Annotated in this window: 37 protein-coding genes, 1 pseudogene and 1 riboswitch; of the genes and pseudogenes, 27 read left to right on the top strand and 11 right to left on the bottom strand. The window is 55.8% G+C overall.

Going from position 1 to position 46,282, the window contains the following annotated elements:
• Positions 1–232 (bottom strand): annotated as a pseudogene (locus H6A25_RS10660) (helix-turn-helix domain-containing protein); the annotation flags it as partial.
• Positions 233–622: 390 nt separating this feature from the next.
• On the opposite strand from H6A25_RS10660, the gene hpf reads away from it, so the two are divergent.
• The 4 genes from hpf to H6A25_RS10640 all read left to right on the top strand — a co-directional run bounded on the left by hpf (position 623) and on the right by H6A25_RS10640 (position 4,277).
• The gene (gene hpf / locus H6A25_RS10655; protein ID WP_204752107.1) at positions 623–1,159 is read left to right on the top strand and encodes a ribosome hibernation-promoting factor, HPF/YfiA family; all 537 of its coding nucleotides are present in this window, start codon (positions 623–625) and stop codon (positions 1,157–1,159) included.
• A gap of 248 nt (positions 1,160–1,407) precedes the next feature.
• Positions 1,408–2,553 (top strand): THUMP domain-containing class I SAM-dependent RNA methyltransferase, encoded by a 1,146-nt coding sequence (locus H6A25_RS10650; RefSeq protein WP_204752106.1) that lies wholly within the window; start codon positions 1,408–1,410, stop codon positions 2,551–2,553.
• Entirely contained in the window at positions 2,550–3,479 is a 930-nt protein-coding gene (locus tag H6A25_RS10645) for a diacylglycerol/lipid kinase family protein (RefSeq protein ID WP_204752105.1), read from the top strand. Before H6A25_RS10650 ends, H6A25_RS10645 begins: the two co-directional genes overlap by 4 nt.
• Before the next feature lie 18 nt (positions 3,480–3,497).
• Positions 3,498–4,277, top strand: a complete 780-nt coding sequence (locus H6A25_RS10640) for a 4Fe-4S binding protein (RefSeq protein WP_204752104.1) — start codon at positions 3,498–3,500, stop codon at positions 4,275–4,277.
• 60 nt (positions 4,278–4,337) lie between these two features.
• Here the strand turns inward: H6A25_RS10640 and H6A25_RS10635 are convergent, their stop codons facing one another.
• On the bottom strand, positions 4,338–5,069 hold the full coding sequence (locus H6A25_RS10635) for a class I SAM-dependent methyltransferase (protein ID WP_204752103.1): 732 nt from the start codon (positions 5,067–5,069) through the stop codon (positions 4,338–4,340).
• Positions 5,070–5,243: 174 nt separating this feature from the next.
• Positions 5,244–6,320: an ethanolamine utilization protein EutH gene (gene eutH / locus H6A25_RS10630; protein WP_204752102.1), complete on the bottom strand. Its 1,077-nt coding sequence runs from the start codon at positions 6,318–6,320 to the stop codon at positions 5,244–5,246.
• Between the two features lie 244 nt (positions 6,321–6,564).
• Here eutH and H6A25_RS10625 point away from each other — a divergent pair, with 244 nt between their 5' ends.
• The 5 genes from H6A25_RS10625 (at position 6,565) to H6A25_RS10605 (ending at position 12,725) form a co-directional block, all read left to right on the top strand.
• Positions 6,565–6,837, top strand: a complete 273-nt coding sequence (locus H6A25_RS10625; RefSeq protein ID WP_204752101.1) for a co-chaperone GroES — start codon at positions 6,565–6,567, stop codon at positions 6,835–6,837.
• 18 nt (positions 6,838–6,855) lie between these two features.
• The gene (groL, locus tag H6A25_RS10620; protein ID WP_204752100.1) at positions 6,856–8,478 is read left to right on the top strand and encodes a chaperonin GroEL; all 1,623 of its coding nucleotides are present in this window, start codon (positions 6,856–6,858) and stop codon (positions 8,476–8,478) included.
• Positions 8,479–8,892: 414 nt separating this feature from the next.
• The gene (locus H6A25_RS10615; RefSeq protein ID WP_204752099.1) at positions 8,893–10,257 is read left to right on the top strand and encodes a zinc-ribbon domain-containing protein; all 1,365 of its coding nucleotides are present in this window, start codon (positions 8,893–8,895) and stop codon (positions 10,255–10,257) included.
• A gap of 28 nt (positions 10,258–10,285) precedes the next feature.
• Positions 10,286–11,125, top strand: coding sequence for a hypothetical protein (locus H6A25_RS10610; protein ID WP_204752098.1), 840 nt, complete (start codon positions 10,286–10,288; stop codon positions 11,123–11,125).
• Positions 11,126–11,318: 193 nt separating this feature from the next.
• Positions 11,319–12,725, top strand: a complete 1,407-nt coding sequence (locus tag H6A25_RS10605) for an amidohydrolase family protein (protein ID WP_204752097.1) — start codon at positions 11,319–11,321, stop codon at positions 12,723–12,725.
• Between the two features lie 85 nt (positions 12,726–12,810).
• Here the strand turns inward: H6A25_RS10605 and uvrA are convergent, their stop codons facing one another.
• The 4 genes from uvrA to H6A25_RS10585 all read right to left on the bottom strand — a co-directional run bounded on the left by uvrA (position 12,811) and on the right by H6A25_RS10585 (position 19,213).
• On the bottom strand, positions 12,811–15,642 hold the full coding sequence (uvrA, locus tag H6A25_RS10600; protein ID WP_204752096.1) for an excinuclease ABC subunit UvrA: 2,832 nt from the start codon (positions 15,640–15,642) through the stop codon (positions 12,811–12,813).
• Positions 15,643–15,705: 63 nt separating this feature from the next.
• On the bottom strand, positions 15,706–17,676 hold the full coding sequence (uvrB, locus tag H6A25_RS10595; protein ID WP_204752095.1) for an excinuclease ABC subunit UvrB: 1,971 nt from the start codon (positions 17,674–17,676) through the stop codon (positions 15,706–15,708).
• A gap of 115 nt (positions 17,677–17,791) precedes the next feature.
• A complete protein-coding gene (locus tag H6A25_RS10590) occupies positions 17,792–18,484 on the bottom strand; it encodes a JAB domain-containing protein (protein ID WP_204752094.1) in 693 nt (230 codons plus the stop codon).
• Positions 18,485–18,613: 129 nt separating this feature from the next.
• Positions 18,614–19,213 (bottom strand): folate family ECF transporter S component, encoded by a 600-nt coding sequence (locus H6A25_RS10585; protein WP_204752093.1) that lies wholly within the window; start codon positions 19,211–19,213, stop codon positions 18,614–18,616.
• Between the two features lie 63 nt (positions 19,214–19,276).
• Positions 19,277–19,377, bottom strand: a riboswitch (THF riboswitch).
• Between the two features lie 106 nt (positions 19,378–19,483).
• Between H6A25_RS10585 and H6A25_RS10580 the strand changes: the two genes are divergently transcribed.
• The 4 genes from H6A25_RS10580 (at position 19,484) to H6A25_RS10565 (ending at position 24,201) form a co-directional block, all read left to right on the top strand.
• Positions 19,484–19,666: a hypothetical protein gene (locus H6A25_RS10580; RefSeq protein ID WP_204752092.1), complete on the top strand. Its 183-nt coding sequence runs from the start codon at positions 19,484–19,486 to the stop codon at positions 19,664–19,666.
• A gap of 101 nt (positions 19,667–19,767) precedes the next feature.
• On the top strand, positions 19,768–20,697 hold the full coding sequence (locus H6A25_RS10575; RefSeq protein ID WP_204752091.1) for a magnesium transporter CorA family protein: 930 nt from the start codon (positions 19,768–19,770) through the stop codon (positions 20,695–20,697).
• Between the two features lie 157 nt (positions 20,698–20,854).
• Positions 20,855–23,314, top strand: a complete 2,460-nt coding sequence (locus tag H6A25_RS10570) for an S-layer homology domain-containing protein (RefSeq protein ID WP_204752090.1) — start codon at positions 20,855–20,857, stop codon at positions 23,312–23,314.
• A 23-nt stretch (positions 23,315–23,337) separates the two neighbouring features.
• Positions 23,338–24,201, top strand: a complete 864-nt coding sequence (locus H6A25_RS10565; RefSeq protein WP_204752089.1) for a patatin-like phospholipase family protein — start codon at positions 23,338–23,340, stop codon at positions 24,199–24,201.
• 249 nt (positions 24,202–24,450) lie between these two features.
• On the opposite strand, the gene H6A25_RS10560 is transcribed toward H6A25_RS10565, so the two are convergent.
• Positions 24,451–25,002, bottom strand: coding sequence for a flavodoxin family protein (locus tag H6A25_RS10560; protein WP_204752088.1), 552 nt, complete (start codon positions 25,000–25,002; stop codon positions 24,451–24,453).
• A 17-nt stretch (positions 25,003–25,019) separates the two neighbouring features.
• Entirely contained in the window at positions 25,020–25,565 is a 546-nt protein-coding gene (locus H6A25_RS10555; protein WP_204752087.1) for a flavodoxin family protein, read from the bottom strand.
• Between the two features lie 130 nt (positions 25,566–25,695).
• Here H6A25_RS10555 and H6A25_RS10550 point away from each other — a divergent pair, with 130 nt between their 5' ends.
• Complete coding sequence (locus H6A25_RS10550) at positions 25,696–26,043, top strand: winged helix-turn-helix transcriptional regulator (protein ID WP_243423335.1); 348 nt, start codon at positions 25,696–25,698, stop codon at positions 26,041–26,043.
• A gap of 19 nt (positions 26,044–26,062) precedes the next feature.
• Complete coding sequence (locus H6A25_RS10545; protein WP_204752086.1) at positions 26,063–26,326, top strand: TIGR04076 family protein; 264 nt, start codon at positions 26,063–26,065, stop codon at positions 26,324–26,326.
• Between the two features lie 61 nt (positions 26,327–26,387).
• Here H6A25_RS10545 and H6A25_RS10540 read toward each other — a convergent pair whose 3' ends face one another.
• Entirely contained in the window at positions 26,388–27,809 is a 1,422-nt protein-coding gene (locus tag H6A25_RS10540; protein ID WP_204752085.1) for a M20 family metallopeptidase, read from the bottom strand.
• A gap of 48 nt (positions 27,810–27,857) precedes the next feature.
• Positions 27,858–28,616: a hypothetical protein gene (locus H6A25_RS10535; protein WP_204752084.1), complete on the bottom strand. Its 759-nt coding sequence runs from the start codon at positions 28,614–28,616 to the stop codon at positions 27,858–27,860.
• A gap of 213 nt (positions 28,617–28,829) precedes the next feature.
• On the opposite strand from H6A25_RS10535, the gene H6A25_RS10530 reads away from it, so the two are divergent.
• From H6A25_RS10530 to rpsU, 12 genes are all read left to right on the top strand, one after another.
• Complete coding sequence (locus H6A25_RS10530) at positions 28,830–32,813, top strand: S-layer homology domain-containing protein (protein WP_204752083.1); 3,984 nt, start codon at positions 28,830–28,832, stop codon at positions 32,811–32,813.
• Between the two features lie 491 nt (positions 32,814–33,304).
• Positions 33,305–33,544 (top strand): hypothetical protein, encoded by a 240-nt coding sequence (locus H6A25_RS10525; RefSeq protein WP_204752082.1) that lies wholly within the window; start codon positions 33,305–33,307, stop codon positions 33,542–33,544.
• A gap of 125 nt (positions 33,545–33,669) precedes the next feature.
• Positions 33,670–37,260, top strand: a complete 3,591-nt coding sequence (gene smc, locus H6A25_RS10520; protein ID WP_204752081.1) for a chromosome segregation protein SMC — start codon at positions 33,670–33,672, stop codon at positions 37,258–37,260.
• 31 nt (positions 37,261–37,291) lie between these two features.
• Positions 37,292–38,197 carry a signal recognition particle-docking protein FtsY gene (gene ftsY / locus H6A25_RS10515; RefSeq protein WP_118427812.1) on the top strand — a complete coding sequence of 302 codons (906 nt, stop codon included), beginning with the start codon at positions 37,292–37,294 and terminating at the stop codon, positions 38,195–38,197.
• A gap of 17 nt (positions 38,198–38,214) precedes the next feature.
• Positions 38,215–38,940: a ribonuclease PH gene (rph, locus tag H6A25_RS10510; RefSeq protein ID WP_204752080.1), complete on the top strand. Its 726-nt coding sequence runs from the start codon at positions 38,215–38,217 to the stop codon at positions 38,938–38,940.
• Positions 38,937–39,545 carry an RdgB/HAM1 family non-canonical purine NTP pyrophosphatase gene (rdgB, locus tag H6A25_RS10505; RefSeq protein WP_204752079.1) on the top strand — a complete coding sequence of 203 codons (609 nt, stop codon included), beginning with the start codon at positions 38,937–38,939 and terminating at the stop codon, positions 39,543–39,545. The genes rph and rdgB overlap by 4 nt, the downstream gene beginning before the upstream one ends.
• A gap of 1 nt (position 39,546) precedes the next feature.
• Complete coding sequence (locus H6A25_RS10500; protein ID WP_204752078.1) at positions 39,547–39,840, top strand: YhbY family RNA-binding protein; 294 nt, start codon at positions 39,547–39,549, stop codon at positions 39,838–39,840.
• Complete coding sequence (gene nadD, locus H6A25_RS10495; protein ID WP_204752077.1) at positions 39,830–41,023, top strand: nicotinate (nicotinamide) nucleotide adenylyltransferase; 1,194 nt, start codon at positions 39,830–39,832, stop codon at positions 41,021–41,023. Before H6A25_RS10500 ends, nadD begins: the two co-directional genes overlap by 11 nt.
• Positions 41,020–42,705 (top strand): LCP family protein, encoded by a 1,686-nt coding sequence (locus tag H6A25_RS10490; RefSeq protein WP_204752076.1) that lies wholly within the window; start codon positions 41,020–41,022, stop codon positions 42,703–42,705. The genes nadD and H6A25_RS10490 overlap by 4 nt, the downstream gene beginning before the upstream one ends.
• 35 nt (positions 42,706–42,740) lie before the next feature.
• Positions 42,741–43,115 (top strand): ribosome silencing factor, encoded by a 375-nt coding sequence (rsfS, locus tag H6A25_RS10485; protein ID WP_204752075.1) that lies wholly within the window; start codon positions 42,741–42,743, stop codon positions 43,113–43,115.
• A complete protein-coding gene (gene leuS, locus H6A25_RS10480) occupies positions 43,112–45,520 on the top strand; it encodes a leucine--tRNA ligase (protein WP_204752074.1) in 2,409 nt (802 codons plus the stop codon). Before rsfS ends, leuS begins: the two co-directional genes overlap by 4 nt.
• A 94-nt stretch (positions 45,521–45,614) precedes the next feature.
• Positions 45,615–45,797, top strand: coding sequence for a 30S ribosomal protein S21 (rpsU, locus tag H6A25_RS10475; RefSeq protein ID WP_118427819.1), 183 nt, complete (start codon positions 45,615–45,617; stop codon positions 45,795–45,797).
• Positions 45,798–46,282: the final 485 nt, after the last annotated feature.

Here is a 46,282-nt window from a genome sequence, read left to right as displayed (position 1 = left end):
AGAGCGACTTGTCCCGCAGGTGATGGTTGGACATCACCGTGTAATCGCGGGTTTTCTCAATGCGGAATACCGCCATATTGGATACCTCCTTCCTTCGGTTTTGAAAAGTATTCGTTTCGGCGGGTTTGCGCCCCTGTATCGCCGCTTGGCCTCCCATGAGGGAAGGAATATGGGCGGTCTCGTTTGCGCCGCCCACAGGCGAAAAAACAGGGGATTTCCCACCCGTTTTCATACAGTTTTGCGTGCCCCCGGCAGGGCATAAAAAACGCCACAGGTTTGTGTTACCCATGGCGTTGCCCCGGCAGATGGCCGGTCTGTATTCAGTTATATGGTCAAGGGGGGCAGGCCCCGATTGACAGGCTCTGTACCCATATCTCGGCATTTCGTGGTCTTTCAGCGTGTCAAGGCTCACTCAACAGTAGTAAAATCGTAGTAAATGAGGTGGTTTTGACCTGTCTGAAATGCCCGTGGATACAGTGTTTTCAAGGGATAATCAGATTTTGGCTTGATTTTTTAATGAAAAAATCACAAAAAGGTCTCGCTTTTGCCTGGATATGTGCTATAATATTACCAAGAAAACTGAATAGAGCGTAGCGCATCAAAAAACAAAGGAGTGCTGACTATGAAGATGACCTTTACAGAGAGAAAGGTTTCCATTTCCGACGAGCTGAAAGAATATGCAACAAAAAAATGCGAAAAGCTCGAGCGGTACTTTGATAGAGACAACAGCGCCAAAGTGACTTTTTCCATGGAGCGGGGCCGGTACATCGCTGAAATCACCGTGGCCCACGCCGGGATGCTCTTCCGGGCCTCGGAGCAGAGCCATGATATGTATGGCTCCATCGACGGTGCTGTGGACAGCATCGAACGGCAGATCCTGAAAAATAAGACCCGGTTGGAGAAGCGGCTGCGCCAGGGCGCTTTTGACAAACCGGCGGAGCTGCAGATGCTGGCCGAGGATCAGGCTCCCGAGGATATCTATGATGTGATCCGGGTGAAGGAGTTTGAAGTCAAGCCCATGACCGTCCAGGAGGCCATTTTGCAGATGAACCTGCTGGATCACCAGTTCTTCTTCTTCCGCAACAATGAGGAAGATGACCGGTACAGCGTGGTCTATAAGCGCCAGAACGGCGGCTATGGCCTGATCATCAGCAAATAAGTAAACAAAATTCCAAAGCGGCGGGCGGCAGCCCGCCGCTTTTGCGCTTTCCAATGGCGGAAGGCCCGCAAGCAAATATTCTTTCCGGGGCGTATAGGGCCCGCCGGAGCAAAGAAAAGAATGGGAGCGGCGGTGCGCCGCAAAAAGTTTTTCCAAAGACCGTGAGACCATTGCCGGGAGGGGAAAAATCTGCGATAATAAAGGATAGATGCGGCACAGGCCGCAGGGAAGAGGAGAAAGAGAGAAACATGAACTATACCTTTTGTGTTCCCTGTCTTCTGGGAGTGGAAGGCTTGGTGGCCGATGAGCTGCGCTACCAGCATTTTGAAGGAGTCCGGACGGAAAATGGCCGGGTCTATTTTGAAGGACCTATGTCGGAGTGTGCCCGGGCCAATGTGCGTCTGCGCTGCGGAGAACGGGTGCTTTTGCGCCTGGCCTCCTTTCCGGCCTACACCTTTGAAGATCTGTTTCAAGGGGTCAAAAGCATTCCTTGGGCCGACTATCTGCAACAGGACAGCATTTTTCCAGTGGCAGGTTATTGCGTAGGCTCCCAGCTGCACAGTGTTCCCGATTGTCAGCGGATCATCAAAAAGGCAGTGGTGGAATGTCTGAAGGAGAGCTATGCCCTGTCCTGGTTCCCTGAAACCGGGGTCAAATACCAGATCCGCTTTGCGCTGCTGGAGGATCAGGCGGAGATCTATCTGGACACCACCGGCGCACCCCTTTATAAACGGGGATACCGTCTGGCCACCCAGCAGGCTCCCTTGCGGGAGACATTGGCGGCCAGCCTGGTGAAGATCACCCGGTACCGCGGCCGGGAAGAGATGATCGATCCGTTCTGCGGTTCCGGCACTTTGGCCATCGAAGCGGCCATGGTGTGCTGCCGTATTGCGCCTGGAGCACGCCGGAGTTTTGAAGGGGAAAGCTGGCTCTTTGCGGACAACGCCTGTTGGGAGGAAGAGCGTCAGCGGGCTTTGGGAGAAGAAGTGCGGGAAAGGCTGCCCATCACCGCCAGCGACATTTCGGGAGAAGCGGTGGAGCTGGCCCGGGAGAACGCCCGCCGGGCCGGAGTGGAAGACCTGATCACCATTCGCAGGGCCGACGCTCTGGGACTGCCTTATACCGGCCGGAAAGGGGTGCTGCTCACCAATCCTCCCTATGGTCAGCGGCTGTCCACCCAGGAGGAAGCCCGGGCCCTTTATGACGGACTGGGCCGGGCGCTGCACCAGACCCCGGGACTGAAAAAGTATATCATCACTTCCGATCCGGAGTTCGAGACTTATTTTGGGGCCAAGGCGGACAAGCGGCGGAAGCTCTATAACGGAATGCTCAAATGCCAGCTGTTTATGTATTATAAACAGGCTGTGGAAGAGGGGCGGGAAAAGAGAAGATGAAACACATCTTTTTGATCAATCCAGCGGCGGGAAGCCGGGGCCGTCAGGCCGAACTGGCCGGGGTGTGCCGCAAGGCCGCTCTGGAACAGAATCTGGAATATGAGATCCTGGTCACCGAGCACCCGGGCCATGGGGTGGAACTGGTGCGGAAGGCCTGTCTGCAAGGGGGCGGACAGCATCTGCGGTTTTACGCCTGCGGCGGCGACGGCACGCTGAACGAAGCGGCCCGGGGAGCCTTTGGGATGTGGAATGTGGCAGTGGGGCACTTCCCTGCCGGTACCGGCAACGATTTCATCAAGGTGTTCGGCCGGCAGATGAACCGGTTTTTCCAGCTGCCGGAGCTGACAAAAGGGGAAGAACTGCCCATGGATTATGTGGAAACCAACTGCGGCGGTGCAGTGAATGTGCTGTCGGTGGGCATCGATGCCCGGGTGGCAGCCGGAATGCGGAAATACAAGCGCCTGCCTCTGTGCCGGGGACAGTGGCCCTATGTCTTTTCGACGGCGGAAAACATTCTCCGGGGCCTGGGGGAAGAATACCAGGTTATCATTGATGGGAAGAGCTACGACGGAGATTATTCCATGATCTTTGCCGCCAATGGCCGGTGGTATGGAGGCGGCTTCTGCCCCGTGCCCGATGCGGATCCTCAGGATGGGCAGCTGGATGTGCTTTTGGTGAGCAAAGTAGGCCGCATGACGGCGGCCCAGGTGGTGGGGGCTTATAAAAAGGGCCTGGGGTATCAATATCCCCAGTATATCAAAAGAGTTCCGGCCCACGAAATGGAGATCCGCCGTCGGGATGGGAAGGATCTGTGCGTCAATCTGGACGGAGAGATCGCCTATACCCCTCGCTTGCAGGCGGTATTGCGCCAGGGAATGAAATTTATCGTGCCCCGGGGAGTCCAGGTGGAGCGCCGGGAAAAATAGAGAAAGAAGGAATGAAAAGTGGGAAATGTTCATGTGATGAGCTTCAGCCCCACCGGCGGCGGCAGAAAAGCCGCCATGGAAGTGGGAAAGCAGATCGCCCTTTCCGCTGGCTGCGCGGTGGGAGAGCTGTCTCTTAATCGCCCCGATGACCGGGCAGCCCGATATCACTTTGGAGCAGAGGATCTTCTGGTGCTGGCCTATCCGGTGTATGGCGGACGGATGCCCGCTCTGTTGGAAGAGACCATGACCCATCTGGCGGGGGAGAACACCCCGGCGGTGGTTCTGGCGGTTTACGGCAACCGGGCCTATGAGGACGCTTTGCTGGAAGGGGTGGAGCGGCTTCAGAAGCAGGGCTTTGTGCCCATCGCCGCAGGCGCCTTCGTGGCGGAGCACACCTACACCAGCGCCCTGGCGGGAGGCCGTCCCGATGAAAGCGACCTGGCTCTGGCCCGGCAGCTGGGGGAAAAGGCGGCAGAAAAATGGCAGAAAGGGGACAAAACCCTGGTGAAGGTACCGGGGAACCATCCCTACAAAGAGCGGGGCGCCGGTGCTTCCCGCCATCCCAAAACCAAGGACAGCTGCACCGGATGCGGTCTGTGCGCCTCTCTTTGCCCTATGGAGATCATCGATCCCCAGGACCCCAAAGCAGTGGGCGAAGGCTGTCTGGCCTGTTTTGCCTGTGTGAAGCACTGCCCGGTGGGGGCCAAGTTCTTTGAGGACGAGGGACTGGACAAGGCCAGGATGTGGCTGGAGGCCAATTTCCAGGAGCCCAAAACACCGGAACTATTTGTGGATTAAAAAAGATAACAAAATCCCGGAACTCTGTGGTTCCGGGATTTTTGTATGCAAAGATAAAAATTAGTCTTTCATAGCGGACACAAGCAGCATCATGGGGCGGCGCATTTCATCCTTCATGCCTGGGATGTCCATCATTTCAGCAGGGGGCTGAGGTTCGATAATGTGCTGCAAGGTAAGCCCATTTTGAAGCAATGTGTTCAGATAGGTGGTCAAAGTCCGGTGGTATTTGACAACCGGCTCTCCCAAAAAGATGGCCTTGCGGGGGCCTTCATAGTAATAGTTATCCACAGGGAAGTGGAGAATTTCCCCCTTCTCATCATAGTACCAGTCCTGAGGGCCGGAAGAAGTGAAAACCGGATGTTCTACGGAAAAGACCAGGTGACCGCCTTTTTTCAGCCAACGGGCAATGTTTTCCGCCAAAGGCCCGAAGTCTTTGACATAGTGGAAAGCCAGGGAGCTGAGGACGATGTCAAAGGTCTCAGGGGGAAACTGCAAGTCTTCCATGGCTGCGCATTGGTATTGGATCTGAGGCGCGGAGTTGATCTCCTGGGCCTTTTGGAGCATCTTGTGGGAGATGTCAGTACCCAGCACCGATGCAGCCTTGTGCTGGGCGGCGTATTTACAGTGCCAGCCGTAGCCGCATCCCAGGTCCAGAACGGTTTTTCCACAGAAATCCGGGAGAATTTTTTCAAGTTCTGACCATTCCCCTGCACCCTGCAAGCCTTTTTGAGAGCGGAGCATCTGGCTGTATTTCTGGAAAAAAACTTCGTTATCGTATTTGTTTTCTTTCATGTTTGGGTCCTCCCATGTAAATATTGTTCCGTGTTTTGTCTATTTACATGGGTTTATGCAATCTTTTGGGAGATGATACCACCGCACATATCCATTCACTCCCTTCCGGTGACAGAAACAGTATAGCACTGCTTTGCGGAAAAATCCATCTTACGGAAAGGGGGATAGGAAAACTCATTCCTCCATTTCGGCGGGGGTGGTGAGAAGGGCTGCGGCGATGGCGCACAGACCGCCGGCCAGCTTGGAGATCATGTAAATGGCCACCACCCGGGAGGGTTCCAGGCTGGAGACAAAGGCCAGCTGTCCCCCCAATACAAAGGCGCCGCTCACCGAAAAGGCGGCGTTTACCGCCTTGCCCCGGCTGTCCATCCGGTCAAAGAGGGGCAACATGGAAACGCTGGTGGCCAGGCACAGAAGCAGTCCCACCACCGCCGGTTCATTGATACGCATTTTCCGGGCCAGCCAATGCATGGGCGGGCTGAAGCGGGTGAGGGCCAGGTGGGAGAGCACCATGGCTCCGCAGATGACGCCGGTGACCTTGATGACCACCACCAGTGCTTCGTTCACCAGGTCCAGAGAAGCCACCTGCCAGGCAGGAATGAACAGGCCGGCCAGCACCAGGGCAAACAGGGTGAAACTGAGGATCTGTACGCCGCGGCCGATGCAGAGCAAAGCCTTGGTGGTGCCTTGGGGAAACCGGGACAGAGCCAGACACAAAAGCAGGCAGATGAGCAGAATGGGGGCGGTGTTCCGCAGCAGGGTGAGAAAGGGCAGGCGGAGAAGCAGGCCGCCCAGCACCACTCCGGCGGGAAGGGTGACAATGCCCAGCACAATGCCCCGCATCATAGCGGGGGTGTCTTCCTTTTTGATGGCAGACATGGCAATGGGCAGCACGAAACTGATGGTGCAGCCCAGACAGGAAGCCACCACCAGCCCGGAAAACAGTCCCACGGCCGGCGTGGATGCCATCTGCTTGGCAATGGAATAGCCGCCCAGGTCGGGGGCCAGCAGACTGCCGATGAGAAGGGAAGGGTCAAAGGGCAGCAGCTTTTCCAGGTGGGCAATGGCCCCGGCGCTGTGCTGCACAGCGGTGATGCCGATGGCATAGATGCCCACCAGCGACAAAGCCAGGCTTCCCATGGCAGCCAGACCATGGTCGATCTCGGCTCCCAGACCCATCCGGCCGCCAGCGATTTTGTCCAGCAGCCCCAGCAGTGCCAGAATCAGCATAATGGCAATGAAAATATTCATGGTTCCCCATTCCCCCAACCGGCATTTTTCTTTTGCAAAGAGTTCCGCAGAGCATCTTATCATGGAAAGGGAAGGAAGACAAGATGGCATTTTTTCCTTCGGTATCCAGCCATTCACAAAAAATTTTAAAATGGGGGCTTGAAAAACTCCGGCAGGTGGCATATTATAATACTTGTGTTAGCACTCCGGTGTAATGAGTGCTAAACCATTTCTGAATGGATTATCATTGAGGAGGTTATCCCATATGAAACTGCAACCGCTGGCTGACCGTGTGGTCATCAAAATGGTAGAAGCGGAAGAAACAACAAAGAGCGGCATTATCCTGACCGGCTCCGCCAAGGAGAAGCCCCAGGTGGCCGAGGTCATCGCTGTGGGCCCTGGCATCAAGGACAACAAGATGCAGGTGAAGGTGGGCGATAAAGTCATCACCAGCAAATTCTCCGGCACCGAAGTGAAGATCGAAGGCAATGAATACATCATTGTCAAGGAAAACGACATTCTCGCCATTGTTGAGTAATAGAGGAGGAAAACCATCATGTCCAAAGAAATCCTTTATGGTGAAGACGCCAGACGGGCCCTGGAGCGGGGCATCAATCAGCTGGCCAATACAGTAAAAGTGACCATGGGCCCCAAGGGCCGCAATGTGGTGCTGGACCGGAAGTACGGCACACCCCAGATCACCAATGACGGCGTGACCATCGCCCGTGAAGTGGAGCTGGAGGACATCTTCGAGAACCAGGGCGCTCAGCTGGTGAAGGAAGTTGCCACAAAGACCAACGATGTGGCCGGCGACGGCACCACCACCGCCACCCTGCTGGCTCAGGCTTTTGTCCGTGAGGGCATGAAGAATGTGGCCGCAGGCGCCAACCCTGTGGTTGTGAAGAAGGGCATCCAGAAGGCTGTGGATACCGCCATCGAAGCCATCCGTCTCAACTCCCAGGCTGTCAGCGGCACCGAGGACATCGCCCGTGTTGCCTCTGTTTCCTCCGGAGATGAGTCCATCGGCAAGCTGATTGCTGAGGCCATGGAGAAGGTCACCGCTGACGGTGTCATCACTGTGGAAGAGTCCAAGACTGCTGAGACTTACAGCGAAGTGGTGGAAGGCATGCAGTTTGACCGGGGCTACATCACCCCCTACATGGCCACCGACACCGAGAAGATGGAAGCGGTGCTGGATGACGCCTATCTGCTCATCACCGACAAGAAAATCAGCAACATCCAGGAACTGCTGCCCCTGCTGGAGCAGGTGGTTCAGGCCGGCCGCAAGCTGCTGATCATCGCTGAGGATGTGGAGGGCGAGGCCCTGTCCACCCTGATCCTCAACAAACTGCGGGGCACCTTCAGCTGCGTGGCCGTCAAGGCTCCTGGCTTCGGCGACAGAAGAAAGGAAATGCTGAAGGATATCGCTACCCTCACCGGCGGCGAAGTGATCTCCAGCGAGCTGGGTCTGGATCTGAAGGATACCACTCTGGATCAGCTGGGCCATGCCACCACTGTGCGGGTCACCAAGGAGAACACCATCATCGTGGGCGGCCTGGGCGATCCCGAAGCCATCAAGGCCCGTGTGGATATGATCCGCAACGAGCTGGAGAACACCACCTCCGACTTCGACCGTGAGAAGCTCCAGGAGCGTCTGGCCAAGCTGGCCGGCGGTGTTGCCATCATCAAGGTGGGCGCTGCCACTGAGACCGAAATGAAGGAAAAGAAGCTGCGCATCGAAGACGCCCTCAACGCCACTCGCGCTGCTGTGGAAGAAGGCATCGTAGCTGGCGGCGGCACCGCTTATGTCAACGCCATCCCCGCTGTGGCCAAACTGGTCACCAAGGTGGAAGGTGACGAGAAGACCGGTGTGCGTATCGTCATGAAGACTCTGGAAGAGCCCATGAAGCAGATCGCTGTCAACGCCGGTGTGGACGGCTCCGTTGTCATCGAGAAGGTGAAGAATGCCAAGCGTGTGGGCTATGGCTTCGACGCCTACAACGAGGTCTATTGCGACATGATCAAGGCTGGCATTGTGGATCCCACCAAGGTCAACCGCTCTGCCCTCCAGAACGCCGCTTCCGTGGCTGCTCTGGTGCTGACCACCGAAGCCATCGTGGCCGAGAAGAAGGAGCCCGCTCCTGCAGCTCCCGCAGCCGGCGGCATGGATATGTACTAATCGGTCAGCAGCATAAGCTGAATAAAATTTCCATGTGTGAAAATCCCGGACAGACCGTTTTGCGGTTTGTCCGGGATTTTTTCCTTTGTGTAAAAAATGGAATGGCAGCTGTTTTTCACAGATTTTGCCGGAAAGGCTGTGGAAATTTCATTGCAACTATGCTATACTGAGACCATCAAATTATTCATAATAAGTTTCCGGAAAATTTACATTCTGGCGGAAGAACGATGAAATCTGCAAACAGATGGATGTTTACTCGCTGAAATGGAAAGATTGCGGAAAACACGGACACCGTCCTGCGGTGGGGACAGGGCGGCAGATGGGGGGAGGATATACAAACGCCGTGCCGGGCTTTGGCACATATGGCGGTGACCAAAGCCTTCTCAGAGAAATCAGTGAAAGAGAGGAAAGATTATGTTTTGTCCAAATTGTGGGAAACAGCTTCCCGATGACTCCACATTCTGCGAGCATTGCGGTGCAAAGATCGAGGCGGAGCAGCCCAAAGCAGCTCCCAGTGCTCCGGCCCAGAGCCCTGTGCAGCCTTCGGTGCAGGCTCCGGCTCCCAGCCAGCCGGCTCAGCCCAGCCCCCTGACCGAGTTTGTCAAGAAGAACAAGAAGATGGTGGGGATCGGCGCCGGTGTGCTGGTGCTTCTCATTGCAGTGGTGGCCTTTATCGCCACCCGTCCCCAGAAAGTGAAGCTGGAGGATTATGTAAGCGTTACTTTTTCCGGTTATGACACCATGGGCAATGCCACTTATACATTTGATGTCGAGGCTTTCTGCAAGGAATATGCTGGAAAGATCGAGTATCAGACCCCGGCCCTGGGTGAGAGCATGGATGACCAGGCCATCTGCCAGATGCTGTTGCAGGATTGCGTCAGCGGCAGCCTGAATAAAAACCAGGAGCTGGCCAATGGGGATGAAGTCACCTATGAATGGAACTGCGACGACAAGACCGCTTTGGAAAAATACGATGTGAAGCTGTCTTATGATGACATGAAGTTCACCGTGGAAGGCCTGGAAGAAGTCCGGGAAGTGGATCCCTTTGAAAATGTGAAGCTGGAATACACCGGCACAGCCCCCAATGGCCGGGTGGAGGTGGTGTGCGATTCCACCGAGGATTGGGCCCAGGCATTGGTGTATTCTGCGGATCCCTACCGGGATCTGGACAATGGAGATACTGTGACAGTGTCCATTGCCCAGGATGATATGGGGGATGAATGGGAAAGAGTGTTCCTGGAAAATTACGGTGTCAAGTTCACTGCTACCGAAAAGGAATACACAGTGGATGGTCTGGGTTCTTACCTCACCAAGCTGGAGCAGGTGGACAGCGCTACTCTGGAAGAGATGAAGTCCCGGGGTGCAGACGCCATCAAGGCCGAAGCCGCTCAGGATTGGGACGAGGCCATTTCCCTGGACAGCGCCACCTATGTGGGCAACTATTTGCTGGTGGCCAAGGATCAGGAAACCAATTCCCGGAAGAATGCGCTCTATCTGGTTTATCAGGTGCAGAGCACGGCCAGCTTCCCCGAGGAGGGCTATCAGGGCAGCGTCACCTTCTATTATACCGTGCGCTTTGACAACCTGATCGCAACGCCCGACGGCAAAGTTCAGGTGGAACTGGGGGATTATGTGACCCAGAACGGCCGTTTCCGCACCGAGTTCAACGGTCACGGCTATTACTTCCCCGGCTATGAAAGCCTGGATGAGGCCTATCGTCAGTGTGTAACGGTGAATGTGGATCGGTATACATACGAAACCAGCACCGTGGAGCAATAAGAGAGAAACGAGAAAGTGAGGGATTTCCATGGCATTTTGTAGGTATTGTGGACGGAAACTGGAGGATGGCGAGGTTTGCACCTGCCAGCAGGCTCAACAGAACCAGGCGCAAGCACAGCAGGCGGCACCCCAGCAGAATGTACAGCAAGCGGCGCCCCAGCAGGCTGCGGCTCAGCCGGGTGCGGCCCCTGCGGTTTCGGTTCAGGGCAAGCAGGTGCTGGACGCTTTGCTGAAAGATCTGATCGATTTGGTAAAGGCGCCGGGCACCAGTGCACAGGGCTATGTGCGCCGGGGCGATGTGACAGTGTCGGTGATTTTCCTGCTTCTCCAGGGGATCTGTTCGGCGATTTTCGCCCTCTTCTGCATTGGAAAGATCAACAGCCTGATCGCTCTGGGCGGAAGCATGACCCAGAACATCAAGTTCTCCGGTGTGGGCGCTTTCTTCCTGACGCTGCTGTATACAGTGATCTTTGAAGCCATCCTGGCCGGACTGTATTTTGCCGTGGGCAAGCTGTTGGGCGGACAGCTCCGGTTCCAGGAAGCTCTGTCCATTGTCTCCATGCGTTCGGTGATCCTGGTTCCCATGATCCTGGTCAGCTGCCTGGTGTTCCTGCTGAACATTTCCGCCGGTATCGTGTTCTATTTTTGTGCCGGCGCTCTGGCGGGCGTAACCTTCCTGGTGGCCGGCAGCAGCGGTATCGCCAATCTCAGCCCCAACCGGAAGGTCTATCTGAATCTGATCGTCACCGTGGTCTTCACTTTGATCTTCCTCTTCCTGGGAACAAAGCTGCTGCCCAGCTATGTGCCCTCTTCTCTGCGGGAATTCTTCTCCACAGACAATCTGATGAATATGCTCAGCAATATGTAATTGCGGGAACAAAAGTCGCCGGAGTGCTTTGCATTCCGGCGACTTTTTCTCTCCGGCCGGGGTAGGCGGCGGCAGGAGGATATGATATACTGGTTCCGGAGCGGACGGCGCAACCGTTGCAGACCGCCGTTTTCTCGCCTTTTGCAGAGCAAGAAAATCTGTGATCATGGAAAAGGGAAAGGAGCCGTAAATTATGTGGGATCTGCTTTTGACAAACGGTGTCATCATCACAGTGGATGGGGAACACCACATCTATGACAAGGGGTATATCGGGGTGGAAGGGGACACCATTGCCGCCATCGGCCCCATGGAGGAGCTGGGAGAGCGCAGTGCTGCCCGGGTCATCGACTGCAAAGGCCATGCCATTCTTCCCGGTCTGGTGGACGGCCATGGCCATGGGGGCCATTGCCTGATCCGCACCCTGGGAGAGCATCTGGACGATGGCTGGGAGGAGATGGCCGAGACCATCTACTACAAATGCACCGATCCGGAGTTCTGGCGGGCCGAGGGAGCGCTGGCCGCCGCAGAGCGGCTGAAATTCGGCACTACCACCGCCGTATCCATGGTGGGCAGCACGCCCCGGGTGGACAGCATTCTGCCGGTGCAGGCCAACCTGGAAGGATCGGTGGCCACCGGTATCCGGCAGTTGTCGGGAATCGGATGTCCTTACGGCGCCTATCCCAAGGTGGCCCGCACTTATCGGGAGGACGGCAGCTTTGAGGATATAGAGGTCACGCCGGAAATGGCTTATCAAACCACCGAAGAAGCGGTGCGCACGCTCAACGGCCATCACAAGCGGATGATGTGCATTGTGGCCCCTGGACGCATGGGCCGCCGCCCCGATGAAAGCGACGAAGCAAACATCCGCCACAACCGGGAGATGCACCGCATTGCGGAAACCTACGATGTGCCGCTGCACACCCACGCCTATGGCGGCGATGTGCAGTTTATGATGGATCATACCCCGGAGGTGCTCACTCCCCGGCTCAGCCTGACCCACAGCACCGGATACAGCCAGCAGGAGCTGGAGATCCTGGCCCGCACCGGCCCCTATGTGTTCCATGGCCCCACCACCCATGCCAATGCAGTGGGCCACTGCCCGGTGCAGGAGATGCTGGAAATGGGCATCCATCTGGCGGTGGTCACCGACGGCACCGCCGGAGACCGGAGTTTTGATCTGTGGCGGGATATGAAGAATGTACAGCTGTTCCAGCGCTTCCGGAAGAGAGACGGAAATCTGCTGCCCTGCGGTAAGGTGCTGGAGCTGGTGACCATCGAGCCGGCCCGGGCACTGGGGCTGGATCATCTGATCGGTTCCCTGGAAGTGGGCAAGCGGGCCGATATCATCGCTGTCAATGTGATGCAGCCCCATCTGGCCCCCTTCGTCATGCCGGTGCAGCGGCTGGTCTATCACGCCATGGGCCAGGATGTGGATCTGGTGATTGTAGACGGCCAGATCGCCATGGAAGGGAGAACCCTCACCCAGATCTCGGAAGAAAAGGTGCTGGAGGATGCCGCCCGGGCCTTTGAGAAGATGATGAGCCGTCTGAACCGGCCGGAAGTCATGGAGAACGACAAGCTCTATGAGCTGCGTCAGTGATGAAACATGATCCGGAACACACCGGAGAGAGAAAAACAGCAAAAGAGAAAGCCCTTGGCCAGACCGCCAAGGGCTTTCTCTTTCTTTATTTGCCTTTTTCCAGATAGGGCTTCAGATATTGGCCGGTATAGGAAGCAGGGTTCTGGGCTACCTCTTCCGGGGTGCCCTGAGCCACCAGAGTACCGCCGCCGCTGCCGCCTTCAGGCCCCAGGTCGATGATGTGGTCGGCAATTTTGATCACATCCAGGTTGTGCTCAATGACGATGACGGTATTGCCCGCCTGCACCAGCGCATCCAGCACCTGGGTCAGTTTGTGCACATCGGCAATGTGCAGTCCGGTGGTGGGTTCATCCAGAATATACACCGTTTTGCCGGTGTGCCGCTTGCTCAGCTCGGTGGCCAGCTTGACCCGCTGGGCTTCGCCGCCGGAGAGGGTGGTGGAGGGCTGGCCCAGCTTGATATATCCCAGGCCCACATCGTACAGGGTCTGGATCTTCTTTTGCACCTTGGGGATGCTTTCGAAGAAGGGAAGGGCTTCTTCCACCGTCATGTCCAGCACTTCGTTGATGTTCTTTCCCTTGTAGTGAACTTCCAGGGTTTCCCGGTTATACCGCTTGCCGCCGCACACATCACAGGGCACATAGATGTCGGGGAGAAAATGCATTTCGATTTTTACCAGGCCTCCGCCGCCGCAGGCTTCACACCGTCCGCCCCGCACATTGAAGGAAAACCGGCCGGGGCCGTAGCCACGGGCTTTGGCGTCCTGGGTTTTGGCGAAAATCTCCCGGATATCCCCGAACAGTCCGGTGTAGGTGGCCGGGTTGGAGCGGGGGGTGCGGCCAATGGGGGATTGATCGATGTTGATCACTTTGTCCAGGTACTGGAGGCCGTCGATCTTGTCAAAGGCGCCGGGCCGGGTGCGGGACCCGTTGAGCTCGGCGGCCAGATGCTTATAGAGCACCTCGTTGATCAGGGAGCTTTTCCCCGAGCCGGAAACACCGGTGATCACCGTCAGGGTACCCAGGGGAATGTCCACATTCAGTTTTTGCAGATTGTTTTCCCGGGCGCCCCGGATCTTGAGAAAATGGCCGTTGCCTTTCCGGCGTTCCTGGGGAACCGGGATATATTTTTTGCCGCTGAGGTATTGACCGGTGAGGGATTCCGGGCAGTCCATAATGGCCTGGCAGTCTCCGGCGCAGAGGATCTCGCCGCCGTGAACACCGGCTCCCGGCCCCACATCGATGATATAATCGGCTTCCCGCATGGTTTCTTCGTCATGCTCCACCACGATCAGGGTGTTGCCCAGATCCCGCAGCCGTTTCAGGGTGCGCAGCAATTTGTCGTTGTCCCGTTGGTGCAGGCCGATGGAAGGCTCGTCCAGGATGTAGAGCACCCCCATCAGGGAAGAGCCGATCTGGGTAGCCAGGCGGATACGCTGGGCTTCGCCGCCGGACAGAGTGCCGCTGGAGCGGGACAGGGTCAGGTATTCCAGACCTACGCTGCGGAGAAAGCCCAGCCGCTCTTTGATTTCTTTCAGAATCCGTTGAGCGATCATGGCTTCCCGGTCGGTGAGAGTCAGTCCTTCCAGAAATTCCAGTGCCTTTGTCACGGAAAAATCGGTGAAATCGGTGATGTTGATGCCGCCCACTGTCACGGCCAGAGCTTCGGGTTTCAGTCTCTTGCCGTGGCAGGCCTGACAGGGGATGGGGCTCATGCATTCTTCAATCTCTTCCCGCACACTTTCGCTGGCGCTTTCCCGGTACCGCCGTTCCAGGTTCCGCAGCACTCCTTCAAAGGCCTGGGTATAGTGGCCGCTGCCGCCGGAACGCTTCCAGTGCAGCTCCAGTTTTTCCCCCTTGGTGCCGTAGAGAATGGCGTCCAAAGCGGATTTGGGCAGATCTTTCACCGGGGTGTCCAGGGAAAAACCGTATTTTTCGGAGAGGGCGTTGAAATACATCCGGGCGATGCTGCCATCGTCCAGGGAGTTCCAGCCGGAGGCTTTGATGGCCCCTTCGTTGATGGACAGATTCCGATTGGGAATGATCCGCTGGGGGTCCAGTTCCAGCTTCATCCCCAGACCGGTGCATTCCGGGCAGGCGCCGTAGGGATTGTTGAAGGAAAAGAGCCGGGGGGTCAGCTCTTCGATGGAGATGCCGCAGTCCTCACAGGCGTAGTTCTGGGAAAACAGGGTTTCGCTGCCGCCAGGCACCTGGGCGATCACCAGGCCCCCGGACAGGCTGGCGGCCGTTTCCACCGAGTCGGTGAGCCGGCGCTGAACCCCTTCTTTCAGAACGATCCGGTCCACCACAATTTCGATGTTGTGCTTTTTGTTCTTTTCCAGCTTGATCTCTTCCGAAAGGTCATAGAGATTGCCGTCCACCCGCACCCGCACAAAGCCACTGCGCTGGGCGTCCTCGAAAATCTTCTGGTGTTCGCCTTTGCGGGCTCGCACCACCGGGGCCAGGATCTGCAGCCGGGTGCCTTCACCCATGTTCATCAGTTGATCGATGATCTGGTCGATGGTCTGCTGACGGATCTCTTTGCCGCATTTGGGACAGTGGGGCGTGCCGATGCGGGCCCACAGCAGGCGGAGATAGTCGTAGATCTCGGTGACGGTGCCCACCGTGGAGCGGGGGTTTTTGGAGGTGGTCTTCTGGTCGATGGAAATGGCCGGGGACAAGCCTTCGATGGAGTCCACATCGGGCTTTTCCATCTGGCCCAGAAACATCCGGGCATAGGAGGAGAGGGATTCCACATACCGGCGCTGGCCTTCGGCGTAAATGGTGTCAAAGGCCAGAGAGCTTTTGCCCGAGCCGGAAATGCCGGTGACCACGGTGAGGGTGTCCCGGGGGATGGTCACATCCACATTCTTCAGGTTGTGCACCCGGGCCCCTTTGACGATGATTTTGTCGATCATACTTTTCCAAACCAATCCCCCGGGGGACGATGCCCCGGGGGCCTTTCTTCTGGGATGGGGAGGCTACTTTTCCTCCCGGAGCTTTTTCAGCTGGTCCCGGAGTACGGCAGCGTATTCAAATTCCAGCATCTTGGCCGCTTCCCGCATATCCTTTTCCAGCTTCTGTATGGTCAGTTCCTTTTGCTTCTTGGTCATTTTCTTCAGGCTGTCCGCCGGCATGGCCAGGGTGCTGGCATCCCGGGAGATCTCGATCACATCCCGCACGCTCTTGAACACCGTTTTTGGGGTGATGCCATGGCGCTTGTTGTAATCGTCCTGGATAGACCGGCGGCGCTGGGTTTCCCGGATGGCCCGGTCCATGGAGGGGGTGATGGTATCGGCGTACATGATCACCTGGCCGTGGGCGTTTCGGGCCGCCCGGCCAATGGTCTGGATGAGGGAGGTTTCGCTGCGCAGGAAGCCTTCTTTGTCGGCATCCAGAATGGCCACCAGGGATACCTCCGGCAGGTCGAGACCTTCCCGCAGAAGGTTGATGCCGATGAGCACCTGAAATTCACCCAAACGAAGATCACGCAAAAGCTGCATCCGTTCGATGGTGTCGATGTCGTGGTGCATATACCGGCAGGCAATGCCCTCCTGACGGAGATAGTCGGTCAGGTCCTCGGCCATCCGCTTGGTAAGAGTGGTGACCAGCACCCGCTCCTTCTGCTTTTCCCGCTGACGGATCTCGTCGATCAGATCGTCGATCTGACCTTCCACCGGCCGGACGATGACCTCCGGGTCCAGAAGTCCGGTGGGGCGGATGACCTGCTCCACCGTCTGGGAAGAGCGGGTGCGCTCGTATTCTCCCGGGGTGGCGCTGACATAGATCACCTGGTTGATCCGCTCCTGGAACTCCGGGAAGTTGAGGGGCCGGTTGTCAAAGGCCGAGGGCAGACGGAAACCATAGTCCACCAGCATTTCCTTCCGGGCCCGGTCGCCGTGGTACATGGCCCGCACCTGGGGCAGGGTCACATGGGATTCGTCGATGATCATTAAAAAGTCTTTGGGGAAATAATCCAGCAAGGTGTGAGGGGCCGAGCCGGGAGCCCGGCCGGAAAGCACCCGGGAATAGTTTTCAATGCCGCTGCAAAAACCGATCTCCCGCAGCATTTCCATATCATAGGCGGTGCGCTGCTTGATACGCTGGGCTTCGATGAGTTTGCCCTCTTTTTCGAAGAAGGCCACCCGCTCTCTGGCTTCTTCTTCGATCTCCCGGATGGCCACCTCCAGCTTGTCCTTGGGGGTGACATAGTGGGAGGCGGGGTAGATGGCCACATGATCCACCACCCGGCGCACCTGGCCGGTGACAATGTTGATCTCGGAGATCCGGTCGATTTCGTCGCCGAAAAACTCCACCCGGATGGCGTAATCGTCGGTGTAGGCCAGGTGAATCTCCAGGGTATCGCCCCGCACCCGGAAACGGTTGCGGTCAAAGCTGATGTCGTTGCGCTCGTACTGGATCTCCACCAGTTTGCGGCAGATCTCGTCCCGGTCCCGCACCTGGCCGGTGCGCAGGGAGATCACCATGTTGGCATAGTCGATGGGGTCGCCCAGGGAGTAGATGCAGGAGACGCTGGCCACGATGATCACATCTCGCCGCTCAAACAGGGCGGAGGTGGCCGAGTGGCGCAGCCGGTCCAGTTCGCTGTTTACATCGGAGTCCTTTTCAATATAGGTATCGGTGGAAGGGATATAGGCCTCTGGTTGGTAGTAATCATAGTAGGAGACGAAAAACTCCACGGCGTTGTGGGGGAAAAACTCCCGGAACTCCGAGCAGAGCTGGGCGGCCAGGGTTTTGTTGTGAGCCAGGACCAGGGTAGGCCGCTGAACTTTTTGGATGATGTTGGCCATGGTGAAAGTTTTGCCCGAGCCGGTGACGCCCAAAAGGGTCTGCTCCGGCAGGCCCAGCTCCACCCCTTGGGCCAGTTTTTCGATGGCCTCCGGCTGATCTCCCGAAGGTTTATAATCGCTGACGATCTGAAATTCCGGCATAGTGCCCCTCCTTTGCTTTGGGCAGTAAAAGGCGCCGCGCCAAACCGGGCGGCGCTTCTGGCAATATTATAGCAGAACATTTGTTCCGACACAACCATTTGCCGGATACTGGATGTTATGGATAATAGGAAGCGTTCATGGAAAAGTAGCCGGAATCGGCCATGGATACATAGTCGTTGTCGGCCACGATGATGTGATCCACCAGGTGCACCGTGACGCCGGCCAGGGCGCTATAGAGCCGGTCGGTGGTGTGCAGGTCTTCTTCCGAGGGAAGAGCCACTCCATTGGGATGGTTATGGGCCAGCACCACATGGGCGGCATTGAAGCGCAAAGCGGTTTCTACCACCGAGCGGGAGCTGACGGCGGCGCTGTTCAGGTTGCCGGTGGCCAGCAGGATGCAGCTGAGCAGGCGGTGCTTGCTGTCGGTGCATATAAGGAATACCGTTTCCACTGTACGGCCGATAAACCGGGGGATCAGGTAGGCGGCGCATTTTTCCGGGGAGTTCAGCACCACATGGGTTTCTTGCTCGGAATAGTACATCCGGCACAGGCCGGGGATGAGCCGCAGCAAAGTGGCGGCATTGGGACCGATGCCGGGGATCTTCTGCAAAGATTCCCGGGGCGCATGGCAGATGCCGTGGAGAGAGCCATACACATGGAGCAGCTCATGGGCAATGGGATTGGTGTCCACACGGGGCAAAGCACAACTGAGAAGCATTTCCAGCATTTCATGGTCGTGAAACCCATCAGCGCCCATCTGGTCATAGCGTTGGCGCATCCGTTCTCTGTGGCCGTCGTGTATACCCATAGTGTCCGCTCCCTTTTATTTTTTCATACATATATCTATTGTAACGGGGCGGCCTGTTTTTGGCAAGGCCTTGGAACGCATAAAAAAAGACGGGCGGCCAGCCCGTCTTTTTTAGGATGGGAGTAAAAATCAGCGGCGGGAGCCAGCCTTGGCAGAAGGCACCAGCCCCGAGCGCTGGAGCACCGGCTCCAGGGCCTTGAACAACACCAGCAGGATGATCACTTCAACGGGGATCATTACGGTGTTTTTCACCAGGCTTTTGGCGGCATAGAACCAGAAGGCCTTGCCCAGCAAAATGGCGTTCCACAAGGAGCCCAGTCCCACATTGATCAGATAGGCGATACAGATGCGGGCGCCGGCCAGCCGGGGCAGATTGGGCTTTTGCCGGTAGAGGAACAGTCCATAGAAGAAAACGCCCAGCATGGTGTTCAGGGTATAGCCGGGGAAAAAGCTGAATCCGGAAGGAAAGAGGAAAAACTCCGTCAGGTCGATGACCGCTCCGGCAGCCAGACCAACCACAGGCCCGCACACCGCCCCCAGAATGGCTCGGGGGATAAAGGAAAAATATACCCGCAGGCTTTCGCTCACCGGGATAAACAGGCCGCCCATAGCAATGGAGATGGCCGAGAGCAAAGCGGCGATCACCAAGGTGCGCAGGTGTTTGAACTCTTTCACCGATGCGATCCAGAAAGCGGGGCGCAGGGGGGACAGATAGGTTTTTTCGGGCATAAAAAATACCTCCTCAGTTTGTGATTGCCACATAGAGGAGGTCTGGCCGCCGCTCCGGTATGTGACAGCGGGATGCGGCGAATCTACGGCAAGCCAAAAAGCTTTTCGTCCAAAGGGCAACTCCCCGTCCCTTCGGCACTTGACCCATATCCGCCTACTCTGTCAGATTGATTGACAAACACAGTATACACGATTGCCGGGCCAATGAAAAGGGGGAGATGTTCGTCATTTGACACGAAAAAACAGGGAGAATTTTGGAAGACAGAACAAGTGAAAAAGGAGATAATAAGAGAAAACGGGAGATTTATGGAGAAAAACAAAGCAGTGGGGAGAAACGATGCTCTAAAAGCTAAAATTTGTGTAAAAAGGATTGCAAACAAGGAGAATCAGGTCTATAATGGTTTTGCCCCTGAAGGGAACCGGTTTTCCGGAATTTGCGAAGAGAAGGAGTGAGCGGCGTGAGCCCTGAGCCTGAAAGTTGCAGACACCGAATGACTACACACGGCCCCGCCGCGTTTTCAGCGCGCCTGGGCTTTTAAAGGAGCGTTGAAACTATGATCACCTATTTCAAAAGCGAAAACAACCAGATCTGCCCCATCCCTGGGCTGGAGCCGGGATGCTGGGTGAATATGATCCATCCCGATGAGGAAGAAATCGCCTCGGTCTCCCAGGCCCTGGAGCTGGACCCCGCTTTCCTGCGGGCTGCACTGGACGAAGAGGAAACCTCCCGTATCGAAGTGGAGGACGATGTGACATTGCTCATCGTGGATATCCCTTACAGCGAAGAGCAGAAGAAGGACGGCGGTATGCTGTTCTCCACTTTGCCCTTGGCCATTTTGGTCACAAAACAGAATGTGGTCACCGTCTCTTTGGAGGAAACCTCGGTGGTGCGGGATTTTGCCGGGGGACTGGTGAAAAATGTGAATACCGCCATGAAGACCCGCTTTACACTCAACCTGATGCTGCGGGCGGCGGGAAAATATCTGTTCCATCTGCGCCAGATTGAAAAGATTTCTAGCAAGATCGAAGGGGAGCTGTATAAATCCCTGAAAAACAAAGAACTGATCCAGCTGCTTACATTGGAAAAGTCCCTGGTTTATTTTACCACTTCTTTGAAATCCACAGAAACCACGCTGGAAAAGCTGCTCCGCGGCCGGATCCTCAAGCTTTATGAAGAGGATCAGGATCTGCTGGAAGATGTGATCATCGAATTTAAACAGGCCATTGAAATGGCCGATATCTATTCCAGCATCCTCAGCGGCACCATGGATGCCTTTGCTTCGGTGATCTCCAACAATCTGAATATTATCATGAAAGTGCTCACCGTCATCACCATTCTGATGACCATTCCCAATATCGTCTTTAGCTTCTATGGCATGAATGTGCAGGATATGCCTCTGCCCCATACCTGGTTCCCGGTGTCGCTCTCCATTGCCATCACCGGACTTACCTGGCTCTTGCTCAAAAAGAAAAATCTCTATTGAGGGAAACTTGCTTTTACCCCAAACTGGAAAATTTCGGTTTGGGGTATTTTTTTTGAAAAAGAAAATAGAAAAGATGATATATAGCAGGCAATATATGATATGATTGGATTATCATTCCAATGGAATGATAAAAAAAGAAAGAGAAAGAGGGATCGAGATGAAACAATGGATCAAAAAATTATGGGCTTGTGCATTGATTTTTTGTATCCTGCCATGGCCTCTTCCAATCCATGGCCAGGAGGGAGAGCAAGCGGCGGAGCCTGGAGAACCGGAAGAAACGGTATTCACTTTGCTGGAAAGCGAAAGTGAGGATCGGCCCATCACCAGGGCAGAGGCTGCGGCGGTGGTAGTGCGGGCCTTTGGAGCCATGGAAGAAGCTGAAGTGCAGGAATATGTGGATGTGCCGCAGGACAGCTGGTACCGGAAGGACATGGCCCGGGCCGTGGCCATGGGGGCGATGCAGGGCTATGAAGGTTATTTGCGTCCCCAGGGGATGCTGACCTGGGAGGAAGCCGGATTGATTTTCCAGCGGCTGTTTTGTCTTGACCGGAATCCGGCCGAAGGGAAAGAGAATCAGGAGCCGATCACCAGGGGAGAATTTGTTCAGATGGGTGCTCAACTGGTGCCCCAGCGATTGACTGCCGGGAGCCAGGGATGGCAGATGGACGGCAATACATTGATCAGCCAAAGCGGAAATTACTCCCAGCTTGTGGTGATGGGAGATCTGATTCTCACCGAAGGAGCCAGTGGACAGGTATGCCTCCAGGATGTGGTGATCTATGGCCGGCTGGTGGTGAGGGGAAGCGGCCAGGTGACGATGAAGGGAGTGTCCTGGGCCGATCAGGTTCTTTTGATGGAAACCGCCCGCAGCATCCATCTGGAAGCAGAAAAGGGATGTGCGACAAAGGTAAAAGTGGGAGCGCCTATGGCCGTGTTGTCCGGTTTCTTCACCCAGGTGGAATTGGAGAGCGACGGCGTACAGTTGATTCTTGACGGTGCATGGGTGAGCAATCTGCAGATGCAGGGCAAAAACAATGGAGTGATGGCATCCCCTGGGAACTTTATCCGGTGCGTGGAATGCCGGGGAGACCAGGGGACCATCGCAGGCACTGGGCAAGTGGAGCAGGTGCGGGCCTATGGGAAAGGGCTCTATGTGGGAACGCCGGGTACACAGGTGATTGTGCTGTCAGAAACCGGGAATGTATGGGCAGGGGAATCCCTGCTGGAACAAGGCAGTCTGGTGACTTCGGGAAAAGGAGAGGGATTCTCCCCTGAAGAGGAGAAACCGGACAATACACAGGGAGCAGGAAACGGCGGAAGTTCTTCCGGGCCGTCAGGCGGATCATCAGGCGGGTCGGAAGATGGAGATGAGGGGGAAGTAATACCGCCGGAAGAACCTGAAAAGTGGCCCCAGGATCAGATTTCACTGGAGAGTGGCCATACCAGTCAGCCTGTTTCCGGCGTTACCCTCCAGGAGACGGAGGGCGTATACACGCTGCAACTGGAAATGGGAACCGAAGAAGAATTGCTCTGGGGATATCCCTCCCAGGAGACCAGGGAAGCATTTGAAGGAAGAGATCCCCAGGTGCCCTTTGGCATGGTGGCTTTGCACTTTGTGCCGGGGGGAGAACTGGAAGAAGGGGGAAGCACCACGGTGAGCTGGAGCAGCAAAACCTTGCTGGCCATGGGATATACACCGGAGGATTCCCAGGGGAATGTGACCTATGAGAAGGGAAACCAGGGGATGATCCGCCGCTGGGAAGTGGAAAACAGCCAGCTGGAGCAAGGGCTTACGGTGTTTGTGCCCATCAGCAGCCTGGAGGAGCAGATTCCCATCACCATTTGCTGGAACAATGAAGAAGAGGTGGTCTATCAGCTTTGTGTGGGCACACCGGAGTTTCAGTGGATGACACCGCCGGATCTGACGGTACAAGGTACAGACAGAGGCCCGGAGATCACTTTGTCTTACCAGCGGGGCGGAACGGTGGAGACAAGCCTTCTGCGCTTGGTCTCTGCCCAGGATCCTCAGAAGGAATACGGACGGTGGGAAAGCAGCCATCTGGAAAAAGGAGAGGTATGCTTCCAGTGGACTTTGACCGGAGAGAATTGCCCGCCTTTGAACGAAAAATTGCTGCTGATACTGGAAGAGACCTGCGGCGAGGAACGGGAGCAATGGGAAAAAGAGCTGCTGTTTACCGGTGATGAGCTGGGAGCACTGTTGCCTGGAGAAGAGGGAATGATGCTTTTTGCGGCCCAAAGTGACAATTTGACAAAAGAGCAGACGCAGGTACTGGAGGGAATGTGGAACAAAGAAGGAGAAACACCTTTTGCCGGACTGCTTTCCTTCCAAGGCCAGACTCTGCGTGTGGATTGTGGCAGGAGCCAGGGCCTGGGGGATTGGTGCCAGGAAAATCTGGGGCGACGGGAATTGCCGGTGGCGATATACAGCACCGTGCCTTTGCCGGGAGTGGATATGAGCTTTGAGTGGATCACATCGGTGATCTGGCTGGATGCCGATCTGCTGGAGACAGAAGGTTTGCAATGCATCGCGGCCGAAGAAGGGCCGGCCTTGTTTATTCTTCGTTATGGAGATACAATGGTGGAAGAAACCGATTGATCCATAAAGAAGAAGGAGCGTATATGAAAGAAGAAAAAATCGGGCTTGTAGTGGAAGGGGGAGGCATGAAATGCGCCTACAGCGCAGGAATCCTGGATGCTTTCCTGGATGCAAAAATCACCTTTCCTTATTGCATCGGTGTTTCGGCAGGCTCGGGCAATCTGGCCTCCTATCTGGCAGGACAGAAGGGAAGAAACCTTCGCTTTTTTACCCGCCATATCCATTCGCCGGAGTATTTCGGACTGAAAAGCGTGGTCAAAACAGGCGAGCTGTTTGGAATGCAGTACATTTATGGAAAACTGAGCTGCGCTGCAGGAGAAGACCCTCTGGATTACCCGGCCCTGCTGAAAAATCCTGCGGAATATCAGGTGGTGGTCACCAATGCAAAAACGGGAAAACCGGAATATTTTGGAAAGGAAATGGTGGGGCAGGATGATTATCGTCTGATCATGGCTTCCAGTGCCATTCCTGTGGCCTGCCACCCGGTAAAGCTGGGAGGCGTACCCTATTTTGACGGTGGGCTCACCGATGCCATTCCCGTGCGGCATGCTTTGGAAGAGGGGTGCAGTCGGTTGGTGGTCATTTTGTCCAAGAGCCGGGATTATGTGAAAAAACCTCAGAGTATGCGGCTGTTGTACCGAACGGCCTGCCGCAAATATCCCAACATCGTCAATGCCATCCGCCGGCGTCACCGGGTGTACAATGAAAACTTCAAGGAGGTTTTCGCGCTGGAAAGGGAGGGAAAAGCCTTTGTGTTTGCTCCCAGCCAGCACAGCGGGGTGAGTACTTATTCCATGGATGAAAAAGCCGAGCAGGCCTTGTACGATCTGGGGCTGAAGGATTTTCAGGAGAGAAAGGAAGAACTGCTGGCGTTTCTGGGAAAATAAAGGAAAAGGCCGGAGCATATCGCTCCGGCCTCAAACTGTCGAAAAACCTATATAACGAAAAGGGTCGTCCGCCCTACCCCTATAAATCCGCAAAAAGCCGCGACCTGTGCGTGGCTTTTTGCACTTCTCAAGGGGCAAGTGTGCGCCAAAGGCGTGCATACAGCCCCTTGCAAAAACTCGAAAAAGTGGCCTAAGCCACTTTTTCGACACGCTCAGGCCGGAGCATATCGCTCCGGCCTTTCAGCTTTTTTATGCAATGGATTGGCCCAGGGCATAGGCTTGTTCCAGTTCCGGCTTGCCGGTGATGTCCCCCACATCCATATTGCCGCCGGCCAGCACATGGCCCAGATCGGTCCAACGGAGGTGTTCCAGCAGGTGTTGGTAGTAGGTCAGCGCATCTTCAAACCCATGGCCCTCGGCCGCCATCAGAAGTGCACAGGCCCGGTTGTGCCCCCGCAGAAAATTACCGTCGTGTTCTTCCAGAGCGAACAGCCGGTCCATGGCGGTGCGCAGCTGCCCGCTGAAATTCCAATAATACAGCGGTGAGGCCAGCACCATCACATCACAGGTGCGCATAGCCGGATAGATCCGATCCATATCATCCTTTTGGACACAGGGGCAGGGGCGGCTGCTATGTCCGCTGAGACAGCCTTTGCATCCATGGATGTTCATGTCGCCCAGGAAAAATTCGGAAACAGTGTGCCCGGCTTTCCGGGCCCCCTGGGTAAACTTTTCCACCAGAGCAGAGGTGTTGCCGTTTCTTCGGGGACTGCCGTTTAAAATGATGATATTCTTTCCCATGTTTCCTTCCGCCTTTCTCAGATTTTTTCGGCCAGGGCGGCCGCTCTCTCACAGCCGTCTGTTTTCAGGATGTCCCCGGGCTTCAGCACGCCGGGCACCAGCACTTCGCCCACCATGGTCCATTTGTTCAGAGCTGCTGTGCGTTCCATAGGAATGCGTACCCCATCCAGCACGGACAGGTCCTCCTCTTCACAGCAGGCGATGAGGGCGCATTCTTTGCCGGAAATGTCCTTTCCACCCACCACCAGGGAATAGATCCGGTCAATCACCCCTTTGATCTGGGCGGGGATGGAATACCAGTAAACCGGCATGGTAAAAACAATGGCATCGGCCTGCAGAATGGCCGGGGCGATTTTGTTGAAGTCGTCGTCAAAGGTGCAGGCTTTTCCGGTGGAAAAACAGGTCTCGCAGGCGCGGCAGCCGCCGATCTGCATCATGGCCGCATCAAAGCGGGTAACGGAGTGCCCTTTTGCCCGGGCCGCTTGGATAAAGCTGTCGGTCATGGCAAAACTGTTTCCGTTTTTCCGGGGACTTCCGGTGATGACAACCACTTTCTTGCTCATACAGGTTCCTCCTTGTTTGCTTGGGGTTGACTTTTCCCAGGTGGGATAATACAATCATAGCAAGAATTGCGCAAAGAACAAGTACGCACATTCTGGTGCGATACTTACCCAAAAGAAAGTGTGGTTTGAGATGAAGGAAAAAGAAGAATACAAAACCTGTATTGCCAATGCCAACCTGGCCGACACCGGTTTCAGCTACACTTTGTCGCTGATCAACGGCAAATACAAAATGACCATCCTGTACACCCTGATGTGCTTTCAGGTGGTTCGTTTCAATGAAATGAAAAAATACATCGGGGGGATTTCTTATAAAACCCTCAGCGCCACATTGAAGGAGCTGGAGGCCGATGGGCTGGTCCATCGGGAGGAATATCCCCAGATTCCCCCAAAGGTGGAATACAGCCTGACCGAACGAGGAAGATCCCTCATCCCCATTTTGGATCAGATGTGCGATTGGGGCGAACAAAACAGATTGTGAGCAAAAGGAGGAAAGCCTTATGGCGAAACCCAAAATTCGTTTGACTCTCATTGAGAGAAAAGGGCCTCATGGATGCCATCGGGGGCACCGGGTGGGGGATACTTTTGATTTTGATACCCAGCGGGGTGAGCTTTGTCCCATGGCCATGCATGTGGCTTTTCCTTATGTGGACATTCTTCGCTATGGCGGCGCGATTCCCGGTCAGCCGGAGGGAACGGCGGTGTTCTGCTGCCCCGATGCCGATGTGATCAATGTGTTCAAAATAGAGAAAATAGAAAAATAAATGAGAAAACACCCCTTCTGTCAGAGCAGAAGGGGTGTTTTGCTGTTTGAAAATACCCGGCTTACAGGGTGGGCATGATCTCCGGGGGCATGGGGCAGCGATAACCGCCGCCGTTTTGCTGGAGAAGCTCTTCCTTGGCCTTTTTCAGAAGCTGGGGATCTTCCAGAGCATACAGGCCGGAGAGGGCCATCACCTGAGCGGCTTTGATGGTGCCCTTGTGGGCAATGGAAGAGCAGGACTGGGCGGTCACCTGCCAGGTATGGCCGGGAGTGCCCATGGCCTCGGTGCACATGTTGATCTGGGCGGTGGGGGCACAGTAACTGGCGTCGCCCACATCGGTGGAGCCGCCCATGGGGGAGCTTTCCGGAATGAAGGGCAGTACCACATCGCACAAAACGGCGTTCTCCTTTATCAGCTGCTGCATTTCAGGCACACCGGCATATTTCTCGGCATAACTCTTCAGCTGATCGGGGGAAAGGGTCTCCCGGATGGCCGAAGCCAGCTTCCGGTCTTCTTCGTCAAACTGGGGAGCGCCCACTTCGGTGAGAGCCTGGTACATCAGTTTGGTGAGAGAGGGGTTGGGAAGGAAATCGCTCAGGCCTTCGTGGATCTGGATCTCCAGCTGGGTGCCGGTCATCAGCGCGGCGCCCCGGGCCACATCACACACCCGCTCGTAGATTTCCATCATCTGATATACTCGGGGCGCACGGATGAAATAGTGGACGGCCGCATGATCTTGCACCACATTGGGGGCGATGCCTCCCACATCCACATAGGCATAGTGAACCCGGGCTTCGGGAATGATGTGCTCACGCAGATAGTTGACGCCCATGCTCATCAGCTCGCAGGCGTCCAGAGCGGAGCGGCCCAGGAAGGGGGTGGAGGCAGCGTGGGAAGTGCGGCCCTTGAAGCGGAAAAAGACGCTGAGATTGGCCAGACTGCTGCACAGCCATACATTGTTGGTGGTGCCGGGATGCCAGGTAAAGCAGGCGTCCACATCGTCGAACAGGCCGTCGCGGGCCATGAAGGCCTTGGCGCTGCCGTATTCCTCACCGGGGCAGCCATAATAGCGGATGGTGCCCGAAAGGTGATTTTTCTCCATAAACTCTTTGGCGGCCCAAGCAGCAGCCAGAGCAGCGGTGCCCAGGCAATTATGGCCGCAGCCATGGCCATAGGCGCCAGGGGAGAGCTCGTCCTTCACCGGGCAGGCGGCCTTCTGGCTCAGGCCGGGAAGGGCATCGTATTCACCCAGATAGGCGATCACCGGTTTGCCGCTGCCCCAGGAGGCCACAAAAGCGGTGGGGATGCCGGAAAGGCCGGTTTCCACCGAAAAGCCCAGTTCCCGGGCGGCTTTTTCCAGGCATTCTGCCGACTGGTATTCTTTCATGCCCGCTTCGGCATAACCCCAGACTTCATCGCTGACAGCATTGAAAAACTGCTGTTTTTCCTGGATGGCCTGGCAGACGAACTCTTTTTTGTTCATGTTGGATCGCTCCTTTATCATAATATATAAAGAAAATGGATAAGCCGGTCAATAAATTAAGTGGAGCAAACGGGGATTCATAGGAACATCGGTATCCCGCAGACGGTGGGCGATGCGCAGGGCAGCTTCTTTGTGATTTTCCAGGTTCTGGTTCAGCACAAAGCTGCGGGTGGCCGTGTCAAAAATATAGCTTTCTTCTGTGCCGTCCTGGCCAGGGATGGCTTCGGCCAGGCGGAAATCCTCCCAGGGCATATAGTGGGAAGCGATGCCGTCACAGAAAATAACGCCTTTTTCTCCCAACTCGAAAAAGGAGCGGCGGCAGACGCCCAGCAGGCGGAAATAATAAGAGAAGAAATAAAGAAGCACAAAAAGGGCCATGGCACAAAAGAGGGTCCCCGCCCAGTTAAACAGGGAGAAGCCCTGCAAAGTGGCCCGCAGCATATGGATCAGCAGGGGGAGAACACACAGGGCGCCGATCCCCTGGATGAAGAGCACGCGGCTGACCCGATCCCGAACAAAGGCCCGGGTGAAAGGATACCGCTTTCCATCTCCGGCAAAAGGAGAGGAAGGGGGCTGCGCATAGGGGGAGAAGGTGCCGTCGGTGCTGTGATAAGCCCGGCAGATGGGGCAATAATATGCCGTTTCAGCCTGGGGATCCCCCAGGTTGAGATAGGGAAATGCATCGGCCCCTTGGGGTTTGAGGCAGACAGCCAGACGGCTGCCGCAGCGGGGACAGGCTTTGTCCCGGAAAAGGATCTCATTTTTTTCAGCCATTTGCCGCAGTTTGTCCCGGTTCTTTGCCGCCATGAAAAACCCTCCCTTGTTGTGAAATGATCCAATAGTATTGTAGCAGACAGGGCGGCCTGTGGCAAGAAGGGGAGAAAGAAAGGAGAAAACTGGGGTTAGAACAAATCATTCTGAAACGCAGTTTTTGGAAGGACAAAATATATAATGATTTTAGGGTATTTTGGGGTTATGTGCCCCGGAATGCCAAATACATCATAATAGGAGGAGACACCTATGAAAAAGCAAGTGTTGTCTTTGGCCCTCAGCGCCACCATGCTGGCGTCCATGCTGCCAAAACCGGCCTTTGCCGCAGATAACACCATTACCTTCCCTGATATGCCCAACGACTGGTCCACCCAGGCGCTGCAAAACGCCATCAACAATGGACTGCTCAACGGCATCGACGGGAAAATCGCCGCGGGCGAGAATCTGACCCGGGCGCAGATGGCCGCCATTGTGACCCGTGCTTTCGGTACCAATGGCAAGGCCGACATTTCCTCTTTCGGGGATGTGAATGCTGGCGATTGGTTCTATGATGCCATGGCTTCTTCCGTGCTGATGGGGGTATTTCAGGGCGATGGCGTGAACCTCAATCCCAATGCCAACATCACCCGTCAGGAAGCTTTCACCGTTCTGGCCCGCCTGTTTACCCTCAGCGGCGGCGATCAGAGCGTACTCAGCAGCTACACCGACGGCGCCCAGGTGGCCGATTGGGCCAGGGACTCCATGGCTTCCATGGTGGCCGCCGGCTATGTGAAGGGCTCCGATAATATGCTGAATCCCCAGAGCAGCATCACCCGTGCTGAGTTTGCCCAGGTGATGGACAATCTGGTCAAAACTTATTTTGCCGACAATCAGCTGAATGTGACTACTGACGGCAATGGAGTGCTGAACAAGGCCGGCACTCTGGAAGGCGCCACCATTTCCGGTGATCTGATCATCGGCGACGGCGCAGCCGAAGGGGATGTTGTGCTGAAGGATGTCACCGTTTCCGGCCGTCTGCTGGTTCGCGGCGGCGGCACAAGCACTGTCACTCTGGAAGGCAATACCACAGTGGGCAGTGTTGTGGTCAACAAGCCCACCGGCGCTGTGCGCGTGGAAAACAAGACCGAAAAGGCCGTGAATGTGAATGCGGTCAGCGACAATGTGGTGCTCACCGGCAATTTTGATGAGGTCAACGCCAGCGCTTCTCAGGGCACTGTTACCCTGACCGGTGCTGATGTAACTACGATGAATGTGGCTGGCACAAGTGCCAAGGTTGTTGTGAGCGAGAAGTCCACTGTGGAGACCATGAATGTGGCTCAGAGCGCTTCCGGCACAGCGGTTTCCGTCCAGAGCGGCACCACTGTGAACACAATGAACACAGCTGCTTCCAAGGCTGTTGTCACTGTCAATGGCACTGTGGGCACCATGAGCGTGTCCGGCTCTGACACCACTGTCAAGGCCGAGGAAGACGCCAAGATCGAGAAGATCACCACCTCTGCTGCCAACACCACTGTGTCCGGTAAGGGTTCTGTGACTAACTTTGAAGCGGCCAAGGGCTCCAGCGGTGCAGATATTACCACCGACGGCACCAAAGTCGTGAACAATGGTACAGGCAATGTGACCACCGGCAATGACAAGGTGATTACTTCCGGTTCCACGGGCACCAGCGAAAGTGATAACACTGACACCAATCCGGGTGGCGGAGGTTCCGGCGGCGGTGGCGGCAGCGTGGTAGAGTCCTCCGATGTGGTAGTGGCCCCCATGGTTGACCAAGCGGCCGACAACGGGATCGCCTCTGAGGATCTGTGCAGCTCCTATTCGGTCAGCGGCACGGTGAATGGCGATGTGCATACCGTCAAGATTATCGCTAAGGATGTTATGAATCACACCAATGCTACTGGTGCAGAAGGCCACTGGGTGGGCTTTGGTATTCCTGCCGCAGAAGGCAATGAATATTATGCAGGCTTCGGCTCTGTTCCCGCGGACCTGGGGAGCCCTGTTGCCAGCATTGCTGAGCGCACCTATGAAGTAAACGGCAAGACTTACAACACCGTCTACTTCTCCGGCGATACCGAGGATGAATACAAAAACGGCGCTTATGTAGTGGTTAAGAATGGCGATAAAACAACCACCTATAACATCACTTTTGATGTGAGCTTCTTCAAGGCCGACGTTTCTGTGCTCACAGCCATCCCGGAAGTAATTCTGGATGCTTACGATGAAGCTTCCCTGCCTATCAGACATAAGACTGCGGAGGGCCTTGGCTTGGATGCGGCCTCCAATGGTACCACAGTTACCCTGTCCGGCGAAACGACAACAGACAAGCTGGATGCAACCGATGTGGCAACACAGAATGGTTATTTGCTCTATGGATTTAATGTGGGAAGCAAACTGATTACACAGCTTGGCGGCACTGTTACCCCCAACCCCATGAGCCTGGCCGATTTCAGCGATGGAGGCACAGTGTCGGGCGCTGTTCCCATGAACAATGCGGCGCTGCTGAATATCCAGATTTGGGACAATGAACACAGCAGCTTCATCAAGAAGACCGTTTCCCTGGAGCTCAAGGATGCGGCTGGCCGTGTGCAGGATACCGTTGAACTGACCTTTGACGCTACTGGCTGTAAAATTGAAGGTCAGCACTCTGTGACATTCAAAGATGCTGTCGATGGAAATACCATCCAGAGCATCTCTGTGGAGAATGGCGGAACAGTCACACTGCCCAGCAATCCTTCCAAGGCAGGCTGCAAATTCCTTGGCTGGTATTCTGATGAAGATACCGAATTCACAGCGGAAACTCATGTCACTGCCGATATGACCGTTTATGCCAAGTGGGAAAACATCATTGAGGCTGTGAACAATGCCGAAGACAAATCTGCTTTGCAGACTGTGTTGGAGACCGAAGGCAATGAGGATGCACTGGGTATTGCTGTAAGCTCTGGCGATTATAGCACCATGGCTGTTTCCCGCAAGCCTTCCGTTGCCAACTATGTGCTGGAATCCAAGCCGGAGGGCGGCTATACTACTGCTGCAGAGATTCAGGCCGCGTTCAACATGGGCGTCAAATATGAGGCTGGAAAGTGGGCTTTGTCGGAAAAGATCAAGGCGAATGCTTCCACTGTGTCCGATTTCAACACCCTGAAAGCCATCTATGAAGAGCACGCCGCATACCGGGCCAGCATTGGCCGGGATGTAAGCGCAAGCGAAGTCTATACGGACGCCATGAAGGCCTTTGATCGTGTGGATGGAGCAATTATTGAAAAAGTGCACGAACAGTTTGTCAATGAGGACAACAATGCCGGTGATTCGGAATTCACCAATCCCTATAAGCTGAATTCGGTATTTGATTACATCATCGCCTGCGCTCCCGAAACAGTGGACGAAGTCAACACGGCCCTGGGAACAGAAAAGATGAATCTGACCGAAGTGACAGTGAAAGATCTGACCGTTGCCGAAGGTGAGACGCTGACTATCCCCAAAGGCAAAACACTGGTTGTGGCCAAAGGCGCCACTTTGACTGTCAACGGCACCATCGAGGGGGAAGGCACAGTCAAGGGCACAGATGTCACCTTGAATCAAGAGGATATCCCGGCCTTCTCCAAGCTGGTTCAGGATGGAACCACCAAGGTTTGGATCGATGATACTTCAGAGTGGGTGGAGTATACCCAGCAGCAGGCCGCTCTGAGAGATGGAAACGGCCCTGGTAAGCCTGGAACCGACAGCTTTGATTATAGTGCGGCATACACAGAAGCTGGTGTGACCTGGAATGAAGACGGAACAGGTTTTACTGTTGACCAAGCCAAAGTGAATGCATTCATTCAGGCCTATGCTGACGGTCAGGATGACGCGGCTGACAAAGCGTATCAACTGACACAGCCCAGCGGTGAACTGGATAGCGCAGATGGTTTCTTTGTGGGTGTGAAATTTGCTGCTCCTTCTGGTGTGGACACAGAAAACGGAAGTGTTTATGTGTATCGTGATGGCAGCAATCTCAGCGGCACAAATGATGCGTATCAGTTGACGCAGGATTCCGCTGATGGTACTGGCGGAGATGTGTTTGCCAACAATTTCACCAATTATCTGGTGTTTGCAAAGGCAGAGCAGGATGCACAGGGTCTGGCCGACAAGGAATGGAGCTATGTGCTTGTCTGGCAGAATGAGGGCAAGGTGGTCGGCGTGAGCCATTGCACCATTACCCGCTCTGTCGCTCCAGATGCCAATTTTGGTGCTTAATTTCTTCGTGTAGCCCTAAATCCACTGGGGCCTGGGGGCCGCCCTTCGGGGCGGCTCCCTCTTTTTTCTTTTATCTGCAACTGAAAAAAATACATTTTTCCTTGACATTGCTATTTGCCCCCTCTATAATAATGGTTAAAGAATACACCGCTATGCGGTTTATTCTTGCGGCAGATGCCGCATCAATCCATAAAATAGCACAGGGACGCTATTTTATGGATTTCAACCATTGTTACAATGTGTATTTCCGTTGGTGGGCTTTGCCGCACCAACGGAATGTGCAAGGCTTTGGAGTGGTCTTCTCCAAAACCTTGCACCCGAACAAAGCCAATTTGCCTTGAAGACCTTGGCTTTCAAGGCTTGCGGCTTTGTTCGACATACATTATAATAGAATCAGAAGTTATTGGGTACACTGATAATTGGAAAGGCGGTACTCTTTTATGCGTAAAATTATTTTGTATGGCAGTCCCCTTTGAAAGACCTGCCCCCCGGTGAAAGAGGTTCTTTCCCAGAACAATGTACGCTTTGTCTATATCGATGTTACCTCCAGCATCGGCTATCTCCGTCAGTTCCTGAAGGTGCGGGACACCTATCCTGCCTTTGAAGAGATCCGGAAGGAAAGCCGCGTGGGTCTGCCCACCCTCTTTGTGGACAATACTCCCTATCTGGTGGATGGCCCCGAACATGCCCTCCAGCTCATTGATGAGCTTCAGCTGAAGGTGCAGAAGTAACAATGCCTTTGTGGCCGGAACGCTTTTTTGCGTTCCGGCTTTTTTCTTTCTTCATAATGTTGAAAAGTTCCCCAGGAGTTGATACAATAAATTGAATATGGAAGAATTTCTGCGGGGGTGTGGCTTTGTATCTGAAATCCCTTGAGATCCAGGGGTTTAAATCCTTTCCCGATAAGACACGGCTGGATTTCAGCAGCGGGATCACCGCCATCGTGGGCCCCAATGGCTCGGGCAAGTCCAATCTGGTGGACGCTATCCGCTGGGTGCTGGGAGAACAGTCCTCCCGCAACCTGCGGGGCAGCCGGATGGAGGATGTGGTTTTCGGCGGAACCCAGCGCCGCCGTCCCCTGGGTTTTTGCGAAGTGACCCTCACTGTGGACAATGGGGATCACAGCCTTCCTCTGGACTATGATGAGGTGGCCGTGACCCGCCGTTATTACCGCTCTGGGGAAAGCGAGTTCTTTATCAACAAAAAACCGGTGCGTCTGAAGGATGTGCACGAACTGCTGATGGATACCGGCCTGGGACGGGAGGGCTATTCCATCATCGGTCAGGGCCGCATCGATGAGATTCTGGCTGTCAAAAGCGGCGAACGCCGGGAGATCTTTGAGGAAGCCGCCGGCATTACCCGCTACCGTTATAAACGCAATGAAGCCCAGCGCCGCCTCAGCGCCACCGAGGACAATCTGGTGCGCATCCGGGACATCATCACCGAACTTCAAAGCCAGGTGGGCCCGCTGGAAAAGCAGGCCCAGGCGGCCCGGCAGTTTTTACTGCTTCGGGATGAACTGCGGGTGCTGGAAGTTTCTCTCTGGATGGATTCCCTGGCCAAGCTGGGGGAAAACCGGCAAAAAGCCAAAGTGGACCTGGACAATGCCCAGCGGATGCTTTCCGCCCGGGGGCGGGAGCTGGAAGAACTGTACGAAGAAGGTGAGCGCCTTCTTGCATCCATGCGGAACAAGGAGCTGGAGACCGAGCAGGGCCGGGTGGAACTGCGCAACATCGAAAACCGGATCCATTCTCTGGAAAGTGATATTGCCGTGCTGGGGACCCAGCGGGAAAATGGCCGGCAGAACGCCCGGCGTCTGGAGCGGGAGCTGGAAACGCACCATACCCGCCAGGACGGTCTTCTGAGCCAGAAAACCGCCCAGGAGCAGCAACGGGAGGAAAGCCGCAGGAGCCTGGCGGCCCGGGAGCGGGAGGAGGCGGAGATCCTTCAGCAGCAGAAGAAGCTGGAGGCGCAGCTGCAGGAACAGGCACAGAGAGAAGCGAAAGCCCGGGAGACACTCAGCCAATGCAGCCAGCGGCTGCATCAGCTGGAAATCGTGGAAGCTGCTTTGGAAAGCGGCGGACAGGAGATGGAAAGCCGGGACAAAGACCGGGAATCGGAACTTTCCCGGGCTAAAGAACGGCTGGAGCAAGAAGAAAAAGAAGCCCGGAACCTGGAAAGCCTTCTGGAAAAAGGCCGGGAGCAGGCGGAAAGTACAGAGAATATGCTGGGGGGCTTTCTGCTTCGGGTGAAAATGCGGCGGGAAAAGGCCCAGAAGCTGCTGGAAACATACCAGGAGGAAAAGCGGGTCACAGGCGCTCTTTCCGATCGGTTGGAAATGCTCCAGGCATTGGAGCGGGATCACGAAGGCTTTGGCCGGGCGGTGCGTCAGACCCTGGAAGCTGCCCGGAAGGGGGTGCTTTCCGGCATCCATGGGCCGGTATCCCAGCTGATCTCGGTGGGGGACGAACACGCCGTGGCCATTGAGATCGCTTTGGGCGCGGCCATGAGCAATATCGTCACAACGGACGAGGAAAGCGCCAAACAGGCCATTGGCTTTCTGAAAAGCCGGGATCTGGGGCGGGCCACCTTTTTGCCGGTATCGGCCATGGCCCCCCGGAAGACGGATGGCCGTCCGTTGGAGGGTGAGCCGGGATTTGTGGGTATGGCCGATACCCTGGTACAGCGGCGGCCCATTTATGACAATGTAGTGCGCAGCCTTTTGGGAGGCACAGCGGTGGTGGAAGATCTGGACAGCGCCATACGCCTGTCCCGCCGCTATCCCCACCGGTATCGGATGGTCACCCTGGACGGCCAGCTGATGAGCAATTCCGGCGCCATGACCGGTGGCAGCCTGAACAAAAACACCGGCATCCTTTCCAGGAAAAACGAGATTGCCCGGCTGCAGCAGGCGCTGGAGGAAAAAAGCAGCGATTTGCGGGAGTTGGCCGGACAGGTGCAGAAGGCCCAGGGCGATTGGAAGAAGGCAGAAAATGATGCCCAGGCCGTCCAGGAAGAGAAGAACCAGGCCCAAGGGGCTCTGCAATCCCTGAAGGCCCGGCAAGGGCAGCACGCTTTGCTGCTGGGAAGTCTGCGCCAGGCTTTGGAGGGACTGCTGGAAGAGCAGGGAAGCTCCCAGGAGCGCCGCAGAACACTGGAGACAAGACTTGCGGAAAACAGACAGGCCAGGGAGGAAGCGGCGAAAGGACAGGAAGAGGCGGCATGCCATCTGGAAAGCCTTTTGGCAGAAGGCCGGGAGCTGGAAGAGAGCCGCCGGGCTTTGGAAGGACAGCTGCTGGAAAAGCGGGCTGGAAAGGCCCAGGAGGAGAGCCGTCTTGGAGCGCTGGAGCAAAGCCTCTTTCAGCTGGAAGAGCTGCTCCGCTCCCTTTCCGGAGACCGGGAAGAGCGGCAGCGGGAGATGGAGAAGCTTTCCCAGGAGGAAAAGGATCTTTCCCGGCAGATGGAGGAAAAAGAAGCGGTTAAAAAGGAATATGCCGCTTTGCGGGAGAAAAAGCAGAGCCAGCTGGAGACGCTGGCAAAAGAAAAGCTGGAAATCGAGGGCCAGCGCACCCGAAATGGGCGGCAGGCTCAGGAGAAGAACGACGAGATATTGCGCATGGAGCGGGAAAAGGCCCGGTTGGAAGGCAAGTTCAGCCAGCTTCAGATGGAGGAAAAGCAGGTTCTGGACAAAATGTGGGAAAGCTATGAGCTGACTCCCACCGGGGCCCAGCAGATCCAGCAGCCCATGGAAAACCGCAGCGAAGCCCAGCGTCGGTCGGGGCAGCTGCGCAGCGAGATCAAAAAACTGGGTCCGGTGAACATCGGAGCCATCGAGGAATACCAGAAGGTCCATGAGCGATACCGGTTTTTGGAAGATCAGAGACGGGATCTGGAGAAGGCCAAAGGTGATCTTCTGGAGATCATCGGCGATCTTACCCAGAATATGCGGGAGATCTTCAGCCGGGAATTTGTGCGTATCGACAAACACTTCGGCGAAACCTTCCAAGAGCTGTTCGGCGGGGGAAAAGCCTGGCTGCAGCTGGAGGAAGGGGAAGACATCCTGGAGTGCGGCATCGATATTCATGTGGAACTGCCCGGGAAGAGCCAGCGGGCCATATCCCTGCTTTCCGGCGGGGAAAAGGCTCTGGTGGCCATTGTGCTTTATTTTGCCATTCTGAAAGTGCGGCCCACTCCTTTCTGTGTGCTGGATGAGATCGAGGCCGCCCTGGACGATGTGAATGTGCTGCGGTATGTGGGATATATGCGCCGGCTGTGCCAAAGCACCCAGTTTATCCTGATCACCCATCGCCGGGGAACCATGGAAGGCTCGGATATCCTTTACGGGGTCACTATGCAGGAGCAGGGCGTGACCAAGCTGCTGCGGCTGCAACTGAACCAGGTGGAAGAAAAACTGGGGGTTTCCCTTCAGGATCAGATGGAAGAATAGATGGAGTAATCAATCAGGAGGAAAGAGAAACATGGGATTTTTTGATAAGATCCGCAGCGGTCTGCAAAAGACCAAAGAGAACATCGGCGAAACGCTGGATTCGGTGCTGTCGGTGTTCCGCAAGGTGGACGAAGAGACCCTGGAAGAGCTGGAGGATGCACTGATTCTGTCGGATATCGGGGCCCAGACTGCCGCCGAGACCATTGATGAGCTGCGGGAGCGGGCCAAGCGCCAGAGCATCGAAACCAAGGAAGAACTGGTGGAGGCTCTGTGCCAGATTCTCACCGAAAAAATGACCCCCAACGATGGGCTCCATCTCAATACCCATCCTTCGGTGATTCTGGTCATCGGGGTCAACGGCGTGGGCAAAACCACCACCATCGGCAAGCTGGGGCAGAAATTGACGGCCCAGGGGAAAAAGGTGCTCTTTGCCGCGGCCGACACCTTCCGGGCCGCTGCGGCGGATCAGCTGACGGTGTGGGCCGACCGGTGCGGCGCCGATATCGTCCGCCACAGCGAAGGAGCGGACCCGGCGGCGGTGGTGTTTGACGCTATTTCTGCGGCCAAAGCCAGAGGGGTGGATGTGGTCATCTGCGACACCGCCGGGAGGCTTCACAACAAGACCAATCTGATGAACGAACTGGCCAAAATCAACCGGGTCATCGACCGGGAACTGCCCCAGGCCGACAAGGAGACCTTGCTGGTGCTGGATGCCGTTACCGGCCAGAATGCCCTGAGCCAGGCCGAGCAGTTCAATCAGGCGGCCACCCTCACCGGGCTGGTGCTCACCAAGCTGGACGGCACCGCCAAGGGCGGCATCGCCATCAATATTTCCGCCCGATTGGGCGTGCCGGTGAAGTTCATCGGCGTGGGCGAGACCGCCGACGATCTGCTGGAATTTGACGCGGGCCAATTTGTGCAGGCCTTTTTTGAATAGAGAAGGAGGAACAACCGATGAGACGCTATGACGGACGGCAGCCGGAGGAAATGCGGCCGGTGACCATTGCCAAAGATTTTATCAAATACCCGGAGGGATCGGTGCTCATTGAGTGCGGCGACACCAAGGTGATCTGCAACGCCACTGTGGAAGAGGGTGTGCCGCCGTTCAAAAAGGGAAGCGGCAGCGGCTGGGTGACAGCGGAATACTCCATGCTGCCCCGGGCCACCAACACCCGTGGACGGCGGGATGTGAGCAAATTAAAGCTCTCCCCCCGCTCGGCGGAGATCCAGCGCCTGGTGGGCCGGGCCCTTCGCTCGGTCACCGATATGGATGCTCTGGGCGAGCGGACCATCACCATCGACTGCGATGTGATCCAGGCCGACGGCGGCACCCGCTGCGCCTCCATCACCGGCGGTTTTGTGGCTTTGGTGCTGGCCCTTGACAAACTGCGCCAGGAGGGCATTTTCAAAAAGCTGCCTCTGCGGAGCTATGTGGCGGCGGTGAGCTGCGGCATGGTCAGTGACAACCCTCTGCTGGACCTTTGCTATGTGGAGGACAGCGGCGCCCAGGTGGATTTCAACTTCATCATGGACGACAAGGGCAACATCATCGAACTTCAGGGCACCGGAGAAGAGCGGCCTTTCTCCAAAAAGGAAATGGACGCTATGTATGCCCTGGCGGAAAAGGGTATCGGTGAGCTGATCGCCGCCCAGAAAGAAGCCATAGGTGATCTGCTGTGAGATTTGTGCTGGCATCCAACAACCAAAAGAAAAAAGGGGAGATGAGCGCCATTCTCCAGGGGCTGGGCATTGAGGTTTTGTCCATGGAGGAAGCAGGCGTGCACACCCAGCCGGAAGAAGATGGGGATACTTTTGAGGAAAACGCCCTCATCAAGGCCCGGGCGGCCTGCAAGGCCTCCGGCCTTCCGGCTCTGGCCGATGACTCCGGCCTGGCGGTGGACGCCCTGGGGGGCGCACCGGGGATCCACTCGGCCCGCTATTGTCCGGGCAGCGACTGGGACCGGCTTCAGTTTTTGCTCCACAATATGAAGGACATCCCCCGGGAGAAGCGGAGCGCCCGCTTTGTCTCGGCGGTGGCCTGCGTCTTTCCCGACGGCACCGAACGGGTGTGGCGGGGGGAATGCCCCGGCCTGGTGCTGGAAGAGCCCCAGGGCCAGGGGGGATTTGGCTATGACCCTGTGTTTTATCTGCCGGAATATCAGATGACCTTTGCCCAGATGCCTGGGGAAGAAAAGAATAAAATTTCCCACCGGGCCCGGGCCATGGCACAGTGCGCCGCCGGATTGGCGGAAGAAATGAAAGGCAAAGAAGAGGAGAAAAAATAACATGATCACATCCAAGCAAAGAGCGGCTCTCCGCTCCCTGGCCAATGGCCTGGACACCGTCATGCAGATCGGCAAGGGCGGCATCACCGAAAGCGTCATTACCCAGGCCCAGCAGGCCATCTCCAACAAGGAACTGATCAAGGTGCGGGTGCTGGAAAGCGCTCTGCTCACCACCCGGGAGGCCTGCGAAGTCTTGGCGGAGGCCATCGGGGCCGAACCGGTACAGTGCATCGGCTCCCGGTTCGTGCTCTATAAGAAGAACGAAAAGAACCCGGTGATCGATCTTGGAAAATAAAGGGGAGAAAACCCGCATCGGCCTGTTCGGCGGCACCTTCAACCCGCCCCACCTGGGGCACCAGCGGGCGGCGGAGGCCTGTGTCCGGCAGCTGGAGCTGACCCGGCTGCTTCTCATTCCCGCCTTTGTGCCGCCCCACAAATCCATGCCCACTGGCAGTGCCACGCCCCGCCAGCGGCTGGAAATGACAGAGATCATCGCCCGGAAGATTCCCCGGGCCCAGGTGTGTGATCTGGAACTCTCCCGCCTGGGGCCCAGCTACACCTGCGATACAGTGGAACAGCTGGCCGCAGAATATCCAGGGGCCGATTTCTGGCTGATCATGGGAACGGATATGTTTTTTTCCTTTCATAAATGGCGGAAACCGGAGAAGATCGCCCGTTATTGCCGTCTGGCTGTGGTGGCCCGGGAGGAACAGGAAAAGGAAAAGATCCAGCGACAGCAGGTTTTTCTCCAAGAGACCCTGGGAGCGGAAAGTCAGGTGGTGTCCTGCCCGGTTACCGTTCTCAGCTCCACCCAGGTGCGCCAGGATCTGGTGTCCGGGAGCGGTGATGGCGAGCTGGATGAGGATGTGGCCCGGTATATTCAGAGCCATGGTCTGTATCAGCCTTCCCGCCGGCTGGAAGAGCTGGGGGAAAGGGTGCGGCAGCATCTGACCGAAAAACGCTGGCGCCATACCCTGGGCGTGGAAGAGATGGCGGCTTCTCTGGCCCGGCAATACGGCGTATCGGAGGAAGAGGCCCGGGAGGCGGCTTTGCTCCATGATGCCACCAAGTGCCTGAGTATCGAGGAGCAGTTGAAATTATGCCGCCAGTACGATATAATTTTTGACTATGGTGAACAGAACACCGCCCTGCTCCACGGGAAGACGGCCGCAGCGTTGGCGCAGGACAAATTCGGCTCCAGTCCCCAGGTGGTGCAGGCCATCGCCCGCCATACCACGGGGGATCGGGATATGACTACCCTGGACAAGATCATTTACCTGGCCGATTGCATTGAGCCGGGCCGGGATTATCCGGGGGTGGACCGGTTGCGGAGTCTGTGCCGGCAGGATCTGGATCAGGCCATGATACAGGCACTGAGCGACACCATAGAGCATGTGCGCCAAAAGGGCAGAGAGCCTGACCGGCGCTCACAGGAAGCATTGGACGATCTGCGGTCAAAGAAAGAGAATGGGAAATGAAGATATTTGGCGGAAATCACGGCAGAAAGCCTTCTGCCGTCCATGACGAGACGGCTCCTCTTCCCCAGGTGGACACACAGGAAGAGAAAGCCGGCGCCCCTTCCCGGGACAATGTGGGAAAGGGAGAAGAGGCCCTTCCCGGCGCTTCTGTTCCGGAGAAGCAGCCGGAGGGCGCAGCCAAGGGCCAGGGCAAAAGCAAAGAGACGGCAGCACAGCCGGATCAGCCACAAAAAGATCCTGGAAAACCTGGCCAGGGGCAGGAGAGCAAGCTCCAGAGCGGAAAAAAGAAAAAGAAGCGCCTGAAAGCCCGGTATATCCCTTTGATCGTTCTGGGGGTGCTGCTGGTGCTGGGCGTAGGGGTATATGCCTTCCTGAAGGCATTTGCAAAGCCCCCCGATGTATCGGTGAAGGAGCCGGAGATCACTTTGGGCGAAGGGGAGGAAGACCCCTATGCCGACTTGGTGGAACCGTTCATTGAAGACGGAGACCGGGAACGGAAGGACGATTATTATACCTTCATGTTCTGCGGCACCGACGATGGCGGCACCCGTACCGATACCATCATTGTGGCTTCCTATAATGTAAAGACCCAGGAAGTGAATATGGTAAACATCCCCCGGGATACCATGTCCAATGTGAAGCGGAAGATCAAAAAGATCAACGGCGGCTTCAACGGCGGTCCGGAACAGTTGGAAAAAGAGCTGGAGATGCTGCTGGGCATTCCCATCGACCGGTATGTGGTGGTCAGCTTTGAAGGTTTTGAAGAGCTGATCGATCTCATCGGCGGCGTGGACTTCAATGTGCCTACCTATATGGTGTGGGACGATCCTTCCCAGGATCTCCATATCTATCTGGAGCCGGGAATGCAGCATCTGGACGGCGAAAAGGCCATTCAGCTGGTGCGCTTCCGCCAGAATAACCCGGGCGTCAAGGGCGGCTATGCAGAAGGAGACATCGGCCGTATCAAGATGCAGCAGGAATTTCTGCGCACTGTGGCCAAGAAGATCCTCAGCCCCCAGAACCTGCTCAACCTGGGAGATATGACCAAAGCCGTGCTGGACAACACCGAGACCAACCTGACCCTCAGCGAGCTGACCTGGTTTGGGATGCAGGCTCTGAAGATGGACTTCAACAACATCAATATGACCACTCTGCCCGGCCATGCAGCCTACCTTTATGAGGCGGATTATGGCCATATGCAGTCCTATTTTGTGCCGGAAGAGGAAAACATATTGGAAATGGTCAATGAGCTGCTCAATCCCTATACCGAGGATGTGACCAAGCTCAACCTGATCGATATCAGCCGTTATTCCACATCGGCCCCGGCGGATTCCGGTTCTTCTTCCAGCAGTTCTTCGGAAGGGGAGGACGACGAACCGCCGGCCCAGAACTCCGGCTCCAGCTCCAGCTCTGGTTCCAGTTCCGGTTCTGGTTCTTCCAGCTCATCCGGGAATAAGCCGGACGACGGAGGTTCCACCACCCAGCCCGGCGGCGAGACCAATACACCCACAGAGCCGGAAGGCGGCGGAAACGAAACGGTGACACCGGAGCCTGAGCCAGAACCTACCCCGGAACCGGAACCGGAGCCCACTCCTGAGCCGGAACCGGAACCCACACCGGAGCCCATTACGCCGGAGACAGGGGATACCGACCCGGGGATTCAGCAGCCAACCACGCCATAAGTGAAAACCCATCACGAACAATCGGAGGAAAATATATGACACCTGAACAGACACTGGAGGCCATTGTCCGGGCAGCGGACAGCAAAAAGGCCCGGGACATCACTGCCATCCGGGTTTTTGAGCAGACCACCCTCACCGACTACTTTGTGGTGATGACCGGCACATCCACCACCCATATCCGGGCTCTCAGCGAAGAGATCGAACTGAAGCTGAAGCGGGAGCATGAAGTGGTGCCCCATCACATCGAAGGGGTCACATCCAACTGGATTCTGATGGATTACACCAGCGTTGTGGTCCATATCTTCCTGGAGGAAGCCCGGGAACTGTATGCTATTGAGCGGCTCTGGTCCGATGCCCAGAAAGTGGATGTAGAGCCCTATCTTGTAAAGAAGGAAGAGGAAACAAAATGAAGTATGATTACACGGCCATAGAACACAAATGGCAGGATAAGTGGGAGGAGGCCCAGGCCTTCCGGGCGGAAAACAAATACGACAAGCCCAAGTATTACGCTCTGGTGGAGTTCCCCTATCCTTCGGGCCAGGGTCTCCATGTAGGCCATCCCCGGCCCTATACTGCCATGGATATCGTGGCCCGGAAACGGCGGATGGAAGGCTATAATGTGCTCTTCCCCATGGGCTGGGATGCTTTTGGCCTGCCCACTGAAAACTATGCCATCAAAAACCATGTGCATCCGGAAGAAGTGACCCGGCAGAATGTGGCCCGCTTCAAGAGCCAGCTGCGTTCTTTGGGCCTGTCCTTTGACTGGGCCCGGGAGGTCAATACCACCGATCCTTCCTATTATAAGTGGACCCAGTGGATCTTCCTTCAGCTGTTCAAAAAGGGCCTGGCCTATAAGACCACCATGCCTGTCAACTGGTGCACATCCTGCAAATGCGTGCTGGCCAACGAAGAAGTGGTCAATGGCGTGTGCGAGCGGTGTGGCAGCCCGGTCATCCGCAAGGAAAAGAGCCAGTGGATGCTGAAAATCACCGAATACGCCCAGCGCCTGCTGGACGATCTGGATCAGGTGGACTATATCGAGCGGGTCAAGACCCAGCAGCGCAACTGGATCGGCCGCTCCACCGGTGCCCAGGTGCGTTTTGACACCACAGAGGGCGATGTGCTGGAGATCTATACCACCCGGCCTGATACCCTGTTCGGCGCCACTTATATGGTTATCTCTCCCGAGCATCCCTATATCGAAAAATGGGCCGGGAAGATCCAGAACATGGACGCTGTCCGGGAGTATCAGCAGCAGTCTGCCCGGAAATCCGACTTTGAGCGCACCGAGCTGGTGAAGGAAAAAACCGGCGTGTGCATTGAAGGCGTCCGGGGCATCAATCCTGTGAACAACCAGGAGATCCCCATTTTTGTTTCCGACTATGTACTCATGTCCTATGGCACCGGCGCCATCATGGCTGTGCCGGCTCATGACACCCGTGACTGGGAGTTTGCCAAGAAATTTGAACTGCCCATCATCGAAGTGGTCAAGGGCGGAGATGTGGAGAAGGAAGCCTTCACCGATTGCGAGACCGGCATTATGGTCAATTCCGGCTTCCTGGACGGCTTGACCGTGGAAGAAGCCAAGGTCAAGATCGTGGAATGGCTGGAAAAAGAGAAGAAAGGCGAAACCAAGGTCAACTATAAACTCCGTGACTGGGTGTTCTCCCGTCAGCGGTATTGGGGCGAGCCCATTCCTCTGGTTTATTGTGAAAAATGCGGCTGGGTTCCGGTGCCGGAGGATCAGCTGCCCCTGCGCCTGCCTGAAGTGGATTCCTATGAGCCTACCGACGACGGCGAATCTCCCCTGGCCAAGATGACCGACTGGGTCAATACCGCCTGCCCCCATTGCGGCGCCCCTGCCAAGCGGGAAACCGATACCATGCCCCAGTGGGCCGGTTCCAGCTGGTATTTCCTCCGCTATTGTGATCCCTGTAACGACAAGGAGCTGGCCTCCAAGGAAGCTCTGGAATACTGGATGCCGGTGGACTGGTACAACGGCGGTATGGAGCATACCACTCTCCATCTGCTCTATTCTCGTTTCTGGCACAAGTTCCTTTATGATATCGGCGTTGTGCCTCAGCCCGAACCCTATCGGAAGCGCACCAGCCATGGTATGATCCTGGGCGAAGGCGGCGAAAAGATGTCCAAGAGCCGGGGCAATGTCATCAACCCGGACGACATTGTGCGGGACTATGGCGCCGACACCATGCGTCTGTATGAGATGTTCCTGGGCGACTTTGAAAAGGCCGCTCCCTGGTCCCAGAACGCCGTCAAGGGCTGCCGCCGCTTCCTGGAGCGGGTATGGGCCCTGTTTGATCAGGTGCAGCCTGGGGACAGCTATACCCAGAAGAACGAAGGGGAAATGCACAAGACCATCAAAAAGGTCACTGAGGACATTGAGAACCTGAAGTTCAATACAGCCATTGCGGCCTTGATGAGCCTGCTCAACACCTTTGGAGACAATGGAGTCAACCAGGCGGAGTACAAGACCTTTATTCTGCTGCTTTCTCCCTTTGCACCTCATATCTGTGAGGAGCTGAATGAGCGCATGGGCGGCACGGAAATGCTGGTGTACGCTCCCTGGCCCAAATATGACGAGAGCAAAACGGTGGACGACACCCTGGAGATCGGTGTGCAGATCAACGGCAAGGTGAAGGCCACTGTGTGGATCGGCGTCCAGGATACCAAGGAGCAGATTCAGGAGAAGGCCATGGCTGAGCCCAAAGTGGCGGCGGCTCTTTCGGGGATGCAAGTGGTGAAAGTCATTGTCATTCCCGGCAGAATCGTCAATATAGTTGTAAAACCCGCGTGATTTACAGTTGACAAACCACCCTTGCCTGCGTATAATATAGGAGTGTTTAAATCTGCCTATACTGATTGGTTATAACACGGGGGGAGGGAATGAAATGTCAGAGATCCGCGTAAAAGATAATGAATCTTTGGACAGCGCACTGAGACGCTTTAAGCGTTCTTGTGCAAAGTCGGGCGTGCTTTCCGAGCTCCGTAAGAGAGAACATTATGAAAGCCCCAGCGTCAAGCGCCGCAAGAAGTCCGAAGCGGCCCGCGCCAAGAAGAAGTCTTATCGGTAAAAAGAAACCCCTCCAGCATCGGCTGGAGGGGTTTTTCTATCCCTGATCCCCCTTGCTGCCGATACTGTTCATAGCTTCATCAAAGAAATATAAAAGAAAAGCAAAAAAGATTGAAAAAGTGTTGACAAAAGGGGAAAAAGGCGGTATACTAACCAAGCTGTCCCGCGAGGGGCGGTGAGGATCGGAAAGACCGGTCAGGAGCTTCGAAAAAAGTTCTTGACAAAGGGATTCGGATCTGATAGAATTATCGAGCTGCACTTCGCAGGATGCCAACGAAATCAACGGTTCTCGGTTGAATCCGAAAGAAACCTTGAAAAAAGTAGTTGACAAACGCGAGTGAGTGTGGTAAGATGATCAGGCACCACAGCGAGGGACACGGTCCTGAGCGAAGGGTGCGAGACAAATTAGCACATTGTAAATTAAACAACGCCAAAAGAGACAAGGACCCTGAGAGATTTATTTGAGTTTCGAAAGTAGTACTTTTG

Origin of the sequence: Intestinimonas butyriciproducens (assembly GCF_016901775.1) — a bacterium.
Taxonomy (GTDB): Bacteria; Bacillota; Clostridia; order Oscillospirales; family Butyricicoccaceae; genus Pseudobutyricicoccus.
This window is presented reverse-complemented; position numbering and strand designations above follow the sequence as displayed.

Coding starts and splice junctions, on each gene's coding strand:
- rpsU (WP_118427819.1), top strand. CDS start 45,615: ATGTCAGAGATCCGCGTAAAAGATAATGAATCTTTGGACAGCGCACTG.
- H6A25_RS10615 (WP_204752099.1), top strand. CDS start 8,893: ATGTTTTGTCCAAATTGTGGGAAACAGCTTCCCGATGACTCCACATTC.
- H6A25_RS10585 (WP_204752093.1), bottom strand. CDS start 19,213: ATGCCCGAAAAAACCTATCTGTCCCCCCTGCGCCCCGCTTTCTGGATC.
- uvrB (WP_204752095.1), bottom strand. CDS start 17,676: ATGCCGGAATTTCAGATCGTCAGCGATTATAAACCTTCGGGAGATCAG.
- H6A25_RS10610 (WP_204752098.1), top strand. CDS start 10,286: ATGGCATTTTGTAGGTATTGTGGACGGAAACTGGAGGATGGCGAGGTT.
- H6A25_RS10605 (WP_204752097.1), top strand. CDS start 11,319: ATGTGGGATCTGCTTTTGACAAACGGTGTCATCATCACAGTGGATGGG.
- H6A25_RS10635 (WP_204752103.1), bottom strand. CDS start 5,069: ATGAAAGAAAACAAATACGATAACGAAGTTTTTTTCCAGAAATACAGC.
- H6A25_RS10570 (WP_204752090.1), top strand. CDS start 20,855: ATGAAACAATGGATCAAAAAATTATGGGCTTGTGCATTGATTTTTTGT.
- rph (WP_204752080.1), top strand. CDS start 38,215: ATGAGACGCTATGACGGACGGCAGCCGGAGGAAATGCGGCCGGTGACC.
- H6A25_RS10550 (WP_243423335.1), top strand. CDS start 25,696: ATGAAGGAAAAAGAAGAATACAAAACCTGTATTGCCAATGCCAACCTG.
- H6A25_RS10645 (WP_204752105.1), top strand. CDS start 2,550: ATGAAACACATCTTTTTGATCAATCCAGCGGCGGGAAGCCGGGGCCGT.
- H6A25_RS10555 (WP_204752087.1), bottom strand. CDS start 25,565: ATGAGCAAGAAAGTGGTTGTCATCACCGGAAGTCCCCGGAAAAACGGA.
- leuS (WP_204752074.1), top strand. CDS start 43,112: ATGAAGTATGATTACACGGCCATAGAACACAAATGGCAGGATAAGTGG.
- H6A25_RS10565 (WP_204752089.1), top strand. CDS start 23,338: ATGAAAGAAGAAAAAATCGGGCTTGTAGTGGAAGGGGGAGGCATGAAA.
- H6A25_RS10490 (WP_204752076.1), top strand. CDS start 41,020: ATGAAGATATTTGGCGGAAATCACGGCAGAAAGCCTTCTGCCGTCCAT.
- H6A25_RS10650 (WP_204752106.1), top strand. CDS start 1,408: ATGAACTATACCTTTTGTGTTCCCTGTCTTCTGGGAGTGGAAGGCTTG.
- rsfS (WP_204752075.1), top strand. CDS start 42,741: ATGACACCTGAACAGACACTGGAGGCCATTGTCCGGGCAGCGGACAGC.
- ftsY (WP_118427812.1), top strand. CDS start 37,292: ATGGGATTTTTTGATAAGATCCGCAGCGGTCTGCAAAAGACCAAAGAG.
- hpf (WP_204752107.1), top strand. CDS start 623: ATGAAGATGACCTTTACAGAGAGAAAGGTTTCCATTTCCGACGAGCTG.
- eutH (WP_204752102.1), bottom strand. CDS start 6,320: ATGAATATTTTCATTGCCATTATGCTGATTCTGGCACTGCTGGGGCTG.
- H6A25_RS10540 (WP_204752085.1), bottom strand. CDS start 27,809: ATGAACAAAAAAGAGTTCGTCTGCCAGGCCATCCAGGAAAAACAGCAG.
- H6A25_RS10625 (WP_204752101.1), top strand. CDS start 6,565: ATGAAACTGCAACCGCTGGCTGACCGTGTGGTCATCAAAATGGTAGAA.
- H6A25_RS10575 (WP_204752091.1), top strand. CDS start 19,768: ATGATCACCTATTTCAAAAGCGAAAACAACCAGATCTGCCCCATCCCT.
- H6A25_RS10535 (WP_204752084.1), bottom strand. CDS start 28,616: ATGGCGGCAAAGAACCGGGACAAACTGCGGCAAATGGCTGAAAAAAAT.
- H6A25_RS10560 (WP_204752088.1), bottom strand. CDS start 25,002: ATGGGAAAGAATATCATCATTTTAAACGGCAGTCCCCGAAGAAACGGC.
- H6A25_RS10530 (WP_204752083.1), top strand. CDS start 28,830: ATGAAAAAGCAAGTGTTGTCTTTGGCCCTCAGCGCCACCATGCTGGCG.
- groL (WP_204752100.1), top strand. CDS start 6,856: ATGTCCAAAGAAATCCTTTATGGTGAAGACGCCAGACGGGCCCTGGAG.
- uvrA (WP_204752096.1), bottom strand. CDS start 15,642: ATGATCGACAAAATCATCGTCAAAGGGGCCCGGGTGCACAACCTGAAG.
- H6A25_RS10590 (WP_204752094.1), bottom strand. CDS start 18,484: ATGGGTATACACGACGGCCACAGAGAACGGATGCGCCAACGCTATGAC.
- H6A25_RS10545 (WP_204752086.1), top strand. CDS start 26,063: ATGGCGAAACCCAAAATTCGTTTGACTCTCATTGAGAGAAAAGGGCCT.
- H6A25_RS10500 (WP_204752078.1), top strand. CDS start 39,547: ATGATCACATCCAAGCAAAGAGCGGCTCTCCGCTCCCTGGCCAATGGC.